61 protein-coding genes and 1 pseudogene (1 of these 62 running past the window's edge) are annotated in these 57,671 nt (G+C 36.9%); 12 read left to right on the top strand and 50 right to left on the bottom strand.

From position 1 onward, the window contains the following. Positions 1-484, bottom strand: the 5' portion of a protein-coding gene (locus OTG27_RS23805; RefSeq protein ID WP_268938326.1) for a MurR/RpiR family transcriptional regulator. 368 nt of this gene lie to the left of the window's left edge; the window shows 484 of its 852 coding nt (coding positions 1-484); it begins with the start codon at positions 482-484; its stop codon lies off the left edge, out of view. A gap of 683 nt (positions 485-1,167) precedes the next feature. Here OTG27_RS23805 and OTG27_RS23800 point away from each other — a divergent pair. From OTG27_RS23800 to OTG27_RS23790, 3 genes are all read left to right on the top strand, one after another. Further along, on the top strand, positions 1,168-1,848 hold the full coding sequence (locus tag OTG27_RS23800) for an RraA family protein (protein ID WP_081395730.1): 681 nt from the start codon (positions 1,168-1,170) through the stop codon (positions 1,846-1,848). Between the two features lie 20 nt (positions 1,849-1,868). Continuing rightward, a complete protein-coding gene (locus OTG27_RS23795) occupies positions 1,869-2,762 on the top strand; it encodes a prephenate dehydrogenase/arogenate dehydrogenase family protein (RefSeq protein ID WP_063575014.1) in 894 nt (297 codons plus the stop codon). Positions 2,763-3,304: 542 nt separating this feature from the next. Next, positions 3,305-3,754, top strand: a complete 450-nt coding sequence (locus tag OTG27_RS23790) for a DUF1569 domain-containing protein (protein ID WP_063575013.1) — start codon at positions 3,305-3,307, stop codon at positions 3,752-3,754. Positions 3,755-4,259: 505 nt separating this feature from the next. On the opposite strand, the gene OTG27_RS23785 is transcribed toward OTG27_RS23790, so the two are convergent. Together OTG27_RS23785 and OTG27_RS23780 are read right to left on the bottom strand one after the other, a co-directional pair. Further along, positions 4,260-5,555 carry an IS110 family RNA-guided transposase gene (locus OTG27_RS23785; RefSeq protein ID WP_268938325.1) on the bottom strand — a complete coding sequence of 432 codons (1,296 nt, stop codon included), beginning with the start codon at positions 5,553-5,555 and terminating at the stop codon, positions 4,260-4,262. A gap of 656 nt (positions 5,556-6,211) precedes the next feature. Then, positions 6,212-6,844 carry a type 1 glutamine amidotransferase family protein gene (locus tag OTG27_RS23780; protein ID WP_187050109.1) on the bottom strand — a complete coding sequence of 211 codons (633 nt, stop codon included), beginning with the start codon at positions 6,842-6,844 and terminating at the stop codon, positions 6,212-6,214. Between the two features lie 500 nt (positions 6,845-7,344). Here OTG27_RS23780 and OTG27_RS23775 point away from each other — a divergent pair, with 500 nt between their 5' ends. Next, positions 7,345-8,415, top strand: coding sequence for an SDR family oxidoreductase (locus OTG27_RS23775; RefSeq protein ID WP_268938338.1), 1,071 nt, complete (start codon positions 7,345-7,347; stop codon positions 8,413-8,415). A gap of 34 nt (positions 8,416-8,449) precedes the next feature. On the opposite strand, the gene OTG27_RS23770 is transcribed toward OTG27_RS23775, so the two are convergent. The 14 genes from OTG27_RS23770 to OTG27_RS23710 form a co-directional block, all read right to left on the bottom strand. Beyond that, entirely contained in the window at positions 8,450-8,830 is a 381-nt protein-coding gene (locus tag OTG27_RS23770; RefSeq protein WP_063577596.1) for a winged helix-turn-helix transcriptional regulator, read from the bottom strand. A gap of 337 nt (positions 8,831-9,167) precedes the next feature. Further along, positions 9,168-10,397, bottom strand: coding sequence for an NAD(P)/FAD-dependent oxidoreductase (locus OTG27_RS23765; protein ID WP_268938324.1), 1,230 nt, complete (start codon positions 10,395-10,397; stop codon positions 9,168-9,170). 422 nt (positions 10,398-10,819) lie between these two features. Then, complete coding sequence (locus OTG27_RS23760) at positions 10,820-11,812, bottom strand: NADP-dependent oxidoreductase (protein WP_268938323.1); 993 nt, start codon at positions 11,810-11,812, stop codon at positions 10,820-10,822. Positions 11,813-11,916: 104 nt separating this feature from the next. Continuing rightward, positions 11,917-12,849, bottom strand: coding sequence for an alkene reductase (locus tag OTG27_RS23755; protein WP_307730172.1), 933 nt, complete (start codon positions 12,847-12,849; stop codon positions 11,917-11,919). Then, on the bottom strand, positions 12,791-12,916 hold the full coding sequence (locus OTG27_RS26560) for a hypothetical protein (protein WP_307730174.1): 126 nt from the start codon (positions 12,914-12,916) through the stop codon (positions 12,791-12,793). The genes OTG27_RS23755 and OTG27_RS26560 overlap by 59 nt, the downstream gene beginning before the upstream one ends. Before the next feature lie 74 nt (positions 12,917-12,990). Next, positions 12,991-13,839 (bottom strand): alpha/beta fold hydrolase, encoded by an 849-nt coding sequence (locus OTG27_RS23750; protein WP_268938322.1) that lies wholly within the window; start codon positions 13,837-13,839, stop codon positions 12,991-12,993. 111 nt (positions 13,840-13,950) lie between these two features. Beyond that, positions 13,951-14,526, bottom strand: coding sequence for a TetR/AcrR family transcriptional regulator (locus OTG27_RS23745; protein ID WP_057279053.1), 576 nt, complete (start codon positions 14,524-14,526; stop codon positions 13,951-13,953). Between the two features lie 328 nt (positions 14,527-14,854). Continuing rightward, positions 14,855-15,343, bottom strand: a complete 489-nt coding sequence (locus OTG27_RS23740) for a GNAT family N-acetyltransferase (RefSeq protein WP_106028661.1) — start codon at positions 15,341-15,343, stop codon at positions 14,855-14,857. 141 nt (positions 15,344-15,484) lie between these two features. Next, on the bottom strand, positions 15,485-15,829 hold the full coding sequence (locus OTG27_RS23735; RefSeq protein WP_268938321.1) for a hypothetical protein: 345 nt from the start codon (positions 15,827-15,829) through the stop codon (positions 15,485-15,487). A gap of 154 nt (positions 15,830-15,983) precedes the next feature. Beyond that, positions 15,984-16,412, bottom strand: a complete 429-nt coding sequence (locus OTG27_RS23730) for a hypothetical protein (RefSeq protein ID WP_096340373.1) — start codon at positions 16,410-16,412, stop codon at positions 15,984-15,986. Positions 16,413-16,638: 226 nt separating this feature from the next. Then, entirely contained in the window at positions 16,639-16,770 is a 132-nt protein-coding gene (locus tag OTG27_RS23725; RefSeq protein ID WP_222425611.1) for a DUF6254 family protein, read from the bottom strand. Positions 16,771-16,838: 68 nt separating this feature from the next. Continuing rightward, positions 16,839-17,021 carry a hypothetical protein gene (locus OTG27_RS23720; RefSeq protein WP_034310968.1) on the bottom strand — a complete coding sequence of 61 codons (183 nt, stop codon included), beginning with the start codon at positions 17,019-17,021 and terminating at the stop codon, positions 16,839-16,841. A 268-nt stretch (positions 17,022-17,289) separates the two neighbouring features. Next, positions 17,290-17,820 (bottom strand): spermidine/spermine N(1)-acetyltransferase, encoded by a 531-nt coding sequence (gene paiA, locus OTG27_RS23715; RefSeq protein ID WP_268938320.1) that lies wholly within the window; start codon positions 17,818-17,820, stop codon positions 17,290-17,292. Positions 17,821-17,845: 25 nt separating this feature from the next. Next, the gene (locus tag OTG27_RS23710; RefSeq protein WP_057279061.1) at positions 17,846-18,298 is read right to left on the bottom strand and encodes a MarR family winged helix-turn-helix transcriptional regulator; all 453 of its coding nucleotides are present in this window, start codon (positions 18,296-18,298) and stop codon (positions 17,846-17,848) included. 104 nt (positions 18,299-18,402) lie between these two features. On the opposite strand from OTG27_RS23710, the gene OTG27_RS23705 reads away from it, so the two are divergent. Further along, entirely contained in the window at positions 18,403-19,047 is a 645-nt protein-coding gene (locus OTG27_RS23705) for a YczE/YyaS/YitT family protein (RefSeq protein ID WP_268938319.1), read from the top strand. 137 nt (positions 19,048-19,184) lie between these two features. On the opposite strand, the gene OTG27_RS23700 is transcribed toward OTG27_RS23705, so the two are convergent. From OTG27_RS23700 to OTG27_RS23685, 4 genes are all read right to left on the bottom strand, one after another. After that, positions 19,185-19,676: a DUF6584 family protein gene (locus OTG27_RS23700; RefSeq protein WP_268938337.1), complete on the bottom strand. Its 492-nt coding sequence runs from the start codon at positions 19,674-19,676 to the stop codon at positions 19,185-19,187. Positions 19,677-20,206: 530 nt separating this feature from the next. Further along, the gene (locus tag OTG27_RS23695; RefSeq protein WP_268938318.1) at positions 20,207-21,847 is read right to left on the bottom strand and encodes a spore germination protein; all 1,641 of its coding nucleotides are present in this window, start codon (positions 21,845-21,847) and stop codon (positions 20,207-20,209) included. Positions 21,848-22,346: 499 nt separating this feature from the next. After that, positions 22,347-22,799, bottom strand: a complete 453-nt coding sequence (locus OTG27_RS23690) for a hypothetical protein (protein ID WP_268938317.1) — start codon at positions 22,797-22,799, stop codon at positions 22,347-22,349. Between the two features lie 42 nt (positions 22,800-22,841). Further along, positions 22,842-23,516 carry a VOC family protein gene (locus OTG27_RS23685; protein ID WP_268938316.1) on the bottom strand — a complete coding sequence of 225 codons (675 nt, stop codon included), beginning with the start codon at positions 23,514-23,516 and terminating at the stop codon, positions 22,842-22,844. A gap of 533 nt (positions 23,517-24,049) precedes the next feature. Between OTG27_RS23685 and OTG27_RS23680 the strand changes: the two genes are divergently transcribed. Beyond that, positions 24,050-24,208, top strand: a complete 159-nt coding sequence (locus tag OTG27_RS23680) for a hypothetical protein (protein ID WP_164468811.1) — start codon at positions 24,050-24,052, stop codon at positions 24,206-24,208. Positions 24,209-24,366: 158 nt separating this feature from the next. Here the strand turns inward: OTG27_RS23680 and OTG27_RS23675 are convergent, their stop codons facing one another. The 5 genes from OTG27_RS23675 to OTG27_RS23655 all read right to left on the bottom strand — a co-directional run bounded on the left by OTG27_RS23675 (position 24,367) and on the right by OTG27_RS23655 (position 27,862). Next, complete coding sequence (locus OTG27_RS23675) at positions 24,367-24,648, bottom strand: hypothetical protein (protein WP_054399329.1); 282 nt, start codon at positions 24,646-24,648, stop codon at positions 24,367-24,369. Positions 24,649-24,658: 10 nt separating this feature from the next. Next, positions 24,659-25,048, bottom strand: coding sequence for an SHOCT-like domain-containing protein (locus OTG27_RS23670; protein WP_268938315.1), 390 nt, complete (start codon positions 25,046-25,048; stop codon positions 24,659-24,661). 13 nt (positions 25,049-25,061) lie between these two features. After that, positions 25,062-25,427, bottom strand: a complete 366-nt coding sequence (locus OTG27_RS23665; RefSeq protein WP_268938314.1) for a DUF2089 domain-containing protein — start codon at positions 25,425-25,427, stop codon at positions 25,062-25,064. A 504-nt stretch (positions 25,428-25,931) separates the two neighbouring features. Further along, positions 25,932-26,792, bottom strand: a complete 861-nt coding sequence (locus OTG27_RS23660; RefSeq protein ID WP_268938313.1) for a transporter substrate-binding domain-containing protein — start codon at positions 26,790-26,792, stop codon at positions 25,932-25,934. Between the two features lie 683 nt (positions 26,793-27,475). Next, a complete protein-coding gene (locus OTG27_RS23655) occupies positions 27,476-27,862 on the bottom strand; it encodes a DUF1259 domain-containing protein (protein WP_268938312.1) in 387 nt (128 codons plus the stop codon). A gap of 648 nt (positions 27,863-28,510) precedes the next feature. Between OTG27_RS23655 and OTG27_RS23650 the strand changes: the two genes are divergently transcribed. Then, a complete protein-coding gene (locus OTG27_RS23650; RefSeq protein WP_268938336.1) occupies positions 28,511-29,338 on the top strand; it encodes an MBL fold metallo-hydrolase in 828 nt (275 codons plus the stop codon). A gap of 327 nt (positions 29,339-29,665) precedes the next feature. On the opposite strand, the gene OTG27_RS23645 is transcribed toward OTG27_RS23650, so the two are convergent. From OTG27_RS23645 to OTG27_RS23590, 12 genes and pseudogenes are all read right to left on the bottom strand, one after another. Beyond that, positions 29,666-30,163, bottom strand: a complete 498-nt coding sequence (locus OTG27_RS23645) for a P-loop nucleotide/nucleoside kinase family protein (protein ID WP_063574962.1) — start codon at positions 30,161-30,163, stop codon at positions 29,666-29,668. Positions 30,164-30,364: 201 nt separating this feature from the next. After that, positions 30,365-30,559 (bottom strand): hypothetical protein, encoded by a 195-nt coding sequence (locus OTG27_RS23640; RefSeq protein WP_096340516.1) that lies wholly within the window; start codon positions 30,557-30,559, stop codon positions 30,365-30,367. Positions 30,560-30,767: 208 nt separating this feature from the next. Continuing rightward, the gene (locus tag OTG27_RS23635; RefSeq protein ID WP_258249343.1) at positions 30,768-31,043 is read right to left on the bottom strand and encodes a hypothetical protein; all 276 of its coding nucleotides are present in this window, start codon (positions 31,041-31,043) and stop codon (positions 30,768-30,770) included. Positions 31,044-31,569: 526 nt separating this feature from the next. Beyond that, positions 31,570-32,010 carry a cell wall hydrolase gene (locus OTG27_RS23630; protein WP_098186141.1) on the bottom strand — a complete coding sequence of 147 codons (441 nt, stop codon included), beginning with the start codon at positions 32,008-32,010 and terminating at the stop codon, positions 31,570-31,572. Positions 32,011-32,403: 393 nt separating this feature from the next. Then, positions 32,404-33,018 (bottom strand): undecaprenyl-diphosphatase, encoded by a 615-nt coding sequence (locus OTG27_RS23625; RefSeq protein WP_268938311.1) that lies wholly within the window; start codon positions 33,016-33,018, stop codon positions 32,404-32,406. Between the two features lie 237 nt (positions 33,019-33,255). Next, complete coding sequence (locus OTG27_RS23620; RefSeq protein ID WP_268938310.1) at positions 33,256-33,900, bottom strand: YczE/YyaS/YitT family protein; 645 nt, start codon at positions 33,898-33,900, stop codon at positions 33,256-33,258. A 276-nt stretch (positions 33,901-34,176) separates the two neighbouring features. After that, entirely contained in the window at positions 34,177-34,677 is a 501-nt protein-coding gene (locus tag OTG27_RS23615) for a DinB family protein (protein ID WP_268938309.1), read from the bottom strand. Between the two features lie 242 nt (positions 34,678-34,919). Continuing rightward, a complete protein-coding gene (locus OTG27_RS23610; protein ID WP_063574945.1) occupies positions 34,920-36,059 on the bottom strand; it encodes an FtsW/RodA/SpoVE family cell cycle protein in 1,140 nt (379 codons plus the stop codon). 222 nt (positions 36,060-36,281) lie between these two features. Beyond that, positions 36,282-36,988 (bottom strand): annotated as a pseudogene (locus OTG27_RS23605) (cytochrome c biogenesis CcdA family protein). A 182-nt stretch (positions 36,989-37,170) separates the two neighbouring features. Next, positions 37,171-37,575, bottom strand: a complete 405-nt coding sequence (locus tag OTG27_RS23600) for an SRPBCC domain-containing protein (protein ID WP_268938335.1) — start codon at positions 37,573-37,575, stop codon at positions 37,171-37,173. A gap of 69 nt (positions 37,576-37,644) precedes the next feature. After that, positions 37,645-37,992 (bottom strand): VOC family protein, encoded by a 348-nt coding sequence (locus OTG27_RS23595; protein ID WP_034310877.1) that lies wholly within the window; start codon positions 37,990-37,992, stop codon positions 37,645-37,647. Between the two features lie 209 nt (positions 37,993-38,201). Further along, on the bottom strand, positions 38,202-39,791 hold the full coding sequence (locus OTG27_RS23590) for a bifunctional metallophosphatase/5'-nucleotidase (RefSeq protein WP_268938308.1): 1,590 nt from the start codon (positions 39,789-39,791) through the stop codon (positions 38,202-38,204). Between the two features lie 753 nt (positions 39,792-40,544). Here OTG27_RS23590 and OTG27_RS23585 point away from each other — a divergent pair. Continuing rightward, positions 40,545-41,195 (top strand): DUF1796 family putative cysteine peptidase, encoded by a 651-nt coding sequence (locus OTG27_RS23585; protein ID WP_268938307.1) that lies wholly within the window; start codon positions 40,545-40,547, stop codon positions 41,193-41,195. A 541-nt stretch (positions 41,196-41,736) separates the two neighbouring features. After that, entirely contained in the window at positions 41,737-42,099 is a 363-nt protein-coding gene (locus OTG27_RS23580) for a hypothetical protein (RefSeq protein ID WP_268938306.1), read from the top strand. A 117-nt stretch (positions 42,100-42,216) separates the two neighbouring features. On the opposite strand, the gene OTG27_RS23575 is transcribed toward OTG27_RS23580, so the two are convergent. Both OTG27_RS23575 and OTG27_RS23570 read right to left on the bottom strand, forming a co-directional pair. After that, positions 42,217-42,423, bottom strand: a complete 207-nt coding sequence (locus OTG27_RS23575) for a hypothetical protein (protein ID WP_268938305.1) — start codon at positions 42,421-42,423, stop codon at positions 42,217-42,219. Between the two features lie 103 nt (positions 42,424-42,526). After that, positions 42,527-42,970 carry a cell wall hydrolase gene (locus tag OTG27_RS23570; protein ID WP_268564210.1) on the bottom strand — a complete coding sequence of 148 codons (444 nt, stop codon included), beginning with the start codon at positions 42,968-42,970 and terminating at the stop codon, positions 42,527-42,529. Positions 42,971-43,355: 385 nt separating this feature from the next. Between OTG27_RS23570 and OTG27_RS23565 the strand changes: the two genes are divergently transcribed. Both OTG27_RS23565 and OTG27_RS23560 read left to right on the top strand, forming a co-directional pair. Continuing rightward, the gene (locus OTG27_RS23565) at positions 43,356-44,537 is read left to right on the top strand and encodes a YhgE/Pip domain-containing protein (protein ID WP_268938304.1); all 1,182 of its coding nucleotides are present in this window, start codon (positions 43,356-43,358) and stop codon (positions 44,535-44,537) included. A gap of 46 nt (positions 44,538-44,583) precedes the next feature. Continuing rightward, complete coding sequence (locus tag OTG27_RS23560; protein ID WP_268938303.1) at positions 44,584-45,114, top strand: PadR family transcriptional regulator; 531 nt, start codon at positions 44,584-44,586, stop codon at positions 45,112-45,114. 263 nt (positions 45,115-45,377) lie between these two features. Here the strand turns inward: OTG27_RS23560 and OTG27_RS23555 are convergent, their stop codons facing one another. The 6 genes from OTG27_RS23555 to OTG27_RS23530 form a co-directional block, all read right to left on the bottom strand. After that, positions 45,378-45,872 carry a DinB family protein gene (locus OTG27_RS23555; protein ID WP_057279083.1) on the bottom strand — a complete coding sequence of 165 codons (495 nt, stop codon included), beginning with the start codon at positions 45,870-45,872 and terminating at the stop codon, positions 45,378-45,380. 508 nt (positions 45,873-46,380) lie between these two features. Next, on the bottom strand, positions 46,381-46,959 hold the full coding sequence (locus tag OTG27_RS23550) for a TetR/AcrR family transcriptional regulator (protein WP_268938302.1): 579 nt from the start codon (positions 46,957-46,959) through the stop codon (positions 46,381-46,383). A gap of 111 nt (positions 46,960-47,070) precedes the next feature. Continuing rightward, on the bottom strand, positions 47,071-48,714 hold the full coding sequence (locus tag OTG27_RS23545; protein ID WP_268938301.1) for an amidohydrolase: 1,644 nt from the start codon (positions 48,712-48,714) through the stop codon (positions 47,071-47,073). Positions 48,715-48,757: 43 nt separating this feature from the next. Next, positions 48,758-50,125 carry an APC family permease gene (locus OTG27_RS23540; RefSeq protein WP_268938300.1) on the bottom strand — a complete coding sequence of 456 codons (1,368 nt, stop codon included), beginning with the start codon at positions 50,123-50,125 and terminating at the stop codon, positions 48,758-48,760. A gap of 55 nt (positions 50,126-50,180) precedes the next feature. Beyond that, positions 50,181-51,119: an agmatinase gene (gene speB, locus OTG27_RS23535; protein ID WP_054399163.1), complete on the bottom strand. Its 939-nt coding sequence runs from the start codon at positions 51,117-51,119 to the stop codon at positions 50,181-50,183. 838 nt (positions 51,120-51,957) lie between these two features. Beyond that, on the bottom strand, positions 51,958-52,179 hold the full coding sequence (locus OTG27_RS23530; RefSeq protein ID WP_268938299.1) for a hypothetical protein: 222 nt from the start codon (positions 52,177-52,179) through the stop codon (positions 51,958-51,960). A 353-nt stretch (positions 52,180-52,532) separates the two neighbouring features. Here OTG27_RS23530 and brnQ point away from each other — a divergent pair, with 353 nt between their 5' ends. Then, positions 52,533-53,873 carry a branched-chain amino acid transport system II carrier protein gene (brnQ, locus tag OTG27_RS23525; protein ID WP_268938298.1) on the top strand — a complete coding sequence of 447 codons (1,341 nt, stop codon included), beginning with the start codon at positions 52,533-52,535 and terminating at the stop codon, positions 53,871-53,873. Positions 53,874-54,159: 286 nt separating this feature from the next. Here brnQ and OTG27_RS23520 read toward each other — a convergent pair whose 3' ends face one another. The 4 genes from OTG27_RS23520 to sdaAB all read right to left on the bottom strand — a co-directional run bounded on the left by OTG27_RS23520 (position 54,160) and on the right by sdaAB (position 56,881). Then, a complete protein-coding gene (locus tag OTG27_RS23520; protein ID WP_268938297.1) occupies positions 54,160-54,699 on the bottom strand; it encodes a DinB family protein in 540 nt (179 codons plus the stop codon). Between the two features lie 158 nt (positions 54,700-54,857). Then, entirely contained in the window at positions 54,858-55,004 is a 147-nt protein-coding gene (locus OTG27_RS26855) for a YuzK family famiily protein (RefSeq protein ID WP_197281894.1), read from the bottom strand. A 298-nt stretch (positions 55,005-55,302) separates the two neighbouring features. Continuing rightward, positions 55,303-56,178, bottom strand: coding sequence for an L-serine ammonia-lyase, iron-sulfur-dependent, subunit alpha (gene sdaAA, locus OTG27_RS23515; protein ID WP_053536547.1), 876 nt, complete (start codon positions 56,176-56,178; stop codon positions 55,303-55,305). 40 nt (positions 56,179-56,218) lie between these two features. Beyond that, on the bottom strand, positions 56,219-56,881 hold the full coding sequence (gene sdaAB / locus OTG27_RS23510) for an L-serine ammonia-lyase, iron-sulfur-dependent subunit beta (protein WP_034310833.1): 663 nt from the start codon (positions 56,879-56,881) through the stop codon (positions 56,219-56,221). Between the last annotated feature and the right edge of the window lie 790 nt (positions 56,882-57,671).

Genomic DNA, 57,671 nt, shown 5'->3' with positions numbered 1-57,671 from the left:
ATTCACAGTTTCCAAGTAGACGATTAAGTCCAAAAGTTAAATGTTGTGCCACTGGTAATCCACTTCTCACACTGGTACAAAATATTCGATCTGCAGACACAATCATTTCCACCGTTTTATTTAAACTCTCCGTGGAAATCATCTCTACTGTAGATTGAATATTATTGAGTTGACTTTCTGCAGAGCGAATCCACAAATCACTTTCATTTAAATCTTTTAAATTTGTCTCTAATCTAATTTGAGGAGCTGCTCTATTACGTAAAAGTTCCTGAAGTCCCTTTTGAAATTCAGTATATCCCGAATAATTCAGACTAAAAGTCAATCTCATAATGGTGGTAGTACTAGTTCCTACAATTCCAGCCAACTGATCAACGGTTAAAAAAGCGACATCCACAGGATTTTTAATAATATAGTCCGCAACTCTTTGTTGTGTTTCTGTTAATTCTGATATCTTGTTTTTTAATTTTAATATTGGGTTTTCCATAAGATTCGCTCCAATTGAACATATTATAGTGTAAATTTTATATTTTTTTATTCTAATAAAGTATTTATTACGATATTTAATTGAATTTTATCATTTTTATTTATTAATGTAAAAAAGAGTCCCTTAAATAAGAGTATTAATAATTTCCTTACCTGAAACTTCTAGAACGTATCCATAAACGTATGCATGATTACTTCATAAGTAGTAAATAAGATTAATTTCTTTTAGCACTTCGGAATAAATGAGCTAATAAAGGTGATTGAACCTTTCAAGTTAACAATCTAATTCGCTTTCTTTGTTCTTAAGCCTTTTTTCTTCTTAAAATTCAGTTTCTTTTCAATGTCATTAAAAAAAAAGGGTTTACTTTAATAAATAACGCTGTTAGTATACATTTAAGTTATTAGTAATAAATATTACCCCCAAACAAGTTTCAGTAATATTTATTACTATAAAACTGAAGTTTAGAAAAATAGTGGATTTTCCAATGACCTACAAATCTTTTTTTGTCAATAAACTTAGAAAAATAACGTGACAAAGTGTTGAAGAGACAGGAAATACACTAAAAATTATGTAATTTTTGAAAGCGTTATCTTAGTTGATTGTACAGCAAAGATAACAAGTTACATTTAGTAGCTAATTGTTTAGTTAATGGAAACATAAAAAAGTAAAAGGAGTGTATGTCATTGAGTAACTTAGCACCGTTATTGTCGGAAGAAATTATCGAAAGAGCAAAACGTCTTAACACTACACTTATATCAGATGCGATGGGATGTACAGGTTCTATGGATTATAAAATAAAGCCTGTAGCACCAGGTATGAAAGTAGTTGGTACTGCTCTAACTGTAAGCTTAAGACCTGGAGATAATTTGTTCCTTCATCAAGCTATCTATGATGGGAAAGAAGGTTATGTATTAGTTGCGGATGGAAAAGGACATACTTCAAACGCCTACCTTGGAGAATTGATGGCAGGAGCTGCGAAAGCCATTGGACTTGAAGGAGTCATCATTGATGGATTAGTTCGTGATAAAGAAACACTTAGCGAATTAAAATTTCCTATTTTTGCAAAAGGATTTATTCCAAACGGTCCTCTTAAAGATGGTCCTGGTGAGCTTCATAAACCTATTTCTTGTGGAGGGGTATCCGTAATTCCAGGGGATTTGATCATTGGTGATGATGATGGTGTTATTGTGGTTCCAAGAGACAAGATTGAAGTGGCTCTTTCTAAGGCAGAGAAAAAACTAGATTATGAGAAAACGCGCATAGAAACCATTACAGCTTATGAAACAACCCGCAAGCAAGGCAAACCAGAAGGAAGCATTGAACCTCCTTGGTTGAGAGAACAAATAAAAGCGTATGGACTATAAAAAGAAGGGAGAACTTTAGAATGAAATTAGGTTTTATTGGATTTGGAGAAGCAGCCTTTGAATTATCCGTCGGATTAAAACAAGAAGGTTTAGAAAAGATCCTGGCTCATGATGTCATGTTAGACCATCCTACTTTCGGTCCGCAAATAAAAGAACGGGCTATACAAGCGCAAGTGGAGCTTCATTCTAATCCCGAGGGCGTATTAAATGAAGTTGATGTAGTCATGGTAGCAGTACCAGCAGATAAAGCTTATGAGGTTAGCGAAGTGTTAAAACTTCATCTGAAGAAAGATTGTATTTACGTTGATGTATCGGCTTCGACTCCTGTAGTAAAACAAAATATTAACAAAAACATTCAAGAAAAGAATGCATTTTTTGTCGACGCAGCAATGTTAGGGCCCTTACCGGTTTATAAACATAAAGTTCCTATTTCAGCAAGTGGCAACGGAGTGGATCGGCTTATCGCATTAATGACTCCATACGGCATGGATATAACTAAGGTGAGTGAGAATCCTGGCGATGCTTCTGCTATAAAACTGGTCCGTAGTATTTATATGAAGGGAGTAGCCGCCCTTTATCTAGAGTTGTTAGAGGCCGCCCATGAATTTAATATAGAAGAATTGGTTTTAGATTCGATAAGTGAAACGATGGATAGCAAGAGCTTTAAAGAAACCATGAATCGATTAGTAACGGGAACGTCTATTCATGCATTAAGAAGATCAATTGAACTAGATGGTTCTATCCAAATGTTAGAAGCTTCTAATCTTAATTCAGTCATGTCTAAGGCAGCAAAAAACAAATTAGAAAGATTAGCTACATTCAATTTGAAAGAGAAGTTTAAAGGTCAAAAACCGGATTATTGGTTAGAAGTCATTAAAGCATGCAAAGAAGAGAATACAATTTTAAGTAGTTAAATGAAATAAGCTATATTACTATTATGGGGTACCACCATTGTTACATGGTCCTTTGTGCTTCGAATCAAAAACACCGCCCCTTGGATTTTACATTATCTACCTAAGAGAATATTGATTTTTAGTGTGACAATTTTTTGTGATGGTAAATTTGTTTATTTCTCCAATGCTATTGCACAAAACAGAGCAACCCTTCGAGGATGGAGATTTTATAACTGAACTTCAATTTTCAAGACCCAAATTATAAAAACCTTAATAAATAAAAGAGAGCACATATTAACCATTTATAATATGTACTCTCCTTTTTTCTTTTAGTGAACTATCGCACCCGTTTGTTTAAGTAAATTCCTTCACAAAACTTGTCATTTGCCATTTCTATTATCACAGGAATGCTGCCTCTATTAGCTCAACCAACAGGACTTCAATCCCTCTTGAAACTGAAACAGTCCCCCTTTAGCTTAGAAGGATAAAATAATGTTGACGTTGAATATACATTAAATAATCAATTACTGTTTTAAATCAACAAAATTAGAGGAGTTATTCTAATGAATAATATTTTTGAGGTCTTGTTTACAGAAGAAATTTTAAAACGTATCGACAACTTAAGCGCAAATTCAAAACCATCATGGGGAAAAATGGATGTCGCACAAATGTTAGCTCATTGCTCATCCTTCCAAGACATTGCTATGGGCTATTCTATGCCTCCAAGAGGTTGGTTAGGGCTATTAATAGGTCGGTTTGCAAAAACCATGTTTTATAATGACAAGCCCCTACCGCATAATATGTCTACTATTCCAACCATTTTAATAACCGATAAAAAAGATTTTGAAATAGAAAGAGAAAGATTGAAAGAAAAAATTACAACCTTCCAAAAGAATGGACCAGAGGCTTGTACAAGTCACCCACATCCTTTTTTCGGAAGACTTTCTTCCGAGCAATGGGGACATGGAATTTATAAGCATCTTGACCATCATTTAAAACAGTTTGGGGTTTAGTAACGGTAATTTAATTATGGACGAAAATCAACAATCCGGTAAAACTGGATTGGATAATAAGGTTTGAGCTTTAACCATTACTGGTTTCCTTATTGAACTAACCTCCCTCAATAAACTAAACACAATCTCACGATTGCTCTAGAATTCTTAGGATTTCATAGTCATATCATTAACCGTTATCTATATAAGCTCGGCATTACTCCTCAAGTATAGGGATTAATCGAAAAAAGTGTATGCTAAACTAGCCAATTATAGGAAAAAATTGGTTCAAGCAATGTTATGATCGCACTTTTGGATATCCACATGTCTCATGGAGGTCAACCCTCCCATGTCTCACAGAGTCGATGCTCCTACATTCCTTCGTTCAACCTTTCCATGAGGTGGATGTCGGTCATGCTGCCCCACAGGATCTAAGTCCTCACGTTAGTTGCTTTGCCGACTAATCCGTGCTTCACTTTTAAATGAGTGTTAATTAAATGACCGTGCAACCTTAAAATTCAATGAACTATGCGACTGTTTGATGTACTACAAATGTTGCCATATGAGGGATATCCTTTAACATCTTGTCTTCTTGAAACTTAAATTGTTTTTTACCGATTGAAAACAGAATTCGAATAAGCTTGTTACACAAGGCTATCAGAGATTGCATTTTCTTTAAGGGATTGTGAGAACGTGTTGTGTAATATATATGAAGAGCTCTAAAAGCCTTGTTCTTTGCCACCAGTATCATGGCTGCCCGGAATAAGAGAGCCCTTAATTTCTTTCGTCCCCGTTTGGTAATCTTGGTCTGACCTTTGTGCTTTCCGGATGTGTTTTCTTTTAAACTTAAACCTGCTAATTTTACGATTTGGCGAGGATGTTGATAGTCCCTGAGGTCGCCGACCTCTGCAAAAAACCCTGCTACTGTATCTCGACCGATTCCTGACACCTCTAACATCTGTGTGACGCCTGGGATATGGTCTAATAACTGATCTAATTGATGATCTAATTCTTCGAATTTCATTTGAATAAAATCATACTTCTCTAGTAAAGCTCTCAACTCTAATTTCGCCATAGCTGCCCCTTGACGAATACCAATCGAACGATTGGCTACTTCTTTGAGTGCTCGTATCTTCTTTAAGCCTATACTGCGTTTTACCACTTGTCTTAAGGAAAGCAAGAGCTCTTCATCCGTATAATTTACAAGTTCATGTGGCAAGGCTTCTAGCTTTAGAAAATGAATAGCTGCCTTGCCTTCCCAACTTTTGAACACTGTCAAAAATTCGGGAAAGTAACGATCAAGCCAGTTATGAACTTGTCCTTGAACAACCTGTAAGTCAACGTTGAGAAGGTCGCGAAGTTTTTTGGCCACTCGGAGTTCTGCATAAATTCCTTGTGGAATTGTTGGTTCGGCGTATCTTCCGTCTTTGACTAATTGTGCGATGACTTTTGCATCTTTCACGTCATTCTTTGTAGGTGAATTATCGTCTAATTCTTTACTTCGTTTAACATGTAGTGGATTGACAGATACGAACTTAATATTATTCTCCTTTAGAAGATGAGCTAGATTTAACCAGTAGTGACCAGTTGGCTCCATGCCTACAATCACTTGATTTAACTTACACCCTTTAACAAGTTGGGTAATCCAATCTAGAAACGAATGAAATCCTGCTTTCGTATTTTCAAAGAAACACGTTTTACCTAGTTCCAATCCTCTAAAATCCTGTGCTCTCGCGACATGATTGTGCTTGGCTATATCTACTCCGACAATTAAGGTTTCAGAAGTAATTTGAGAGATTTTATGATTTTGGTTATAATTCATGGTGAGACCTCCAAATAGATGTATTGTCCTTTTTAGCTGGCCAGCTCAGGACACATTCATCTTATCAAGAGGTCTTTTTTCGTTCAAACCTCATTTTCAGTTATTACAGGAATGCTGCCCCTTTAGTTGCAAAAAGAAAGAGCTGCCTTAAAGACAGCTCTGATCCTAAGCTAAAGCACCCGTTAGTTGATTAACATTAATATCCTTTAAGATATATTTTACCGAATGTGGTTTGCATAAGGGTCGTATATCCCTGTTAGCAATAGAACACCTGCTGATAAAATTAACATTCCAGTTATTAACATTCCATAACCAACCATCTTGTTATTCTTTTTACGTGAAAACACACCAAATATAACGAAGATTATCGCAATAGGAATTAATATAAGTCCTAACCCAATATTCACCCTTTTTTCAACTCCTTATATATCCATAATAATGTAAACTAACCTGCCCCGTTAGTGCCATAAGAAAAAGCTGCCTTAAAGACAGCTCCAATCTTCAGCTAACGCACCCGTTAGTTTAAGTATAATCATTCACAATCTCTATTAACTTCTCTAAAGTTTTTAAGTTATGTACAAAAACTATACTTTGACATCGCACAAAGTATGGAGATTATTTCAAGTAAAATAAAACTGCCAAGTTGATTTTTAAACTCACTTATTTATTGAGTTCATTAGTTGGAAAAAGTATTCAGGTTTGTGAGTCTTATTTAGGTTATACCACGAATGTAATGTATCTGGTGTAAATACATCTAATTTTTTCAGTACTTCCATCGCAAATTCCAAAGGAGCTACTCCTGATGCAGTAACCAAATTTTCACCAGTTACGACAGGTTCCATCTCATAAAAGTTTTCTCCTTTATAATTAGGACAGACCATTTTAATATACTCTAAGCTATTGCTTGTATGCTTTCTAGAATCTAGATATCCCATATTCGCTAGTCCCTCAGTTGCACCACAAATAGCAGCAACAATAGTGCCAAGCTTTAAAGCCTCGCCAATTTTTTTCAAGATAGATTGATGAATAGCTTCTCCCCAAGTATTCCCTCCAGGTAGAATTACAAGATCTTTACTATCAAAGTTACATTCATCAAGAGAAATATCTGGTTTTATACTTAGTCCCCCCATCGTAGTAATAATTTCTTTATTCGCTCCTACTGTAATTACTTTTAAAGGTGCTAAATCCTTTTTGAAATATCTTCCTGAATTTAGTTCCGCAATTAAATATCCATATTCCCAGTCTGACATTGTATTAAATACATATAGATAAACTTTTTTTATTTTCATCCACTAACACTCCAATCATAATTTTCATAGTTTATTTTTCCACATCAAAAGCTACTCCACCAAAAAGAACGTATGTTCCTTTTGGTGTAATTATATACCATAATTAGCCAATAGTCTATTTCTTATTGAACTATCCTGCCCCTTTAGTTTAAGTACATTTCTTCACAATCTCAAAACGTGCTTTTCAATTAAATGGCCCGATTGCGGAGGATGGAAAAATATGAAAGAGCTGCAAAATGGCTTCTAAGTTATTTTACTAACCTTCCCGTTAGCGCAAGAACGAATAAGAGAAGTGAAAGGATCATATAACAATTTAGTAAATTAGCATTATTATAAAATGATGGCTTTTTTGATGTTATTAATACAAAATATATGTCTTATAAGCACTCCTGGATTACAAAAAAGTGCTTATGGTACTTCAAAGTGCGTACTTCTCAAGTGTGGTTTTTTGATGCAAAATAACAGTGAACAAAGCACAATACAGAAGGAGCTGAAACACTATAAATAATGAATCTCAAACAACACGCAAAGTCGCCTTGGTCGTAGGTGCAAATGGTGTTATCGGACGCAACCTTATTGATCACCTCATTACTCTCCCTGACTGGAACGTGATCGGCGTATCGCGTCGAGGCGGAGAGTCTGTCGGCCGTGTCCGGTATGTGGCTGCGGATCTACTCAATATAGACGACACCCGCGAGAAGCTAAACAGTTTAACTGAGGTAACACACATCTTCTATGCCGCCTATCAGGACCGTCCAACTTGGGCCGAACTTGTTCCTCCCAACCTCGCCATGCTAGTGAATACCGTAGAAACGATAGATCCAATCGCGCCGGGTTTAAAACATGTCAGTTTGATGCAGGGATACAAAGTATACGGCGCACATCTCGGCCCGTTCAAGACCCCTGCCCGTGAGACAGACGCTAACCATATGCCACCCGAGTTCAATATTGATCAGCAAGATTTCTTAGAACAAAGGCAAAAAGGAAAGGCTTGGACTTGGTCGGCGCTCCGTCCTTCTGTAGTCTGCGGTTTCTCGCTTGGAAATCCGATGAACCTCGCCATGGTTATTGCGATCTACGCCTCAATTTCGAAGGAGCTTGGAATTCCGCTACGGTTTCCGGGCAAACCAGGTGCCTATGACAGCCTCTTGGAGATGACAGATGCGGGGCTTCTCGCGAAGGCAACAGTATGGGCGGCGACTGAAGAGCGTTGTGCTAATCAGGCATTTAACATCACTAACGGCGATCTGTTCCGTTGGAATGAATTATGGCCGAAGATCGCTCACTACTTCGGCTTGGAGACGGCGCCTCCGCTGCAGATGTCACTGGACGTTGTCATGGCGGACAAGGAGCAACTCTGGAACAAAATGGTCAAGAACCATGGGCTTGCCCGGCACTCCTATCAAGACGTATCCTCCTGGCGATTCGGTGATTTCGTGTTCTCTTGGGATTACGATTTCTTCGCCGACGGAACTAAGGCCCGCCGCTTAGGTTTTCACGAATACGTCAATACCGAAGCGATGTTTATGAATATCTTCGACGACTTCCGCAAACGTAAAGTTATCCCGTAAACAAAAAGCCGGCCTTGTATATTAGGTCGGCTCCTTATATGTTATGTACGTCTTCAAGCTGTAGATTGGCTAGGACGGTAGCTCTTCCCCCGTACTTTCTCTCTATATGCGAATCCCCCCACCTACACATCAGATGCAGGATCTCCTTTAGACTCCAGCCGTAGTCTGTTAACTCATATTCGACTTTTGGTGGAACCTGATTGTAAGAAATGCGCAGGATGACGCCTTCCTCTTCAAGCTCCCGAAGTTGCTGCGTTAACATTTTTTGAGTAATTGCGGGTATTAAGCTTTTCAATTCATTGTTACGTTTCTTTCCAAATGTTAGATGAAAGAGAATTACGGGTTTCCACTTTCCTCCAATCACCTCCAAAGTTGCCTCTACCGCAGTGTTGTAAATCTTATTAGGATCCTTCATTACACACCTTACCTTCCTTTTAAGAATATTCCGACACAGGTCACTGGTATACATCATATGAATTGGAGCAATTAAATATCCGTCCATCGGTCCATCCTCCGATAAAAACACCTGAAATAACAATACTTACTATCCCAACAATAAGAAAAACTGAAACATTAATAACTCCCCCTTGTAGGCTCTTATGTATTTACATTACATATTATACCGTGGGATTAATTCGGTTTATCATTAAAATTTCTTGCCCCGTTAGTAAAATAAGTACCTTATGGATTGCAATGCACCTATTTGTCATATTATTTTTGTACTTGAATCACTTAATTTCTAAAAATCATTGCTAGAACGACTGCATAATTCGTGCGATTTCTTTTTCTAAAACAACGGGCTCGTTTGCGTAATTGTAAATCCCTAAAAACTTCTCTATAGCCTCTGGATGGGAACTGATTAGCTTGTTGACAGCATCCTGTTGTTCAGATATACGTTCATTCTTCGAAATTTGGCATCCCATGTGAAACCGAACCATAAACTCATCTTCTATTGCCTTTTGATATTCTTCAGACATTTGATTTGATTGATTGGATCGTCCCTTATACTTCAATAGAATATCGGATAATAAACGTGCTCCACATATAGCATCATGGATACCCTGCGCCATGCCAGGATCTTTAAAACAAACTGCATCCCCAACCAACGCCCAGCCTTTTCCCATTCCTTTATACCAGTAATTATCATATCCTAGAATGCCTTTGACCGGTTCTACTAGGTCTGCATTTTTCAAGCGCGCCCCAATTGTTGTATTCGGAAAGTTATCCGTTAAGAAATTGCGTAGACAGCTCTCCGGATTTAATTTCAACCGTTCTATCAATTCCTTATTTTCTAATGGGAAAATGCCGACAACAACATATAAATCATCATTCGTCGGAAAGAGAATGGCTGTGTTATCTTTTATCTTGTATACTTCAAATTTAGGGACATTATCGTGGCGAAATCCAGAGAAATACCCGAAATAGATGCCGACTGTTGCCGGAATACTTATTTTGAGTTCACTTTTTACCAGCTTGCGAATAATAGAGGAACGGCCGTCTGCTCCGACTACCAGGCGAGCTAAAAATTCTTGTTTCTCGTTGTTGCCGCCTAAACCTTTCACGCCTATCACTGTTTCGTCGTCACGAATGACATCAGTCACACGAAATCCTTCTAAAACGGTTACATTCATTTGAGATTTGGCTTTTTCAAGTAGGATATGATCGAGATAAGTTCTTCTAATACAATAACAACTGTCCTCTCCGTAAACCTCGGGGATGAGACCTTCTATCACGGTATCCTCAAATTGAAATTTAATATCCCGTACCGGTGGTGCTTTTGTTTCCAATAACTTGTCCAAGACACCTATTTCTCGAAGAAGAGCGACAGTATTATTGAAAAAGGTATGGGTTGATAATGTGTCCCTTGGAAAAGTCGATTGGTCGACTAACAACACATGGAAACCTGACTTAGCAAGATAGATTGCCAGGGTAGAGCCGGCACATCTAGCACCGGTAATGATGACATCATAAGTCTTATTCATCGTATCACTCCATTTTTAAGTACAATTATTAACTTGCTTATCCATTAGCAGACTTCTAAAGTTAATGCTCCTATGAATTAAAGTAATGAGGGAAATTGATAAGAATATACTACATACATAAATTATGGAAGTTAAAACCAAATAAGTAAAGAGAATTCCAACCTAAAAAGTCGATCTCCTCTACGTTAAGGAATCGACTTTTTTACTTCTTCTTATAGAACTCCCTCAGTTAATTAAGTATTTCTTACGATTGCTCGCTTATTCTTTTTTCTTCTTATCCCCCTCTCACTAGAGAATCAAAAGGAAAGTAGTGAAATTATAGCATGTCTTATTCAACCTGACCCGTTAGTTCTATTAGCAACCTCGATAAGTTAAAAAAATAAACCTTTCTACCTAAGGAAAGGTTTGTTAGATAAGACTGATTATTTCAATTTAAGTATTATTTTCCCCTTTGCTCTTCCAGTCTCTGCATACTCCAATGCTTTTTGGGCATCTTCGAAAAGAAAGATTTTATCAAGTGTAGGCTTAATTACTTCTGACTCTAACATTTCTGTTAAAATTTTTAACTGCTCTCCACTATGCTTCATAAAAAGAAACGTGTATTGGACATTATGTTTTTTTTCTAGCTTCGTAAGTTTATAACTTGCAATGGAAAATAAGGTTTTTTTTAATGAACTAAATCCGTTTTCTTTAGCAAAGCGACCATTCGGGATTCCAGATATAGAAACAATCTTTCCTCCTTTTTTTAATGTTACAAATGATTTCTCTAATGTCGCCCCCCCAATGGTATCAAGAACTGCGTTGTAGTCACGAATCGAATGTTCCAACTTTTCTTTCTTGTAATTGATAACTTCGTCAGCGCCAAGAGATCTCACCAAATCAGTACCATCACTAGCTGTAGTTGCGACAAAAGCACCCATATGTTTTGCAAGTTGGATAGCAAATGTTCCTACTCCCCCTGAACCTGCATGTATTAATATTTTATGTCCTTTTTCAATTCGCAGAATATCATGCAAAGCTTGGTAGGATGTCAATCCGACTAGAGGGATGGAGGCGGCTTCTTCAAAACTTAAATTTTTAGGTTTTAATGCAATATCTTCTTGGTTAACAGAGAGATATTCAGTAAAAGTTCCCATTTTATTTACTCTAGGTCGACCATATACCTCATCACCGACTTTAAACTTCGTGACACTAGTACCTACTTCAACAATTTTTCCGGAAAAATCGTTTCCTAAAATTAAAGGCATCTTGTATTTCAATAATAATTTTAATTCACCCTTACGAATTTTTGTATCAAGAGGATTTATACTTGCCGCATATATCTCAACTAAGACCTCGTCATTATTTATTTTGGGCATAGGGAAGTCAAAAAAATTTGGATTTTTACCGTAGTTTTCAATTGCTAAAGCTTTCATTATAATCCTCCACATTTTTATTTAACGCACATGTATCTTTTCATAACGAACCCTAAGAAAAAAGATTATGAATATCCCTGGATGGGATATTCATATTAAATAAATTATTTTAAGAAAGGATAATCTGTATAACCTTCTTTTCCCCCTGCATAGAGCGTGTTTATATCAGGTTCGTTTAGGGGAACACCTGATTGAATCCGTTCTGCAAAGTCTGGATTAGCTAGTACCCAAGTGCCTACTGTGACAATATCTGCAAGATTATTATCTACATCAAACGAAAGTTGATCTAGAGGACGGCCTGGACGGTTAACAAGAAGTGATTGATCCCAAAGTTGACGCACATCTTTTAGGAATTGCTCGTTTCCGAAGTGCATTAAATGCAGATATGCAAGGTTAAGCTTATTTAATTCACTTATTAAATAGCGATACATCTCAAGGCTATTTTCCCCCTCATCAATGCCTTGCAGTGTTCCTTGAGGAGAAAAACGGATGCCTGTTCTTTCTGCTCCTATTTCATCAACAACTGCTTTAGCTACTTCAATAGCGAATCGAGAACGACCCTCAATCGTACCACCGTATGCATCTTGACGATGATTGGAGTTTTCACTAAGGAATTGTTGGATCAGATAACCATTCGCTCCGTGAATTTCAACTCCGTCTGCACCAGCTTCAATTGCTGAACGTGCTGCTAAACGAAACTTATTTATAACACCTTTTATCTCAAGCTCACTCAATTCTCTTGGTGTTGGAATTTCTTTCATTCCTTCTGCCGTGAAGATTTCCATACCAGGTGCAATAGCTGACGGTGCAACTGCTTGGCGGTGGTGAGGTGTGTTATCAGGGTGTGATACACGTCCCACATGCATAAGCTGAACAAAAATATGACCGCCTTCACCATGAACTTTAGAAGTTACTTTTTTCCACCCTTTAATATGATTTTCTGTATAAATACCAGGTGTATTAGTGTAACCTTGCCCATCATCTGAGGGTTGGGTTCCTTCGCTTATAATTAAACCGACTGAAGCACGCTGGACCATAGTACTCTGCTATTAAATCGCTCGGTGTACCATCTGGTAAAGCTCTACTTCTAGTCATCGGAGCCATTCCTATACGATTTTTCAAGTCAATGTTTCCGATACGAACTGTTTCAAATAATCTGCTCATATGAATACTCCTTTTTAATAAGAATTAGAATCAAGGAATGAATTTACGTGTTCTGCAAATATTTCTGGAAATTGAAACAGGTGCCCGTGACCAGAATCAGGATATATAATCAGCTGTGCTTTCGGTAATTTCTCTGTTAAGATATAACTGTTTTTAGTCGGTACCATCACATCATTAACACCATTAGTAACAAGTACAGGGTGTTTGATGTTTTGTAACCATTCATAATCATGATTGGATTTTTGTTTAGCCCATTTTGCAATGGCTTGTAATTGTGCCTCTTTTACTTGTTCTGAACTGTTTACTTTTTTCTGATTAAAAATTCTTTGTAGTGAAGCCATTCCTGCAGATTTACTTGTTTCGGTTTGTCCGTAGAAAAAGAACATAAAATCATTTATTCCATCTTCTTCCGTTCCTCCGTGACGATTCATTCTTTCTAAAATTTCTGGATTTGGATTAATACCAGATTCAGGCGAAGTACCTGCCATAATAATTTTTCTTACTAAATCTTCCTCTTGTAAAGCTAGCTCTTGTGCAACCATGCCACCAATGGAAAAACCAAGAATGTCAACTTGTTCTAATCCAAGAGCTTTTATAAATGTTGCTGTATCTTTAGCCATATCAGCAATTGTAGTAGGCGTTAGTCCATCGGTCTCACCCACCCCTTTATTGTCAAACAAGATTACTGGGCGTGTATTTGCAATAGGTTCAAGCATGTTTGGATCCCAGTTTTCCATCGTTCCTCTAAAGTGAACAAGAAATACTACTGGTATACCATCTTGCGTACCAAATTTTCTATATGCGTAACGAGTTCCATCTGCTTCAATAAATTCTGATTCTGTTGGTATTTTAAAGTTAGTCATTATTGTGTTCCTCCTTAGAAATAAAAAACGGTTTTATACGTATGCATTATGATGGTTTGTTTCATGTCCTTTTTTAGAATGAACGTTCTAAAAAGAGTAAAAAAAAGAAAGCTAGTCCAACACTGAAAGTGCTAGAGTGATGATGCCTTCTAATTCTTTTTTATTGTAATTAGTTTTTATTAGTACTCTTATACCTACCAAATTGTTGTGTAAGAAACGAGATGTGTTATCAGAATCGATTTCTTTTGATAGCTCTCCACTAGTCTGGCCCCGTTTTATAAGGTTATTAAACATATCTTCAGTACGGTTAAACATTTTTGTGACTATGCGTCCAATTTCTTTGTCCAGCAAAGATAATTCTATGGCTGCATTTACTGATAGACAACCTTTTGGGTATTGTTCAATGGAATTCAGTACGAAAATAAACACATCACGGATCGTCTGTTTAATGGATGAAGTGCTACTAATTATCCTTTCCATCTCATTGACGATGAGCTCTTCATAGTGATTAAGGGAAGCTAAAAACAATGAACGCTTGTCACCAAATGTATCATATATACTCCTGCGGTGTATTCCCATATGATCCACCAAATCTTGCATGGATGTTTTTTCATAACCCTGTTCCCAGAAAAGCTCCATTGCTTTTCTTAATACTGCTTTTTCGTCAAACTCTTTACTTCTAGCCATTTTATTTCTCCTTTAAAAAATCCATGAACCAATACTAACAAAAACAAACGTCATAATCCATTATAGAATGAACGTTCTAAAATAAACACATGAATTTCAAACCATGATTAGATAATACCCTTTTTAGAACGATTAGTAAAGAATTATAACTATCCAATAATCCCCAATAAATTTGCTGCATGCACTCATACCAAATAAACAAGAAACAGCAATTAGAAAAAAACATCTGAGCCCTTACTCAACCAAACTGCCCCTGATAGTTGCCATAAGAAAAAGCTGTCTTTAAGGCAGCTCCGATCTTCAGCCAACGCACCCGTTGTTTATCTGTTTAAATTTGAAAGGATTGAACCAAACATTCTTCATTATCGACAATTTGCTTTTTTTCTTCAAAATCTATATTTAGCTCACTGAAAATCTTTCTCCAAAATATAACAGCAGGGATATTATTGGCTAATTGAACAACAAAGTAACTACCTTTTTTTTGTTTAAACAATTCCTTTAATAATGATATTGCAGTACCTTTTCTTCTATATTTTTTCAAAATGAAAATATCATTAATGCTGTAATCATAGTCCTTATTTAAAAATGGCCTTTCTAACAGTAATAAAAACCCTGCAATTTTCATATCTTTTTTCAAAAAGTATGGGGTTAATCCTTCCTCCTTCCAAATTAATTCAAATGAATCAAATTCAAATGAGCCATCTGTTGATATGTCTAAACCCTCGGTAAACTCCGAAAGGTCATGTAAATAAAGCGAATATAAATTCTGAAGAATATGCTTTTCATCTTTGGAAACGGGGTTGAATGAAACAGTCATCGTTATCCCTCTTTTACCATTTATTAAGCTCTTACTTCATTAATTTCGATATAAACTTCCATTTGTCCTTCATGAACTCCCCTGCCACCGTTAGTTGCATAAAGAAAAAGCTGCCTTAAAGACAGCTCCGTGGAATAAGGGTTAATGATTTTTATTTGCATACATCCTTGCCATTGCCGAAGGTGAAAATTTAATTCTATATGTCCCTTCAAGTTCTTTCTTAATTTTATCCGTTAAAGTTAAGCCTTGTTTATTGTGTTCTTCTTCAAGTTCAATCCCATTAGGAAGCAATTTATCTTCATCCCAATCAATCCATTCACCATACCTATTTACCCATTCAATCAATTCATTAGTTAACGTATCTGAAATCGGAAGGTCATCTATATCCAAGTTACAACCACATTGATTGCACCATATAGGATCCGCCCCAACATCCCCTTCAACTTTCAACTCATATGTTTCTTTTTGTTCACATAAACATTCCATATTATTTTCTGACTCCTCTACTACACGCTTTTTTATTATATTTTACATGACTTTTGCTAAAGTAACCTATCCTATTAGTTCAATAAGAAAAGCGATTCTTATTAAAGAATCGCTGAGTTTATAGACAAATATCCTCCGAAAAATTGAGGGAATCTCATGCCTTTTCCCTTATCCCTTTTCGATCATGTAAAATTTCTTGAATGATTTCAATATGAACAAAAGACCATGATCTTTCATGAAAGTGAAGAAACACACTTATGGAAAGAATGGAAATATATATTATACTAAAGACGACCCAAAGCAAACTCCCATCTTTAAAAAGGAAATCTTGCAATTGATTTGAAAACAGAAGAAAAAGCCAAGGTCCAGAGGATATTATAATAGGAATGATCCCCGATCCGTTTTTCTCTTTTATCATACAATAATAAACTTTTTTTAACGTATCGCTATCAATTGAACTGTAAAAATTTTGAATTTCTTCCACTTCAATCAGTTTCTTCATCCCTTTGAAAGAACGGTCTTTGTTTGATGCTTTTTTTAATTGAAGATAAATTTTATGAGCATCTCCCCGTAATGAAAACATATATCTGATCTTTCCCCCCTTCCAAAAAACTCCTTACTGAAAGGTTTTGTAATACTCCGCATTTTTATGTAGTCTTTGTCTTTTACAGTATCTACTTAAGGGGATACATACGAATCATTCTAAAAATCCAGCTCGTAATAAAAATCTAAAAAGACCATAATCATCGATGATCATGGCCTTTTAGGTAATGAAAAGAGAGGGAATCACCTCTCTTTCTTAAACCGTTTTACTTAGTTCCAGATTCATTTTTGCCCGTATCTTCAGCTAATTGTTCAAATGAAGGGACCTTACCATGTGGATTCTGAGATTGTTTACGATCTTTCCATTGGCGTTCTTGTTGTCGCTTAGATTGAGTCATCTAAATAAGCTCCTTTACATAAAGTTAAGTAAAAAGTTTGAAGCACGATAAGCGTACTCGAGCAGGCATCAATGCATGCCTTTCCACTCACCTTGATTTTTAGATGCTTTTTCTTTTTTTGCTTTATTTTTATGTGCTTGATTGGCATTTGCACTGCCGAATTCTTTAGAGAATTCAGAATCAGTTTTACTTGAATCAAACCCTTGTTTGTTTTTTTGATCTGCATCATTTTTCTTTGTTCGTTTTGCCATGTATACCCCTCCTTCTTATCTTTAGTATGAGATCTGAAAGAAGAAATATACTCCGAATAAAACCGGCAGCAGCATGAAGAATCCTTCATGTAATTCGGGTAAATAATAAAGTGAATAATGAGTTCGAATTCGTATTTAACCGTTCGTGCAGTATATCCAAATTATTGAACCTGAGGGTTAAATAAAAATGGGCTATATGTGGTTTTTTTTTACCTCTTTTCCATCAGTTCTGCCATTTGTTTCGAATTTGGATTTCCTTCATTATTTATCAATGATGCACCTTTATGATTGTTTTGGTCATTATAAAGTCCGTTTGTTCTTCATCACCCATATAAAAAGAGTGGGCTCCAGTTTGAACAAACCCAATTTTCTTATAAAAACCAATGGCATTTTCATTTTTTTCCCATACGCCCAGCCAGATTTTCTTTTTATTACGTTCCATCGCCATGTCCATTGCTTTATTTAGCAGACACTTACCAAGCCCATGTTTTTGAAATTTGTTCTTTATATAAATCCGCTCGACTTCAAGTGAATCATCACCCATTTCTTCAGTTTGAGCATCATTGGTATTGACCTTTAAATATCCAGCGACTTCATTATTAAAATAAACAAAAAAGAATTGCGAAGAATTATTGGATAATTCTTTTTCTAATTGGTTTAGGTTAAATGCCCTTTCCAAATAGGCATTCATATTTTCGGGTGAATTCTGATGCTTAAATGTCTCATTAAATGTTTCATAACTAATTTCTTGAAGAATGCGTGAATCGTCTAGGGTACACTTTTTAATATTTGCAGTCATTTAAATATGCCGCTCCTCTATATAATCAATAATTTCTCTTGTTTCCCTTTTTTACAAATTCCCAGTCTTTCTCTACATTTTTTCTTACTCTTTGAAGAAGATCGGAAATGGTTTCTACTTCTCTTTCCGAAAGTCCCTCTAATGCAACGGTATTGGAATAATCATTTTCTCTTTTTATAAAAGGATAAATACTTTTTCCTTTCTCCGTTGGAAAGAGCTTTTTAATTTTTTTGTTGTGTTTATCTTCTTTCTTTTCAATAAAGCCATTGATTTCAAGTTTTTTTATAGCACGAGCTGCTGTTGTTCGATCTACTTTTATCATCTCAGCTACCTTTTCCTGAATCATTCCTGGATTTTCACATATTCGCACAAGGTACAAATACTGCCCTTTTGTAAGGTCATGTTCTTTAAATTCGATATTGCTTATGGAATCTAATGCTCTTGCTATCATTCCAATTTCACGAAGAATTTCCTTCATAATAAACTCCTTAACACGTATTTTTGTTGCAAATGCAATAAAAATGACCTATATTAAATTTAACGTAATTTTGTTGCGTTTGCAACAAAAAAGGGGGCGGTATAGTGAAATATGTTTTTTATGTATTAGGAATTTTAATATTAACCCTTGGTATTTCTTTCACTATACAATCAGATCTTGGGACTTCACCTTTTGATGCACTTCTGGTGGGACTATCCATAAATGCGGGGCTTACTGTGGGAAGTTGGGAAATCATAATAGCTTTGATCTTGATATGTTTTAATTCATTTTTAAAAAGGCAAAGACCAGAAGTTTTGGGGTTGTTAACAGCATTTATAACGGGTATCGGGATTGATATGTGGCTTTTTATATTGCACAATTTGATAACGCCTGAACTATGGTACAGCAAAGTTATTTGTTTTGGAATCGGCTTGGTTGTTATAGGATTAGGAACGGCAACATATTTACACACAAATTTTGCACCGATTCCAGTTGACCGATTAACATTAATCATAAAAGAATTAACGAAAACTAATATATTTTTTTCAAGAACAGCCATTTACCTCGCATTCTTGATAATGGCAATGATATCAAATGGACCAATTGGCGTTGGAACCTTATTAACCGTTTGTTTAGGCGGGCTAATACTCAATTACTTTATGCCATTTACTGAAAAAATATTAGACCGCATATTAACACACCCTAGTACATCACCCAATTATGATAAAGATAAAAAACATTCAATATAGAATGATTTTTATCTTTATCGTTCAACTAACTTGCTCCTAAAAAGACTGCCAGCGATGGCAGCCAGATTTTAAAAGTAACGCACCCGTTAGGTAAAGAACAAGTACTATAAAACTCTCTTATAAAGCAAGATTACGGATCAAAAAATCCAGGTGAAAAAAGCGTAAACTCCGACTAATGCAAAGAGAATTGTTAATATGATTATTGAGAAGCAACCCAAACTAGCCAAATTATCTTTTAATAGATCGTCAGGTTGTTCCAGCAGACTCTCTTTCACTTTATTTTGTATAGGCGAAATTACCTGATCCAATTCCAGTTCTATTAAAATTTCACTATCACCTTTAAATTTCAGAGCTCGTGCTATACTGAAAGGATCGTTTCCCACGGATTTTTCGAACAAAATACACGCTTTTACCATCTCTGATGTCTTATTCTTTTCTAAATACCAATAACGACCTGCCATGGAAGGGTATTTCAATGCAAAATAGATGTCCCCCAGCTTTCTGCGCAGTTCTAACTCATTAGGATAGGTCGAAATTAACCCGTGTAGCCTATCCCTTGCTTTCCCTAAATCATTTTTTTCAATGTCCTCTTCTATCTTCTTAATCGTTTTAACAGGTATCTTTTCTATATAAACACCTCATTATCTTTTCTTTATATTCTTTATTTCTAGATCGTTCAAGATAGTTCCTTCTGCAATTTTTACTCCCATGGATTTTCATACTTAGTTCTAATTTTATCGACTTTAGTATATTCGCAAATGGTATCTTTGCCTGATGAATGGACTTTCATCGTTTTTTTTTCGACTATAATAGTAAGGTTGTCAGAACCGCCACCATAATCAAGTTCGTAATCATTGCTCTCAATATGCTTATATGTTCCGGTAGATTGTTCCCCGCCTTGGACTCTTGAATTTTGAATTTCAAAATTATTTTCCCCTTTAAAGGTAAAGGATTTTCGACAAACACGCTTATCTCCACCCGAATTTTTCCATTATCCTTTCCAAGATGGTGCTTTTTCTTCACCACACGCAGCTAATACTAAAGCAGACATTGCTGAGATCATTAAGGCTTATGTAGAGTTAACACGATCTGTGAAGGACAACAACCCGAATTCAATAAGGAATACGGGCAGAATCATTAAGAACAGAACTATCTATTTTTACGATTCATTGCCGTCACCTTTTTTCATGTTAAAAGTCTTGATTCCACGTGATGTAGGAGGCAGCGGCCTTTGATTATTGCCTTCCCTTTTTAAATTATGAGTGGAGCTTATAAATTTGGGTCTGTCTTTAAACGCCCATATTGGTCTCCTGAAGAATGTATCTCCTAGTCCTTCCGGGTTAAGTGGAGCAAGTGGTGACATATAAGGAACTCCGAATGAACGTAGGCTACATAAATGAACTACGACGACAAAAAGGATGAGAATCACACCATATAAACCCATTATGCCTGCGCAAATGATAAATACGAACCGCAGCAAGCGAGCCGAAATTGTAATGGCATAGGAAGGGGTCGCAAAACTTGCAATGGCAGTGATTGATACGATGATGACCATCGCCGGCGATACAATGCCAGCCTCAACGGCAGTCTGCCCAATTACAAGAGCACCAACAATGGACATAGTTGAACCAATCGCTTTGGGCATCCGTATGCTTGCCTCTCGTAAGAGTTCGAATATAACTTCCATCATGAATGTTTCGATAACTGCCGGAAAAGGGACCGTTTCCCGTTGTGCTGCAATAATGACGAGCAACTTTGTCGGAATTATTTCCTGATGAAACGTTGTAGCTGCCACATAAAGAGACGGGGTAATTAGCGATATTAAAAAAATTAAAATACGTAAAACACGTATAGATGAGGCTATATCAAAGCGCGCAAAGTAGTCCTCGATAGATTGAAAGAACTGAATAAATAACGCAGGCACCAGCAAGACAAAAGGTGTTCCATTTACAAAAATGGCTACTCTTCCCTCAAGGAGATTGCCAGCGACCTTATCAGGTCTTTCTGTATAATCAATAGTGGGGAATGGGGTCATGACCTGGTCTTCTATCAATTGTTCAATATATCCGGATTCAAGAATGCTATCAAAATTTATTCCTTTTAAGCGCTTTTTAACCTCCTCGACGATTCCTTCTTTGGCAATTCCATTTATATACATGATGGAAACATCCGTCTTTGTCACCGTCCCAATTTTCATTGGCTCTATCCATAAATCCGGACTTTTAATGATGCGGCGTACCAAGGCTATATTTATCGCATTCGATTCCGTAAATGCTTCTCTTGATCCGCGGACCACTGAATTTGTGCTAGGTTCCTGAACGGAACGCCTTTCCCCCCCTTTTGTACTTGCAACCAATGCCATGTTTATTCCGTCAATAAAAACGATGCTATCCCCTGATAATAATGACAAAAATAACTTTTCCCATTCTGTGATGGTTTCTACACCGCCAAGTGAAACCACATCCTCAGAGATCACCTCCAGCACTTCATGTGGAAGCAGCTTTTCTTTTAGTTGAGGATTTTTCATGATGGATTCAATCAAATAGTCTGTAACGCTTTGACTGTCTATCAGACCCTGTACATACAAAATGATCACTTTAATCTCAGGATTTTGACTCGTCTTCAACGTTCGGAAAATGATATCTGGGCTATTTCCCGTTTTTTCTTTCACGATATCCACATTGGCCTTTATATAGCTGTCAATATATTGGGGTATTTTACTTTTAGATTGACCTTTTTCGTCCGTTTCTTGCTTATCAGGCTTTTCCCTTTGTCCTTTTTGTTTAAAAAAAGAAACCATAGCACCAACCCTCGTTCTTTCCTTTTTCGTTCTAATTTGTCCAAAAATTGTTCTTTAGGATAATTTAACGAAAGTATAACCACACGTGGTAAATGAAACTTTCATCAATACGATAGCTCCATAAAAATCATTTAGTATTCTTAATATATTTTTTTGATTTTTTGTAGGGGCAGCTCTCTACGTTTTATTTTTTAATAATATGCTCTTACAATTGATGGTTATACAAGAATCAAACTTATAATAAACTGCGCTTGCTGTACTAAGCTGCAAGAAACTACAGATGGCAGCCGGATCTCCATTAAAAAAATCAGCTTCCTTTACTACGGTTATTTTTTCCCCTGTTGAAATAGCCTGCCCCTTTAGCTGCATAAGAAAAAGCTGCCTTTTTAGACAGCTCCACCTTCAGCTAACGGCCCCGTTAATTTAGTACTATTCTTCACAAACTACTAGCTGGTTCATTAAGCTGAAATAACATTCTGTTAACGAAATTGTTGTATGGTCAATGTTTTTGGTTCTCTTTATTAGATAGATATTCCGCTACATCTTTTGGAACTTTAAAATACAAATTCAGTTTCTTGGTTCTAAGTTCGATATAAGGGCTATCTTTATATGTAATAATTGTAGCGACTTGTTTAAGTCCCTTTTCATCTGTATTTGGCTCTCCAAGTTTGACTGTATCTTCTTGGTACATCTTATAAATACACTCCTTAGTTGAAGTTGAAGGAGTATCTACAATACGCCATTTATTAATTTCAAGTGTATTAACAAATTCATTTACTTCATCTTGATTGTCTATAACGCTTAAAACCAATTCTGGATTTTCTTCTGACGATACTTCTATCTTTTGGGATTTATCAAGCCCAGGGTCTCCTTTCAGATCATTTTTTTCATTGCTACATCCGAATAAAAGTACAGAAACAAATATAAATATCATACAAACTTTTTTCATCATTGCCTTTCCCCCTCAAAGAATCAAAACCATACACTCACTGTCTCAATATATCTGAAATTCATTATCGGAATTGATGATTATTTTATTGTTATTTTTTAATGTAATCTCTAGAGGAAATATGGCAGATGTTTTATCGGAGAATATCCACCTTCTCCCAGGTTGGGCTAATATAATAAATACTCCATTCCTTTTTTCACCCATGAAATTAAGGGAATTTTTACTTATTGTATGATTGTCGCGCTCATACACACCAATTTCCTTTAATTTTTCGCTCACACTTATAGTGTCTTCTACAATTAAACCTATTTCACTTATGTTTAAAATGCTTTTAACCGAAAAAGGATCCATACTATCATCAGCAATTCCATATCTTGAAATAAATTCTACTATATTACCAGAAGGATCATAGAAATAAAGAGCATGGGCAGGTAAATGAGTAAAATTAGCTTCATCTTCCCCATCTTCAAAAAGTAAACTCACTCTTTCTTTTGCCCATGATTTTGCCTCATTAAATTTGTTAGCCGGTATGTTAAAAGCAAAGTGATAATAGGGGTCACCTTTTACTTCTTTTGTTGTAAACTCCATTTCACCTGTACCAACAGCCATTCGGAAGCTATTCTTATCTTCATTAATTAAAGAAAAACCTAACGTTCCAATATAGAAATTTTTCATTTGCATTAAATTTTTAGTCTGTAAAACAATCGATTTAATTTCCATTGATAATAACACCTTCCTTGTATATCTAATTATTGAGTAAGTCATCTATAAAACGTACTGACATTCTGATTAAATCATAATTATCATTAAGAGTAAATTTATTCTATTTTTACCTACATATAACAACCTAACTCACTGTTGCTTTTGTAATCTCGCTTATTGATTCCCTTTAGCTGCATACGAAAAAGAGCTGATGACAGCTCCTTTATAATGTAGTAAAGAATCTGTTAGTTCATTAAGAAAAGCATTTCTTATTAAGGAACTGCTGAGACTGTAGACAAATTTGAAGAAATCGAGTTTGCCTCCCGTTTTTTATGGCTTGTACAATTTGCAGCGGATTTCCGCTAGAGACACTCGCTTTCCGCGGGAGTCTCGCACCTTTCTCTCCAATCAACTTTGTTATAGCATTTATATAGAAACCATACCTGATGAGCTGAACGTGTTAGTTTGGGAACTTCATTTAAAATCAATTAGTACTCTTGAACCTTTTTGTAAATAATAAGAGTGTTAAACATAAATTGAGGAGGAATTGTATGCAGCAGAATCAACCAGCTAAAGGGAACTCGGGCTCCATTATGAAACCGGAATTTGCCGGAACTGATGCACAAAAAGTAAAACAACAAATTCAAAAAGATGTAAGCGAAGGACAAGGTGCAATGACTTCCCGAGAGGCAGGAGCAATGCGCGATTAAAAAAGCGCCCGTCAACAATCGGGCGCAACAACATATTTATAACCCCGTCCTATAGAACGGGGTTATGCTTGTTTAAGCTTTTAAAATTAAATAACTTTGTGAGAAATTAGGATTTTCCTTCAAAATGCCAGGCAGTGGTCGGTGTATTCTATAATAAATTATAGTCTAACCTTAACCTCAGTACCGTCCTTAGCTCTGACATCAACTAGCACGATCCCTTTATAATTTTTCAGTTCCTTGACGATAGGCTTTAGCATATTTTTGTCTATATGTGGAAAAGTAAAGTCCAGTTTTTTTCTTTCGAAGTGCTCTTTTGTCCATTTGTTTACATTTTGCTGAAGAAATTTTGAAGATAAAATGGAAATAACAATATTTAAAATGGCATATGGAACTGGGATGGTAAACCGAACGTCTTTTGCTTTCACTTTTACATGCATCATAAACAACTCACTAATCAATGATGACTGAAACGGTATCCCCGTTTGCCGATTTAATATCAACAATTTGGCCATCTAATTCGTTTTCGATTGCTTCCATGATAAGGCTTATGTCTACATCTTTAACGTATTTTTCCGATTGAGGAATACTCGCTGCAATGCTGTGTCCAGCCATTAATACTGCCTTGACCAGTTTTATAGGCAAGTTGACCGTGACGTTATCATTTTCGGCTGATACAACACGAATTTTTAATGTTTTATCTAAATATTTTGTCGGCTTTTCCAAAAGCTTATTACCTGTCTCTTCTTTCTCTTTTAAGACTTGAATCAGTTCAGATCCCTTATCTGCGTCAATTTTCCCTTCTTGAACCATTGTTAACACTCTTGTAATTTCCTCTTTCATGATAAATTCCTCCCTATTCCTCTTTTAAGAGCTTAATGGCTTCTTCTGGTGTGATTTCGCCATTTTCCAACAAGGTGACAACCTTTTTCTCGTCTACTTCATTTTTCTTCTTCTGCACATATCCAAGGGATGAAATGATGTCTGTTAGCTTGCCTCGAACCGTGGGATACGAAATCCCCAGCTCCTTTTCAACTTCTTTGATATTCCCTCTGCATGTTAAAAATACTTCCACAAAATGAAGCTGATCCTTTGATAAGGATGCCAGCTTAGATAATTCAAACTCATTTTCAATCGTAGTGTGGCAATGAGAGCACTGCAACTTTGTAATTTTCAATGTTTTACTGCAGACAGGACACTCTGTGATTACTTTATAAGCCATAATGGAATGCAATTCCTCCCTTTTAGTTGATTCGATTATATAACAATAAATTAAAAATATAAATACAAAAATTAAATTATTAAACTAAAAAAATCAATAATATTAATTTGTTATTTAACATTATTGATTTTATATATTCAACCCAAGTATTATATTTACCATAATGGTTAAATTGAACAAGCGTAACCCCGCCCAAATTTTGAACGGGGTTACGCTTGTTTTCAAATGATGACAAGTTTTAAAGTTTCGCATACTTTGTTGCTATTTACCAAGTAAAACGGTGAGGTTGATTTCCCCTCCAGATGCTCGCTTTCCGCGGGGCGGGCGGTGAGCCTCCTCGGCGTAAACGCCTGTGGGGTCTCACCTGTCCCGCTGCTCCCGCAGGAGTCTCGCACTTGCGCTCCAATCAACCTTAAATAGTTTTGTTTTAAAAACAACAATCTTTACGAAAAGAGCCTAAAGTATTAACACAGGTGGTGAAATAAAAGAGGAAGACCCTATATTCTATTCCACCCACTTTTTGTAGAGGGCATCAAATTTACCCTGGAGCTTCATTTCATCCATCCACATTTCCAAGTAGCTTGCATAAATGAAATCACCTCTTGGGATCATATAACCTTTTTCACTGTTTGTGAAAGGCTTGTCGGTTTGAGCCGCATGCAATCTTGAATCAGCTTTTGCATATAGCATTGCTTCTACTGTGTCAGTGATCATAACATCATACGTACCTTCTGCTACAAGATGCGGGATATCAAGGTTGTTTTCTACAACCGTTATGTTAGCATCGCTTAGATACTGACGGACAAATTCTTCGTTTGTTCCGCCTGGATTTACGCCAATGCGCACAGAAGGCTTGTTGATATCTTCAATGGTCAGATACTTGTCTTTATCTTCCTTGCGAATCAAAGGCACCTTACCGAATGAAAGGTAACCTTGGGATACATAAGCGCTTTTTTGTCTGGCAGTGTTGCGGGTCACACCGCCCACAGCGATATCAAATTTGTCCGCTTGCAGGTCTTTCATCATCGTAGGCCATGTGGTAGCGACAAATTTCACCTGTACACCAAGATCTTTGCCAAGCTCTTTGGCAGCGTCCGCGTCAAAGCCTTCATACTCATTCGTTTCCGGGTTCAAATAGGTAAATGGTTTGTAGTCCCCCGTCATTCCTACCCGGATGTATCCACGTTTGATAATTTCATCAAGCTGGGAAGACTCCGCTTTTTTCAAATGCCCTGGTGCATTATTAGCTGCCGGTTCAGCCGAGACGTTTTGCGAGGAGATCAGGTCATGACTGACATACCCAGTACCAAGCAAGGATAAGCTGATCACTCCAGCCATCAGTGTTTTTTTCCAATTGTTAAACATGTGATTTCCCTCCGTTTTTTGCTGTATTTTTAATTAATCCATCAATTAGTAAAAATACAACAAAATAAGAGAATCACCTTCAAAAAAAAACATTTTTCCACAATTAATAGAAAAAGGACTACACATATTAGTCATATCTAAAATGTGCAGTCCTCATTTAATGGTATCTAGTTATGGACCATAAAAAATCATAAATAGCATGAGAAATATATTTAATGCTAACAATATCTTACCAAAGTGATTTTTTATAGTTAAAACAGAAAATACAATAGAAATCAAGAATGAGAAAATGGCTATTTGGGGTGTAAAATACACAAAGTCTAAAATGCCTGACATAGAAAAAAACAAAAGAAAAATGCTAATAAATAGAAATATCATTGAAAATATTAATGCTATCGTGATATAAATAAAAATCCTGAGTTTTTTCAAATGTTGTTTCTCATAACTATTATCAACCATTTTTCCCTCCTGATATTAAGTTTGTTTAATCATTACAATCAACCTTTACCGAATACTATTCTTCAGCTGACCATTAAATACCTTCTACTAATCTGCCCGATGCTTTCATAAGAAAAAGCTGCCTAAAGACAGCTCCAGCCTGCAGCTAACGTACCCTTCGTTCAACAAAACTCGTTTTTTACCGTGTTTATGCCAGCTTCATTTTACCAATTTAAGGAAACCCGTTAGTTCCGTAGCGCTTTTCTGACTTTCTTTGCAAAAACTAATGGATCTTCAACAGCTTCGATATTAACGTAAACCAAATTCGGTTTATCGAAAAGCCACTCATTGTGTATGGATGAAACTATTATTCCTTGTTTAAGAATGGAAGCAACAAAATTCTCGACTTCTTTTTGCAAGAGTGCTACCCTGCCTAGGCACAATGCCCGTCCAGTATGATTATCTCTGGATTCAAATGAGAAAGAAGAAGTTACTCCAAAACGTTTCCCTAAAATTTTCACTTTGAGTTCATTTCGATTTATGGTTGCCACACATTTGCCACCCGCAAATCCTTCTTGGCCGCCGATAATCTTAGCAAACTTTTGACAAATCAATTCATCATTAGATGCCAATCTATTCATCTCCTCCCTAGTCTTAATAGGATATGAACTAATGAATAGATCCGAAACGGATATATATCTATTTTGAAATAAGAATTATGCTGATTACTCATATCTTATTCAAACTATCCTGTAAGAAAAGGACCGATCGTCACAGCTCACTAATTAACGAACACCCGTTAGTTCTATAAGACTTATCGCAGATTTGACACAGACTGTGAATGGGAGACGGTGCAGTGAGCGATATAGACAAACGAAACAGATTAAGTGAAGAACCATTTACTTATCGCTTATCGAATAACGAAAAAAGGAACAGTAGTAATCTATTACAAAGGTAAACAAATTAAATTTTTAAAGGATAGGGAGGCTCTGCGTCTAATAGAAAGAATCAATGAAGTTGAAAATAATATAACAGAACTACAGTTATTGTTAGCTAAAATTACGGGGAACTTTAAACGGGGTAACGAGAAGTTGGGTAAAAATAAATAAACTAAGCCTTCGTATTTCGAGTACACAACGCTTATGGAACTAACCCGCCCCTTTAGTTGCATAAGAATGATAGCATGGATGCAGGAAGGAGAATTTGAGCATTAAATTTCAAAATATTACCTTATTTAATTATAATAATTAATAAAGTTTTTTGTAAATAAGGGGGAAAGTATTTTGGTTAATTATATTTGTGAAACATGTGGAGTCCAATATGAAGGTTCTATAGAAGTACCCAATCAATGTTTGATTTGCGGGGAAGAAAGACAATATATTAGTCCTAAAGGGCAGACATGGACAACATTAGAACTAATGATAAAAGATGGAATATTTAAAAATTCTTTTAATCTTGACGAAGAGGGGTTATATAGCATAAATACTAGTCCGAATTTTGGAATCGGACAAACTGCTTATCTAATACAAGATAAGAATTTTAATTTATTATGGGACTGTATTACATATATTGATCAAGATACGATTACCCAAATTGAAGATTTAGGTGGAATTGATGCTATTGCGTTATCTCACCCTCATTATTTCTCTAGTCAAGTGGAATGGGCCGAAGCTTTTGACACTCCGATTTATATTCATGAAGATGAAAGAGACTGGGTAACGAGGCAAAGCGAAAAAATTATTTTCTGGTCTGGAGAATCGCTTGAATTACAGGAAGGTGTCATACTTCAGCGAATTGGCGGACATTTTAAAGGCGGCACCGTTTTAGAATGGAAAAATGGAAACAGCCAGAACGGAATTTTACTGACTGGGGATATCATTCGGATCGTTGCCGATCGTCAATGGGTAAGTTTTATGTACAGTTATCCAAACTTCATCCCAATGCCAAGTGTAACAGTCGAAAGAATCGCAAATCGGGTTAATGAATTTAACTTTGGCCGTTTATATGACGCATTTCACCGAGTAATTAAAGAAGATGCCCATAACCAAGTTCAAAAATCTGCAGCTAGGTATGTTAAAGCACTAAATGGAACATTGTTTACTACATAAATACAAGTACAAATTAATAATAAATCAAAAATAGTTTTCAATTCTTCTACCTTTTTTACAAACAGAAATGCTAATATCCGAAATCATAAAACTTTTTTCTCAAACTTTTTTCAAACCAACAAAAGCCACCAAATTGGTGGCTTTCTTATGCTGCTAAAGCACCTGTTAGTTTAAGTGTACCACTTCACAAAGTTACATCGATTTTAATATATATATTAAAACTTTTCCTACTCACCATTTCACTTTATATCATAAAGAGTACCTCCAAGAACAGAAGGTACTCTTTACACACGAATCATCTCATTTAACGCTGTGTTGAACTCCATGTTATTCTTTTCCACTAAACTCTAAAATATTTAAACCTTCGGATGCTTCTGGTGCTTCAAAAAATTTATTAACATGATTAAACACCGCTTCCGTGTCAAAAGCTGCTCTTTCGGGTTGTTCGTTACGCCTTTGTGCAATTTGACGTAAGCATTGCTCGTTATTTAGATTAAGGAAAATTAGTTGATGGTTTGCATTGGCCTCTGACGCCATATCCAAAAACCACTTTCGTAATTTTTGAGTGTTAGCTGGAAAATCCATCACTACATCTGTACCGACACTTAATATGTTTTGGACATGCTTTTTCACCAACGGCTTGAGCTGCGCCGAGAATTTTAGATAGTCCTCAAATGATGCGATCTGATCGGGATAAAGTGATGAAAGCCATTCATCCTCAGACAACAGTACCGCATGTTTATCTATTGCCAATTGTTTTGATTTAGTTGATTTTCCTGCGCCCATTTTTCCACAGAAAAAGTATAGCGTCCCCAATTGTTTCATATTTTTTAACCCCCCGGGCTTATTTTAGTGATTGTTGTCCCCCCTTAAAAATACTACCATAAAAATCCAAACCCTTGTTTATCTAACCAGCCCCGTTAGTGCCATAAAGAAAAAGCTGCCTTAAAGACAGCTCCGATCTTAAGCTAACGTCCACGTTATTTATTTATTTTTTTGAGATTCTAATTTCTTTTGAGAAAGAAATTAAGCTAATGTAGCAGTTAGCAATGTTACCAGTAATGGAATTGAAGTCTTACCAAACACTACTTCTTGACTTAAATTACTCTCTATCGAAGAAAAATCGGGAGTATAAGAAGCAGTAAGAATCAAACCTGATCCTATTTGAAATACCATATATATCATTACGAAACTAATTAAAAACACAAGATACTTTTTCAATATCGTCACCACCTATTACATTATTTTACCATTTTTACCATTGTAATTGTTCTGCCCTGATGGTTCTATAAAACCTTTCGCGGAGTTAACACAAATTGTGCAACAATTTTCAAAGCTAAAAACCATCCTTTAAAAGGATGGCCTGAAAATGGACATTTATTTAAGATTAAGACATTTTATTCAAACAGCTTATTGTGGGAAAGTAGTCTTATTCTTTATTTCTATAAGCTATTATGGTCGTTTTTAGTGCAGCATAATTTCCAATCGCAGCATAACCATAAAACCAACCCATAAAGATACCTGCTACTAAGCTGTGCCTATGACTAATGAAAATGGAAATCAGCAGGCCAAGTGCCAGTGCTATGGAAGGTACAATTTTTTTTGAAACATTAAAGTAAACTTTAATTATTTGAGTTAGGAGCATTATAACAGGTATTGCTATCACGGCGTCCCAAAAGTTTGTATGTATTTCAGGGAAATTCATTTAAGTAAATTCACCTCTTATAGATAGTATGGTCTGATTTTTTAGGATTTAAAACACGCCAAGTATTCCAATTGTCACGGGTCACCAGAATTGTTGCTAAGGGGCCCCAACAACACGTTATGAATAGAATTTGCTACATTAAAGAAATTATTCCAGAAGCGATGCCGTTTGAGGGTAGACACAAACCCGAGAAATACATAACGATTGTGTCACAGTACGAATAAACGGTGGACACAAACTGGGTAGTTTTCATTTTAATGCGAATGTATGATAATGCTAAGAACCGTATTTTCAAAAGGCCGCCAATTGGCAGCCTTTTTTGCGAAGAAATGTACCTAATCTAACCTGCCCCGTTAGTTCCATAAAGAAAAAGCTGCCTTAAAGACAGCTCCAATCTTCAGCTAACGCACCCATTAGCTTAGGTACAATAATTCACAATCCTACTTTTTTAGATAACACTATTACTAAAAGTTTTATTTTGTATGAATATTTTATATATGTAAAAAAGCTTACTCAAAGAGTAAGCTTAACCTCTATAAACACTATCACATGTTCCAGGCTTTGGTTCATAAAAACAATGGTCTTTAAATTGACCAGTATGTGGTTGATCATACCATGTTGGAGGGCATGGAGCATATGGATTAAAATACCAAAGAGCATATCTAGCCGGATGCTGTCTCCAGTGCTTCAAATTCTGTTCTGCTAATCTTCTTTCAATACCTCTCGCTCTTTGATAAAATACATTCCCTTTTTGAACAGCTTCAAAAGAATAATTTCCTCCTTGTACTTGATAAATGACTTGTGGAATTGTTCTTAAACCTTTAAAGTCTAAACAATTAGCTACAAGACGATTCACAATTACATTTCCAACAAATAACATTCCTAGTCTTCCTTCACCTTCGGCTTCTGCTCTCATCATCCTTGCCATTAAGTCAACGTCTGAACTTGTGTATTTTGCTCTTGTCATTTTTCCACCTCAAAAATATTGTATGAAAAATAGCCTACAGTCATGTCATTATTTATGTAATTTAAATGCTTAGTTATAATGACTTACAGCTTTTAGGTAAAATGAAAACTATTGCATTCTTTTTTCCCTTAATTCAACTAACCTGCCCTTTTGTGCCATAAGAAAAAGGCTGCCTTAGCAACCTTTTGTTATACTTTCGACCTTTTTTTTGTAAAACCGTTGTTTAAAACTTACTGTTTAATCATTATTACATTTCAAGAAGTAAATCATCCTTGATAATTACATATTTTTTGTCCTGCTCCGTTCGGTTCTTGAAACAAGACTTAAAACAACAAATGCAAGTGAAACAATGACCGATTCTGTCCGCTAATTTGTATATTAATTAACCCTTTTTTAATAGTCCTTTGACTGACCTTTCTTTTGTTTGGATAGGGCAGATAGAATGGATTGTTCGCCCACCCCTTGATTTCTCAAAAATTTCTTGGTCAGACTTAACTTAAGAACAATTTTGTAAACGATCATCGCTGAAACGATACTGATGATGGCTCCAACAAGAACATCTGCTGGATAATGGACACCTACCCAAATTCGCGAAATGCCTACAAGAACGGCCAAAATTCCCCATAAAAATCCCCAACCCCTTTTGAACAACCAGAAGGTTATGCAAAATGAAAAAAATATGATCGTATGGTCGCTTGGAAATGAATTATTGACTGCTTTTTCAACTAACTTATTAACGTTGGGCAACTCAGCAAAAGGTTGATAATTCGAGTGGAATTGCCCTGCTATTTTCGCCAATATTTCCGAGATAACTAATGCAATAAATGCACAGATTACCATGATTCTATTTTTATTACTTCGAGAAAACAAAAACATCAGGACTGCCAATACTAAGAAAAATATCATGTATTCAGCGATGAATACAAAGAAAGGATTTAAATCCGTGTATTGTTTACCTAGATTATTAATCAATCTAAACAAATTACTATTCATTTCGGACAAAGCCATTGAAAAATTCCTCCTGATTGTTTATCACTTAAACCTTCATTATGCTCCATTATGTAAATAAGATGAACTTCAATTAAACCTATATTTTACATCTTTCAGACAGAAAGTCCATAATCAACGTGGCCGTTTAATCCTCCATTTATAATAAACTATCTCCCTCCTAACCTGCCCCTTTAATTGCATAAGAAAAAGCTGCCTTAAAGACAGCTCTGAGAATAAAGGACATACTCCTTCCCATTATAACGGAACCTCAAATTGTCCCTTACGCTTCTTCTCCAAACTCACGATAAAGGAACGCATCAGTTTCATGGAAAACTGAAAGACCGGGCTTTGAATAAAGGTATATGCAAACGTCATAATAAACACTGGACCTCCAAGGATGAAACCGATAATCAAGACGATGCTCTCGACAACGATTCTTGCCCAACTGACCGATAACCCGGTTTTTTCCGAAACGGAAAGCATGAAACCATCCCTGGGACCTGCCCCAATTCCCGCAGCCACATAAATCCCTCCGCCAATTCCGGTTATGATGATACCCGTCAACAATATGAGTATATTCAACCACCAATGCTCCGTTTCATGAGGAAGAATGTTGAGATGCAAAAAGAAATCCATGATCGGGCCAATTGACAAGGCATTTAGAAAGGTACCAATATTAATATACTTCCTATCCACGACAAAGACGATCAACACAAGTACTAAACCACACATGACACTCCACGTTCCAATTGTGAAACCGAACCTCTCGAACAGGGCGACGTTTAAAACTTCCCAAGGATGGAGCCCCAAGGATTGAACATTCACCGCAATCGCATTCCCTAATCCAAAAAAAGTTAATCCAAGAAAAAAAATAAAATACCGTAATAGCCGCAATGACATCTCTTCACCTCTACACCTTTTATATCCATCTACTATAGATGAAGCAGGTTAAATGAACAAGATGATCTATCCAAATCAAAAGTTGTTACCAAATGATTAACAGTGAAGCACATAAAGACGTACCTAAGGATGGTAGGTTATTTCTTATGCAACTAACCTGCCCCGTTAGTTGCATAAAAAAAGCTGTCTTAAAGACAGTTCCGATTTTGAGCTAACGCACCCGTTATTTGAATAAGAAAACAGGCTAGCCAAAACAATCCTATCCTTAATCACCCGTCACTTAACAAGCCTTTGTTCTAACTCATCTTTTTGGCGCAAGTGATGACGAAAATGCATGCCAACCAAATCATACCATTCCTTTGCATTCAGCCATCCGAACCCTCCATGCTCGACTTTATAATTTGGGTTTATATTATCGACTCTCGATGACCATTGGCTTAACCTTAGAATTACTTGATCCATTCTGCTGATAAGATCATCCCTGCTATCTAAATTATTAGGTGGAGTATTTAGTTCATCCGGTAATTTAATTTTAATTGGCGGAAACCCTCCAATCTTATATAAATGCTTACCAAACTCCGTTTTCCCAAGGGGTTGTTCATCATTTAAGGTGAAACATGTATCCATATTATCTAGATACTCATGGGCAACAAGGATTAAATGGTCATACATTTGCCCAATAGACCAAACCGTTTCTTCAGATTTATATCTTAGCTGTTCCAAAGAGTAATTTTGAAGCTCGTTTTTGTAAGTATTAATTAGTTTAAGTTCGCTCAATTTAATTCCTCCATTATATTATTTAACTCAAAGTCTAAAACCTTTATATTTTTTGTATATGTAACTAATTATTCAATTTTCAATTATAAAATACCTACTTCAACTAACCTGTCCCTTTAGTTGCATAAGACTTTATTGAGTTGACAAAGACTGAGACATAAAAAAAAGACGGTTTTACCGTCTAATAAATAGCTTTCTTAATAAATACACACCTAGAATTAATTCTGGAATACTTAGCCATCTTAATCAAACATAAAGGTTTTTTTTCGATAGCTTATTGAAAAGACTAACCCCATCGCTAACATATTACCAATTAATGAGCTTCCTCCATAACTTATAAAAGGTAATGGTATTCCTGTTATGGGTACTAGGCCTATATTCATCCCGATATTCTCAAAAACATGGAAAAAAATCATGGAGGTAACACCGGTGCATATGTAAGATTCAAAACTATTTTTTACGTCTAGAGCCAACTTCACTATACTCGAAATAAGGAGAAAATAAATTGTTACTAAAATACTAGCTCCAAAGAAACCATATTTAGAAGAAATAACGCTAAATATAAAATCCGTATGTGCTTCTGGAACATATATACCCTTTTCCAGATAACCATATACCCCTCCTGAACCAATGGCTAATAATGCTTTGGTCAGATTATAGCCTTCACCTGATGCATAAGATTCTGGATCGATCCAAGCATAAATTCTTCCTAATTGATAGGTTGCGAAACCCATTGATTGAAGCATTTCAGGGTTAAAAAAGACTAAGTATATAAGAATGCCAGAAATTAAGGAAATGATAATAAAAATGACACTGATAATTTTCCATGATATTCCCGAAATAATAAAAATCCCTGTAAAAATACATATTAATACTAAAGACGTACCTAAATCTGGTTGTAGCATAATTAAAAGTATAGGAAGAGCTGTAGCAGCTCCCATCTTAATTAACAGTAACAAATCTGTTTTTAAAGATTTATCTAGATATTTCTCATGATGTTTTTGCACTAAGAAACTTAAACAAATTATTAAAGATATTTTTGTGAATTCAGCTGGTTGCAGTGATCCGATTCCCGGAAGTTGAAACCAGCTTTTGGCTCCATTTATTTCACGAGCTATTGATTCAGGTGCCAAAATTAAAGCGATTAATAGAATGATGCTAAATGAGTATATAAACCAATTCAAGCGAAAGATCTGTTCAGAATCTAAATACATAATTCCTGCAATTATCCCGATCCCCACGATATACCAGGTTATTTGTCTAAATAAAAAATTCCCTTCATATTGACCAAAATCTTGAGCATTTAATATAGCTATACAACTTGTTATAAATAGTAAAAGTAAAAGTGTAATCAGGTTGTAATCCAACTTTGAATTTTTCATTTTTTCCCCTTGTAAACATTATCTTATAACTCAACTTAATTTTACTGAAAGTGTAATTTTTTAACTAAAAGCATGAAGGATAACCAATTAAAAAAGGCTTACGATTTTTTTAGTTTTATTTCCACATTTACATATTATTTCACAAAAAGTAATTAAAAGTATACAGGTAATTCATTAGCAACCTCCCTTATTGAAGTAAAGCACTTGTTAGTTCTATAAGCATTAGAAACCCGTAAAGCCACCAAATACATTATTTGTTAAAAAAGTTGTAATCTTGGTCATCCAATCAAAAAATAAGACAATCCCCATAATAATTGTTATATAGCCACCAAATTGAGTTATTTTGTGGTTATATTTTTTTATCCATCCTGATTTCCCTATAAAAAATGACATTGTTAAGAAAGGTATGGAAAACCCAAGAATATAAGCAATCATATATAATAAACCTTGTCCAGTCGATAAACCAAGGGTTACGATGGCACCTAATATGGGACCAATGCAAGGAGTCCAACCAGCAGCATATCCTATCCCAATTAAAATAGAACCTATATAACCAGATGGGCGATTTTTAAAATTTATTTTTCTGTCCATCATCAAGAATTTAGGTTGAAAAACCCCAACAATCATTAAGCCAAAAATAATTATCAAAATAGCCCCTACTTGTCTAATTAAATCAATATATTCATAAAATAGATCGTAAATAACAGAAGTGGATAACCCTAATATTACAAAGATAATAGAAAAACCGATCAAAAAAATAAGGTATGAAGCATTGGTTTGCGGTTTAATTTTTTATTATCTTCTTTTAATTCACTTATCGATAATCCTGTAATATAAGATAAAAACGCCGGGTATAAGGGTAAACAGCAAGGAGATATAAAAGATAGTATCCCTGCACCAAAAGATAAAAGAATATTTAAGTCTCCCAATCTCATTTCCTCCAATTTCCGCTTTCCTTGTATAACTTTACCATATATACACATACCCTTGTTGAACTATTCTGCCTTTAGCTCCATAAGAAAAAGAGCTGCCGAAGCAACTCCTTATGAATTAAAGCACCCGTGTGTTCATGAAGGAAATCCAGGTGTGTCTCAATCATTATAATAAATATTCAGCCAAGATTTTCGGATAACTTCTTAATTATTTGTTTAGAATCAGAGGCAAATTCCACAGATGCATCATAATACATTTTTCCGTCTTTAATCAGGGAGAAATCACCAATCTCGATTTTTAGCAGAGTACTATCGCCTTTTTCTTTTAATTGATAATTATATGCGACATCACCTTCATTCGGCTTTACTTCCCAATTTGAAACGTTCAAAGCGATTTTTAATTCTTTCTGTACAACTGCTCTAATGATTTTAGTGATTGACTGCCCACCATTAGGAAGCTCCCAAATCACCTTACTTCCCTCGGTCATATCTTCATTAGGATAATTTTCTGGTAGTTCATCCCATTCTGCAACGTACTTGGGTTTAGTAAGCACTTCCCAGACTTTCTGAGAATTTGCTTCAATGAGTATCTCATCCCTTCAATTAGCTGTTCGGTCATCTAGTAGAATTCCTTTCAAGTGAATGACAACTCGTTATTTCTCCCAGAGCTCGATTAGTCGACCTTCAGGATCTTCAATCCAAATGAACTTTCCAAATTCACTAATCTCTTTTTTCTTTGCAAGAGGGACACCAATATGTTCAAGATGCTTAATAGTCTCGTTTAGATTATGTACTTCGAAATTTAACATCACTTGTTGTTCTGTTGGAAAATAACTGTCATTCTCGGTAAAGAAAGAAAAGATCGTCTCATTTCCTAATTGCGGTTTTATCACAGTCCCATTCCAATTTTCTATTTCAAGCTTCAGCACTTCACTGTACCACTTTTTTACAGATTCAAGATTCTTAGTTCTCCAAAATATTCCTCCAAAACCTTTTATCATCGTATCTAACTCCTGTCTGTCATCCAATTTTCATCTACCGATTACATTAGATATTCGATATTTACATTTCAAGTTCCTTCTTCAACTATACTGCCCCTCTAGTTCATTACTATATTTCCCCTAAGATGAAGGCAAATTGGACTAACCTGCTTACATTAGGGAAAAGGCGTTCCTGCTTAATACAGAAACGCACCCGTTATGTTTCCCCTTCATTCTTTCAATGAATGGGAGGGATACTTCTGTTGGATATGACGTATAAGTGCAGTGACAACTTGCGGACCGGATTCTACGAGTCTGCCTTGTTCAAATGCAGTGAAGTTATCACCGCCTGAAGCTAAATAATTACTAACCGCTACTTCATATTCGTTGCTTGGCTGAATCTCTTGACCCTTCTTGTCTTTCAGCACAACGACGCGGCTGCCAATTGGAGCTTTGGCTTCCCAATCATACGTTAAGCCAACCGTTTGTAACCTATTTTCATAATCTTTCGTCCACTGCTGCTCTAAAGCAAGTTTTATCTGGTCACCCGTTAAAATTAACTTACTGACATTATGCCCCATAGGCACGTTTGTATAAAGGTCTTCTACAGTGATCTTCCCTTTTTTTAAACTTTTCCGCATTTCGCCTTGATGGACAAAAGCAATATCTGCCCCCATGGCTTCGCGCTCAGATTCTGCAATCATTTTCGCTAATGGCGATTCACCGTTTGCATCTTGATTTCGTCTGATTTCTTCCGGCATTTCCCCTATTACCTGATTAAAATTGCTCCCCAATCTTTTTCTATATTTATTTAGAAGAGTGACCGTTTCTTCATCCGGTTTTATATGATGATGTGAAGCGGCAATGATCTTTGCTTGTTTCTTAACAATCATTTTAGAATGCGGGTCAATTTCAAGCTTTACTTGAGAAAAGGCTTTCCCATTAGAGTAAGCTTGAACGATCAGTTTACCGGCTGCAACCGTATTGGCATATTCATGGCTGTGACCCGCAAAAATGACATCGACCTCATCATCGATTTTTGGAGCCATCTCCACTAAAGACCCATTGGAATTTGCTCCTGCCTTATCTGATTTAGCTGAATCATGTGCCAGTACAATAATCACTTTGATCCCTTTTTCCTTTAAAAGCTTTACGGTTCGGTTAATAGCTGAAACTTCATCCGTAATTTCTACTTCTTTTCGATTTTCAGGGGACACATACATGTTGGTCTCTTTTGTGACCACACCGATGAATCCAATATCAATTCCGTCCATTTGTTTAATAACATACGGTGGTAACAAGGGAATGCCCGACTTTCTGTCGATGATATTTGCAGAACTGTAAGCAGTATTGGCACCTTGAAAATACCCTGTTTTTTTATTGAATCCCCCATGAATAAGACGTTTCATTTCATTTACGCCTTCGTCCAATTCATGATTTCCAGGTGTCCCGACATCAAAATGCAGGAGGTTTAAAAATTCGATCGTGGGTTCGTCTTGAAATTGAGAAGAGATTGGAGGGCTTCCTCCTACCATATCGCCAGCATGAACGAGTAATGTATTTGGGTTTTCTTGTTTATACTTTTTTAAATAGGCAGCCAAGTATTCAGCACCGCCTGCCATGTTTCCTGAAACCATTTGATATTTGTTTAGTTGGCCGTGAAAATCATTAACGCCTAATAATTGTAGTTGAATGTAGCGGTTGGATGTGGAATGATTCGTTGAGGAATGATTGGATGAGAATGCTGTGATTTTATAAGTTAAGAAAATGATGATAAATACCAAGATGAACAAAGAAGTTATGTCCTGAAATTTTGGCAACTTCGGATCCCTCCCTCTAGATGTAAATTAAGAATAACTCTAGAGTTTTATATCCGTATAAAGGGACCGTGATTTTTTGTTATGTTTTATATAATAATTATTAAATGAACCCCGTACATGCATATCTTTTTAAAAGGCTGTTTTCGCATACTTTGTTGCTATTTACCAAGTAGTGCGGTGTGGTTGATTTCCCCTCCAGTTGCTCGCTTTCCTTGGTGCGGGCGGTGAGCCTCCTCGGCGTAAACGCCTGTGGGGTCTCACCTGTCCCGCTGCTCCCGCAGGAGTCTCGCACTTCCGCTCCAATCAACATTAAAGAGTTTCGTTTTAAAAACAACAATCTTTATGAAAAGAGCCTTTTTAAAAAACTCATACGGCTAAACATTTAGACAACCAGCAACTGTGTTATTTAGAAAGGCTCTTATTTCCCTTCCATTATTTGTTCTAAGATAGCTGATCCAATAAATAAAGGAATTGCCGACCAGTTCCAGGTGTTCAAAAATAAAGAGCCCTTTAGTTTAAGTACAATACTTTACAAATTAGCCTTAGGCAGAAGGAAAGTTTGGTATCTTACTCCTATTGTTCAACAATGAAAAAAAGGCTTCCGTAGGAACCTTATAACCTTTTTATTTAAGTTTACATCTTATTTACACACATTTATAAATTGTCCAATCAAATAGACTGGCTCTGTTATAGAATATTAAAAAGCAGAGGAGTGATTATTTGAAGTTATCGGAGATAAAAGGATCTTATGAATTGATCGCTGGTTTGGGCAGCTGGTGCGGACCTGCCCTCCATACAAAGAGGTATGATTTAAGAAGGAATTCATTTCCTTTGGATTGGGTGCAATCTGGTTTCCTCCCTGAAGTAAATAGATTATTAAAGAATAAATTTGAGGGATATATGGAGTTAGAAAATATGCATGAGAAAGATATACTCGCTCATTTTGTTGATGAAGGAAATGTTGTTCTTGAACCAGAGGGTACTCAACCATCAAAAGCACATTTTATTCATGATAGCCACTATAAGATAGATTCCGTCCATGATTTTCCGAAGATACCAAATCAAGATTGGACAGTTCAATATCCAGCATTTAAAAATAAGCTGAATCACCGCATCCAAAATTTCCTTACAAAAATCCAGCAAAGTAAAAATACATTATTCATCAGATATGAGTGGTCAACGGCGAACTATGAAGATATTATCGAATTACAATCTATTTTATCTCAACTTACAACGGGTAAGTTTACCCTGTTGATCATGCAGCCAGTAGATGGTGGTTTAACAGAAGTTAAAGATATGAACTGGCCCCATGATGGGATTTGCTTTGTACATGTTCCTCGCAGTAATCCCAGTGATAATGCCATTTGGGATCATGTTTTACAAGGAATAACTTTAACGAATTAGACATAAAGGCAGGGTTTCCTGGCTTTTTTTTTAGGCTGTTTTCCCATACTTTGTTGCGATTTACCAGGTAGTGAGTTGTGGTTGATTTCCCCTCCAGGTGCTCGCTTTCCTTGGTGCGGGCGGTGAGCCTCCTCGGCGTAAACGCCTGTGGGGTCTCACCTGTCCCGCTGCTCCCGCAGGAGTCTCGCACTTCCGCTCCAATCAACCTTAAATAGTTTCGTTTTAAAAACAACAATCTTTACGAAAAGAGCCTTTTTTTATTAAATAATTTCGATTCCTATGCAAAATGAAAAGTTCCTTTTCCCATCGCGCACGCTGAAAATTAATGGCTATTGCACCCAATTAATTTAATAGAATTTATAACGATCGTGTTTTATATGCTGATATTGCAGTATAGGAAAAGTGTTGAGGAGCCCTAATAAATAGCTGGACAGTTCCTGGTTACAGGAAAGCAAGACCGCTGTATGGATGTTTAAAAAATTGGCCCAGAGCACAATAATATAGGCAACGTTCTTTATTCCGCCAAAGGAGGAGTATCCATTTGAAGCTTTTTTCAATATCATTCATAGAACCTCCCGTTTATCATGAATTCCCTCCCCTCTATGAAGGTTTAGGGCTGCCTGAGTTATCTTCATTCATTCAGCAGCGATTTGAATTTGCATATACCTTGGGGAAAGCCAAAAGAACGGGGCTTGCTAGCATCCGCTTTTATAAACGCCAGGGGGATTTCGAAGTACATATACCTGATAAGATGCCAGGAGTGGGACCAATGAAGCTTCGGGAATTAAAGGGGTTGTTACTGGAGAAAGCCAAAGCACCATTCATCGAAAATATTGAATCCGAACCAAAGAAAAGAAAGGTCTACTACGCCGAATTTCGTCGCCCTCGGAAAGATGCTGAATAAGTGTGCTATCCGACAAACTGGAGCTATCATTGTTGTCTTGTTGAATTTGTTTTATAAAAAAAGATCGTACATTAACTTCCCCTCTAAAAAAAGGTTGCCGCAGCAACCTCCCTTGTTTTAATAATCCTCCTTATTTTCATTATCCAAATCATCATCAAGAAAAGACTTTTTATCTTCCTTCATTCCATACTTTTTTTCAAGAAATTGACCAATATTTGAATGGTTAATTCCTCTTCTCACTGCTGTTTCAATAACTATATAGAGAATGAATACCCCAACAATATAAAATATTATAGCCTTCACTAAAAATCCCCCAAACAACAACTTATTTCCCCCTTTATTTTACCAAAAAAAACCTTGTTGGAGTGCCCGGTTATTGCCTAAAAAAAAGGAGCTGCTAATCAGCTCCTTGAAATGAAATAACGGCCTAACCTCCTGTATAAACACTTTCACATGTTCCAGGCTTTGGTTCATAATAACAATGATTTTTAAATTGACCGGCAAAAGGTTGATCGTACCAAGTCGGTGGGCATGGAGCATATGGATTAAAATACCAAAGCGCATATTTCCCTGGGTGTTGCCTCCAATAATCCAAATTCTGTTTTGCTAATCTTTTTTCAGCAGTTCTCGCTCTTTGATAAAATACATTCCCTTTTTGAACAGCTTCAAAAGAATAATTTCCTCCTTGTACATGATAAATGACTTGTGGAATTGTTCTTAACTCTTTAAAGTCTAAACAATTTGCCTTAAGGCGATTAACAATTACATTTCCAACATACAACATTCCTTGCAGTCCTTCACCTTCGGCTTCAGCTCTCATCATCCTTGCCATTAAATCCACGTCTGAACTTCGATAATTTACTCTTGGCATTTTTTCACCCCAAATATATCGTATGAAAAACAACCTGCACTAATGTCATCATTTGTGAAAATGACACTCTCCTTCAGTAGAGGCTTTAGTGTAGGTTGTATTAAACTCGTTTAGTAACACCGAGAAAATGGGTGTTTTAATGGAATGAAATCAAGATCCTATATGCTAGTCAGAGAAGGATTTTTTTTGCACACAAAGTTGCCGAAGGAATCTAAATAAAAAATCCCCCCCAACAAAGTGTCGGGGGTTTTTCTTTTGAATAAAATTTTTCGATTGACTTTATGTAAAAAATAAAATAAAATTCTAAGTACTTCATTTTAACTACTCTAACTTGAGTACTTAAAATTGAGTAATATACTTTAAAACAAAAGGATGGATTCAAAATATGAAATTTACTGCATTCTTAAAAACACGAGGTGCAACAGCAGCAATCTTTATGGGGATTTTCTATGCAGTTGCCATGCTAGGTATCTTCTTGCCTGGGTATACAGCCATTCCAGGAAATGTCGATAAATTACCTATCGCCATCATCAATGATGATGCTGGTAAAAATGGGGCAATGATCGCCGAAAATTTACAAGAAAATTTACCCTTTAAAGAAATCGAGACGGATATATCAAATAAACAAGCCTTAAAGGATTTGGAGCACAATGATTTAGCATTAGTCGTACACATCCCAAAAACCTTCTCTGAAAATATTCAAAAAGGTGAAGCGTCATCAAGCATCGACTTTACAATCAATGAGGCAGGGGCAACAGTCGTTTCTTCTACCATGAATTCTGTCGTAACTGAAATTAACAATCAGTTAAGCACACAATTCTCGCAACAAACAGCTCAGGGCGTATTGATGAACTTTAATGTACCAGAAAAGCAAGCTGCTGAATTAGCGGAAAAGATTGAGAAATCCTATGTAGGAAATGTCGTTACAATCAACGAAATACCTGATGGCATGAATCATAATATGCTGCCGATGTTCTTAACAATGGCCGGTTATGTAGGGGCAATGATCGGGGCCATGCAATTAGTAGGTGCATTTAGAGCCAGCCGGGGAAAAGCAAGCAAAACACGGTTATTCGCTTATGTGCAAATGGCTGCATTATTGATTGCCGTGGTTTCATCAATCATAGCTGTAGGTGTAGCCTATTTAATTGACAAGCCGAGCGGTGACCTATTCTTCGGTATAGTAGGTCAACAAATACTGAACTATATGGTATGTTTTAATTTCACCGCAATTTTAATCTTCTTATTTGGTGAAGGTGGCATGATTTTAAACTTACCGATTTTATTAATGCAAACAATAGCGAATGGTGCCACCATCACACGTGATATGATGCACGCACCATATGAATGGATGAGCCACATTTCACCGATGTATTACTCGGTGCAAGCATACTTTGCAAACCTATTTGGCAGCATCAGTCCAAGTCCGCATATTTGGTCAATGGCTGCGGTAGGTGCCGCTGCGATGTTAATTAACATGGCTATTGTCGCGTTTTTACACAAACCGATGCCAGTACAAGTTTCTGAAACAGAAGTTGAAAAGAAAGCGGCAGAAATCACAGCTTAGGTTTTGCTACAATAAGGAGATAATACTTCTTAAAGGAGCGTAGAAAATGTCTATTCAAATTTTTATATTGAGCAAGCTGATGGAGGATAAAAATTATCCTTATAAATTAAAAAAGCAGCTTTCAGAACCCATTCCATTGGATCGCCTGGGCGGATTAACGGAAAGTAAACTGTACTACCATTTTGAATCATTGGTGAAACAAGGTTTAGTCGAGCCGGTTGAAGTGATAAAAGAAGAACATCGGCCTGATAAACAGGTATTTGCGATTACGGATAAGGGTCGCGAAGAACTACCAAAAAAAATCTATAAATTATTTGAAAATGCGGATGAAATCAAGGATATGATTGTTGGTTTAGCCAACATCAAGTATGTGGACCGGGATAAAGTAGTAGATATATTAGAAAGAAAAGTAAAGTCCATCAAGGCTATTTGGGAGCAGCTTGGGAGTTTCGAGCCAGAACCTAAAGGCAACGAGAATATTCGTGAATTTTTGGAGGGTTATTTTTCGACCAGGACAGATCATACAATATCTTGGTTTGAAGAGTTAATCAAAAGGATTAAGACAAAGGAATTGTGAGTTTACTTGCAGGCAAATTCGAGTTGATTTCAGAAATCCGCTCCCTTTCCGCCGACTGTCTGCCAAGCCTCCTCGACGCAAGCTTCTGTGGGGTCTCGGCTAGCCAGTTATTCGGCTGGAGTGTCGCATATTTCTTCCATCCAATGAGGGTTTCTTCTATATAAAAAGTAGGATAAAATACGGGAACGTCCGATTTGGACGTTCCCGTTCTTATTCATTAAAGCTCCCTATAATCGAATCATTGTAAAGCTAATGAAGCATTTTTAAAAGCTTCGTTTCTCTGGCCAAGCTCCTTGCATTTTACTAAGGAATACAATTTGCCCAATATGATATGCGTCGTGCATGGCTAAACTCTTCAGTTCAAGCACTAATGAATTATCTTCACCCGGGACCTGTCTATACAAATCTTCATGTTCTGATTTTGCTAGTACTTTTCCAAGTTCGCGATGAACATAAAAGTATTCTTGTTTTGTTTCTTTCCAATTTTCTAACGTCTCAGTTGGTAGTCGAAATGTAGAGTCATTATTTTCTGCCTGTGGTTCATTCTCTGTTTCACCCAGAAACCGCATCAGAAATCTCTTTTCATAGAAAAGTAAATGACAAACTAATTCCCAAATGGAATTCATTGCCCCATCAGCTGGTTTCCAAATTGCCTGTTCAAAAGTAATATCCTCTAGCACTTTTTCAAGTGGTGGAAACCAATCTTCTTCATCTAAGCAGCTTGCCCATTGTTGTAACAAAAGGGTCTTTACATCCATTTTCCATTCCCTCCAATTTAATCCCTTTAATAGATAATCCCTTTGGTCAACATTCATTTGCGACGTGTTTTAGATAACTAACTAACCAAGGTGTCATGCCAATTCCTTGTTCAATTAAACTGGCCCTTTAAACGGAACAATGAACGTTCCGTTATTTGGAAAATTCTGATAATATCAGTTTATCATAAGTTGCGTTGACTGAGAAAGAACAACTGACCATTTTAGTAATCGTAAAGTTATCTTTTATATGTTCGATGGGAATTTACCAATTTCAGGATATTGGAAGAGACTTCGATTTTAGGCGCGAGACTCCTGCGGGAGAAGCGTGTCCAGAGGAGACCCCACAGGCGCATAGGCGCCGAGGAGGCTTCCCGCAGACTGCCCGCGGGAAGCGAGTGCCCTACGTTCCAATCAACGAATCACTGTACAGCCCCTCACAGACTTAATCGGAATGAGCAGATAAGTAGTCCGATTTGATCGTTTTTAGAGCATGAACTTTTTGAACGTTTCATCCACTTAGTCCATACCAAAAATTTTCCCATATATTTTGAATTCTAGGTTCCATATTCTCTTTACCATAATAAGAAAATTCCATGAATATCCCATCGATCAAACAGAAATAGGACATGATTAAGTTCTCGATTTTCCCTTGGCGTATTTCTTTTTTGTCTATTCCTTCGACAAAGATAGCATGTAAGATAGCGGAAAATGATTCTTCAGATTTAAGGAAACTTTCATTTAAGATGTGCTTCAAATGCTCCGGCGGGAAAATCATTGCCCTCTTTAAAAATGTTGCTTTATCTTCATGGTTTTTATAATAGTTACAAGTATCTAGAAGGATGTGCTTTAGCTTTTCTTCAGAAGAGAGTGTATTTATCTCTTCGACAAATTGTTCGACCTGGCGTATATGCTCTTCCAGGATTTCTTCAAACAGACACAAGAAAAGGTCATCCTTATTTTTGAAATGGTTATAGATTGAGGGTTTTTGTATACCTACCCTCTTGGCAATTTCCGATAAAGCAGTTCCCTCGTATCCGTACTTGGTAAAAAGTGATAAGGAAATGTTTTTTATTTCATTTTTTGTCATAATGAGCCTCCAAACTATCCAACGTCAGTTAATTTCATTATAAACTCATTTCCTTTTTTAAACTAAATATTTAACACCTTGGAACATGGTTCTTTCTCTGAAAGATAAGAATTAGAATATGCTTGATAAAGAAGTTTCTTCGCTTTTATACACAACTATCCCATCGTTTATTGTTAGTTCCACTTTAGTTTCGAGCACTTCACTTTCTGGAATATCAAATAGATTTCTGTCTAAAACCACAAGGTCAGCAAGTTTCCCCTCTTCTATTGTACCTAGCTCGTGCTCCCTGAAACATCCATGGGCTGAGCCATATGTATATGCTTGCAATGCCTCTGCCAAAGTGAGTTTTTGTTCAGGATGCCATGTGTTTTGTGGATCTCCGCTACTATCCACTCTAGTAATCGCAGTATATATTTGCCGCATTGGATTTAATGAGATGGAAACCGGAAAGTCTGTTCCTAAAGCTAAAGATGCACCTGTATTTAATAGCGACTTCGTCAGGAACACATTTTTTTCCCTTTCAGGACCTATTATTGAAGAATATACCTCTCTTGATGAAGCAGCCATGTGATCAGGCTGCATCGAGGCAACGACCCCCAGTTTTGAAAAACGTTCAATGTCATCCGAATCAATTACTTCAATATGCTCGACTGTATGCCTTGAGTCTCTTTTTCCATTCTTGCTTACAGCTTCTTCAAAAGCGTCTAAAGCTAAACGAATTGCCGCATCTCCAATAGCGTGAAACCTGATTCTAAATCCGAGTTCATCCGCTTTAACAACTCGATCGATCAATACTTCTGGATCTAGAGCTGGGTGACCGCAAATATCCAATTGATCGGAGTAAGGTTTCAGGAAGTAAGCGGTATGGCCCGTGACTGTTCCATCAACGAATTGCTTTAATCCTGAGAATTGCACTTTCTTTGATACATATTTATTTCTCAGTATTTGAGCTTTGTCCAAATTGCCATCCAATTCAGGAGTGATATGAAATCTAGTCGTTAATTCTCCTTGCTTATCCAATTTCTCAAAAAGATCATAGTCTTGAAGGAAATCATCTATTGGCGCAAACAAATCGTTTACAGAAGTAATTCCATATTGCGTTAACAATCGTAAAAACTCTTTTAATATCGTTTCTTTTTTATTTTGTGTTAACCGTAATGCCTCTTTTAAAACGATTTGCTGTGCATCTTCATATAAAATTCCAGTAAGTAAACCATTCTTATCTCTTTCATAGCGACCAAAATCCGGATCACTTATTTCCTCAGTAACTCCTGCTAATTCCATGGCCTTACTGTTCACCCATGTATAATGACCTTCAGCATGAAAAAGAACGACAGGACGATCTGGAATGACAGCGTCAAGAATTCTATAATGGGGCTCTTGTTTATCATGCCAATAACCTGCATCCCATTGCATGCCGATAATCCATTCTTCCTCAGGACATTCTTTAGAAAATTCCAGTACTTTTGCAGCCACTTCTTGAGCTGACCTGGCTTCAAATAAATTAATACTACTTAAACTTAGTGCACTGAACATAATGTGGAGATGAAAATCATGAAATCCAGGCATAATCAATTGATTTCCATAGTTAAATACTTTTGTACCACTTCCTATAAAAGGTTCAATCTCTGCTTTTGATCCTACACTCAAAATTTTGTCACCTAAGATAGCTATTGCCCCAGACGTTGGCTCATGTGTAAGCCCTGTGAAAATAGCATCACTGGAAAGGACAATATCCGCTTTTTTAATAGTCATGGAGTTTACCTCTTTTCATTCAAAATAATAAAACAGTAACTGATCATTGAACGAGTTTCACATCGAATTCTTCTTTTTGCTCTGCAAAATTCAGTTCAGGAGGACGTTCCTTAAACATTTTTGTTAAGTACAATAAGTAAATGAACCCTACTGTCATCCATGTGATTCCTAATACTAATGAATGGATATCCAACTTTGTCATAAACCATATAGTTATGCCGGTGCCTATTAAGGGAAGAAGGAAATATAAAATGATACTCTTAGGAGATCTCTGCTTCTGTCTCACAAAATAATGGATAAGCACTGCAAGATTAACGAAAGTAAAAGCAAACAGTGCCCCAAAATTAATGAAAGAGGTAGCCGTTGCGATATCCAAAAATACGGCGCTCATTGCAATACAAGCTATGATCAAGATATTGAATATGGGCGTTTGAAATTTTGGGGAAACATATCCGAAAATACGCTTAGGCAGAACATTATCTCTCCCCATTGCAAATAAAATCCGGGCTCCGCTGCCTCCTGAAGCTATCGCAGAAGCAGTAGCGGATGTCACTACAACAGAAACAAACAAACTATTCAGAAAATTACCCCCGGTATAAATCATGATATCGACTATAGCTGTATCAGGGTTCTTAAAAGCATTGAAATTCGGGAAAATCGATTGTGCAAAATAGGTAGCTGCAACAAATAATAACCCTCCAATCAATGTCGTAGCATAAATAGCTTTAGGAAGTGTTTTTTTCGGATTTTTGGTCTCTTCTGCAAGTGTATTAACCGCATCAAACCCAAGAAAACTAAAACATAATAAAGGTACAATCGAAAGCAGATTATTAATATTCACGTCTGAACTAAAAAAAGGATCTTTAGAAAACAACTCCCCTGTGCCTTTTCCTGCTAAAAGTCCATTTATGCAAAGCAGACTGAAGATCATGATAAAAAGAAATTGAAATATCACCAAAAAGGTATTCACATTTGCAGCGACCTTAATTCCAAAAATATTAATCGTTGTCACAGCAATGATAAAAGAAATGATAACGGCAACGATAGGAATACCAGGGAAATAAGCATTCACCATAATCCCAAAAAGTAAAGCGCTGATCATAGGACTGAAAAGATAATCCAATAAAATCACCCATCCTACCAGGAAACCAAGGTGTGAATTAATTCCTTTCTGCACAAAGGTATAAGCTGACCCGGTAGTAGGATATACCTGAACCATTTTTGCGTAACTATATGAAGTGAATAGCATGACAATTAACGCGATTATGTATGCTGTCGGAATCATTCCATGGGTACGATCAATAGCGATGCCATATGTGCTAAATACTGTCACAGGCGCCATAAAGGAAAGTCCAAATACAATTACATATCTTGTATTCAGTGAACGCTTAAGCTCGGGTAATCCTTTCATCGCAAAGAGCTGCCTCCTTTATTAAATAAATGGGCTGTTTTTAAGTTGAAGTGATTTAATTATCTTCTTTCGCACCTAATGCTGCCAGGCTGGCAAATTCATGTACAAGTGTTGCCGCTAAAAGTGAAGTGATTTGACTTGGATCATATGAAGGCAGCACTTCAACAACGTCATATCCTATAAAGTTAAATTCAGTTAGGGAACGTATCATTTTTAATGTATCATAGCTGCTAAAACCACCAATTTCAGGTGTACCTGTTCCTGGGGCAAAAGAAGGATCAACGAAATCTATATCAAATGTCAAGAAACAAGGGGTGTTACCAATCGTTTTTCTAATCTCTTTCAGAACATCTTCAAATCCACGATTGGAAAGTTCACCAGTTGTAATCAGGCGATAACCTAAATCGAGGCTTGCCTGTAAATCTCCAGAGTGGTTTAGCGTGCCGCGGATTCCTATTTGAAACACTTTATCTTCCTGCAGTAAACCTTCTTCGTGGGCACGAATGAAAGGAGATCCGTGCCAATATTTTTCCTCATAATATGTATCCCAGGTATCTGTATGGGAATCAAAATGAATCATGGCTACTGGTCCATATACCTTTGCCGCAGCTCGTAAACTAGCTAAAGTAACAGAATGGTCTCCCCCTAATCCAATCGGTATGACCCCTTTGGACATCAATTCATGGATGGATTCCTTCATTAGCTCATAGCTTCGATGAATATTATGGGGAATAACAGGGATATCGCCAATATCAATGGCGTTCATTTGTTCAAAAGGATATACATTATGAATCGGATGATAGGGAAACAGGGTCATGGATGATTGGCGAATGGCTTGGGGAGCAAACCTGGCTCCTACCCGAAAAGACGCTGCTGTATCAAAAGGCATACCTACAATTGCCAGCTTTGCATCATGCTTTTGAGAAGGTAAACGCATAAAAGTCCCTGTTGTACAAAACTCTGGCTTTACATCTGGTGTAAGTGGATATTTCATAATTATCATCTCCTGGTTTTAAAAGTCTTCTGATATGATTTACAAATACATTGTGTAATCGCTTACAAATCATGATTCATTTGATTCATTGAATTACTTTTTATGTATAACACCTACTTTTTCGCACTATATTAACTAACGGTAGTTAGTATTAAACCAAATATAAACACAATTGTTAAAAAAGTCAAACTATTTTTCAAGTCGATTTGTCTAAAAAAACGTTCAGTGATTCCGGAAATACGCTCCCTTTCCGCCGACTGTCTGCCAAGCCTCCTCGACGCAAGCGTCTGTGGGGTCTCGACTAGCCAGTATTTCGGCAGGAGTGTCGCAAATTTCCTCCATCCATTAAGGATTACTGTAAAAAACCATGAAGGAGCATCTTGTCTTAAACTTGGTTCTAATGAGCCAGCATACGGTTTTTTCTTATATTACATTTCAGGTGATGCCGGAAATACGCTCCTTTCCGCCGACTGCCTGCCAAGCATCCTCGACGCAAGCGTCTGTGGGGTCTCGACTAGCCAGTATTTCGGCAGGAGTGTCGCAATTTCCTCCATCCATTAAGGATTACTGTAAAAAACCATGAAAGATCACCTAGTTGATTGGAACGAAAGGTGCGAGACTCCTGCGGGAAAAGCGCGTCGAGGGGAGACACCACAGGCGCAAGGCGCCGAGGAGGCTTCCCGACCGCCCGCGGAAAGCGAGTGCATGTAGTGGAGATCGACGTCTAACTTGTACAAGTCCTAATAAAAGTAATAATAATTGTTACTTTAACGTCATTTTATTTTATTGATTGAACAACTACAATTAGCCTAACGTCCCCTCAAACTAAAACAGAAGTTTAACCATCATTTTCCCTGTTTCTTTTTCCTTCAAAATATATCGATGCTGCAAGAATAATGATTGCAATTGATACAATGCCAGCTAACCAAGATAAGTCCATATCCGAGATATACTTAACCAAATTAATTATAGGAAGCATGAATATCAAAATTAGTGATAAAACATCCTTTTTGTTTTGTTTCCGTTTTTCAAAGAACAATCCCAGAATTTTTTCAACCATTCTAAAACACCTCCTTATTTTTCCCACTCTAAATTCCATTATAATTCAACCGTCTAAACCGTCACTCTTTATCGAAAGCACAAACTGCTTCGAGGCGCAAAGCAGGTTTTTCCGCATACTCATTTCCTTTATATTTCAAATTTCATGAGTATGAGCAGCCTTTAGATGTTCAAAATAAGATAAGGGCGGATCACTGATAATCAAGGTAAATAATAAAAAACAAAAAATATATTGAAATATCAATTTAATTTAGTTATAATACTGTACGGTCTTAGTATTACTGTTTATATAATTTTTAGAAAATTTAATAATTTTCTAAAATAGCAAATTTTGGTTTACTCGGAGGGTTTATTTTGTCTAATAAGGTTCCATCTTCATTTATAGTAGTGATTGGGTTCATGTTATTTGCCCTTTTCTTCGGTGCAGGGAATTTAATTTTCCCGCCAATGCTTGGTCAATCGGCAGGTACGAATATCTGGTCGGCTAATGCAGGGTTTTTGGTCACAGGAGTAGGATTACCGTTACTTGGTGTGCTGGCACTCGGTTTTTCTGGTAAAGATGACTTACAATCATTAGCAAGCCGTGTCCATCCAGTCTTTGGTATTGTATTCACAACCATTCTTTATTTAGCCATTGGTCCATTATTCGCCATGCCTAGAACAGGAAACGTTTCTTTTGAGATCGGTGTAAAACCTTTTTTACCTGAAGATCCAGGTCCATTGCCTTTACTTATTTTCACCATCATCTTTTTTACAGTTTCATGCCTTCTTTCGCTCAATCCCGCGAAAATTGTCGAAATTGTGGGGAAAGTTTTGACACCCATCAAGTTGACGTTCATTGGAATCCTGGTGGTAGTCGCTTTCGTTAATCCAATTGGAGATTTTGAAGCACCTGCCGAGCACTATATGGTTCAACCATTTTTCAACGGGTTCAAAGAAGGATATTTAACCATGGATACTCTTGCATCTTTTGTTTTTGGCATCATCATCATTAATGCCATCAAAGAAAAAGGTGCCAAAACAAAAAAACAAATCATGATCGTTTGTGGAAAAGCGACTGCCATTGCGGCGGTTATCCTTGCTACCATTTATACAGCTCTCTCTTATATGGGTGCTTCAAGCGTTGGGGAACTTGGACGCTTGGATAATGGAGGCATTATCTTGGCCAAAGTCTCGGATTACTACTTTGGATCATATGGCGGGCTATTATTGGGATTAATGATCACAGTAGCTTGTATTACGACGAGCGTAGGACTCATCACCTCTTGCTCGACGTACTTCCATAAACTATTTCCAAGTCTGCCTTACAAAACGATTGCCATAAGTTTATCCATTTTCAGTGCAATCATTGCCAATATTGGACTAACTGAGTTAATTGCCATTTCAGTACCGGTTATGACAGCCATTTATCCATTAGCCATTGTTTTGATCTTCCTAACATTTCTTCATTCCTTATTTAAGGGAAGACCTGAAGTTTATCAAGGCAGCTTACTTTTAACATTCATCGTCAGTCTATTTGATGGATTAAATGGAGCAGGTGTACACATTACTTTCATCAATGATTTCTTCACTGCAATACTTCCTATGTATGAAGCTGGGCTTGGGTGGATCGTCCCTGCCATTGTTGGAGGATTCATCGGGTATGCAAGCAGCGTCTTAAAGTCGAAATTCGGTCATGATCACCAAATAGATTAAATGATATAAAGTCAGTCCAGGCATATAAACTGTAGACGAACTCGAGATAAGCGAGTTGAACTGCCCCGTAAATGTTAGACACCAAACTAACATTTACGGGGTGTTTTTATGGCTAATTTTTCTGCAATAAAGGCAGCTCCAGACTGAAAGAAAGCAAGTTTATCTTCGGGTTCTTTATTTATTAAACATTCCTGTGGATAACGATAAAAAAACACTAAGGATATTCCAGTCCTGTTTTAAAATCATGGGTCCGGGTGAGACCATGTTGATAGCAGGGATAAAAACATCACATTTCTTTAATTTCACATTTATTCCGTAATTTCTTCAGCAATTGGAAAATCTGACCTCGATGATGTGATTCATGTTCAATCAAATGGTAAACGACCCATTCAGGTGTGACGTCATATTGATCAAGTACCCTCGGTTTACGCCAATCCGTCAGGTCCATCGTGCGGAAGTTTGAAAGAAATACCTCACGCACCTTATTGAGTCTGTAGAAATGTTCGTCAAATGTTTGTCCTTCAATATGATTTAGGGAGCCATCTTCAGCACGGCACCCTACTGGAAACAACGCGGATATTTCCGAATCCCATTCCGTAACAAGGACCTCTTCGTATAACCAATCTGCCTCTATCAGCGCGATGTGATATAAGATCGAGCCAATCGTTTGCCTTTCATCGATTTTCGAATCGAGTATATTTTGGCTGATTCCAGTCAATTCCGATATAAGCGTACGGCGAACATCTTCTAAACACCATAGCCACCGCCCAATTTCCTCTTCATATCCCGGTAATGCTGATACAAGCAATGCTCTTCTCTCCAACAAGACCATCCTCCTCTTCATGAACGTACATTCTATTTAAAAGTGTTGTTTCCTTCTTTTTAATGGAAAAATATTCTTTATAGCCGGACAAAAAGAGCAATCTTTTCGATTGCTCCTTTTTCAGATTTTTTCGTTTATGTTATCGATATCGCAGATCGAAATTAGCTCCCCAAAAAAAGATTGGCTCTCATCTCCTCTGATATACGCCTGCCCTGTAGATAATCCTGTTCCCGTTCTTGTTCAACCATCATGCGTTGCTCCAGTTTTTGAGCATATAGTGCATAGCCGATTCCATGAGCCTGAAACATCGCTTTTTCCATTGCCGACGTGTACGTTAGTTCGAGAAAATTAATGAAGAATCAATCCTTCCCATAGTGAATTTCGTACTCATCTTATCATTGAAAGGGATAACTCACAAAGTTGCTACGGCTCCATATTCACTGATAATTCAGATTTTTTAACGACTGTTTCCATCCCCGTGTCCAAAAACGCCAAATCCCTCGGTCTTCCTCTAATTTCCTTTTTCCAATCACAAAATAGCCTCATTTATTTTTAAGACAAATTAAAAATCCCATTAACAAACCTCTTGTTAATGGGATTGGATGTTTATTTATATGAACCGAAAATTTCCTTTGCCAATTTTCGCCCAGTAGGAGTCGCAGCCAGGCCGCCTTCTGCCGTTTCACGAAGTGCAACCGGCATGGTCAATCCTATTTTATACATGGCATCGATCACTTCGTCACATGGAATGCGGCTCGTAATGCCCGCTAGTGCCATATCAGCTGCCGTTATTGCGTTGGATGCACCCATTGCGTTACGTTTCACGCAAGGAACTTCAACCAATCCAGCCACTGGGTCACAAACCAATCCAAGCATATTCTTCAAAGTGATCGCCATCGCTTCTGCCGCTTGGCTTGGTGTACCGCCGGCCAGTTCCACTATCGCAGCTGCGGCCATTCCGCTTGCCGAGCCCACTTCTGCTTGGCAGCCACCAGCCGCTCCAGAAATGGAAGCATTGTTTGCAACCACGAACCCGAAGGCAGCGGAAGTGAAAAGAAATTCAATCATCTCTGCCCGGGTCGGGTTTAATTTTTCTTTCACGGCAAATAATGTACCGGGCACAACTCCCGCAGAACCTGCAGTCGGAGTGGCACAGATCATTCCCATTGCTGCATTCACTTCGTTCGTGGCAACTGCTTTACTGACGGCATCCAATAATAAATTACCTGCCAGTGCCTTGCCCGACTTGATATAATTTTGCAAAAGAACGGCATCTCCGCCCGTTAGGCCTGTCACTGATTGCACACCTTTCAGGCCTCTTTCCACCGCTTGTTCCATCACTGTCAAATTCCTGTCCATCTTTTCGATGATCTGTTCTCTCGACAGGCCTGAGAACTCCATTTCTTGTAAAATCATGATTTCCGCGATTTTCACATTTTTACTTTCAGCAAGTTCAACCAACTCTGCTACATTTCGGAACATGTTTTTACCTCCATATCTATGCCAGCACTTTTAATGATGATCATTCAACCATTCTTATGACTTGTGACACGTTTTCCAATCCTTCAATTTCCATCATGACATCGCTCTGGATTTTCTGATCGACTTCAATCACCATGAGGGCCATTTGGCCTTTTTCTTTTCGTGAGACTTCCATATGACCAATGTTAATTTCATGATTCGCCAATACGGTCGAAACGGAAGATATGATTCCAAACACATCGTTATGCACGACTAAAATGGCTGGGTTTTCCCCTGACAATTTGAGCTTGAATGTATTCAGCTCCGTTATTTCTATCGTTCCGCCGCCAATCGAGATCCCGACAAGTTCCAATTCCTTATCCTCGTCGAACAATCTGATTTTGACTGTATTAGGATGATCCATCACAGTATCCTCGATTGTAAAGGAAACGTCCATACCGGCTTCTTCCGCTATCGTTAAAGAGGCAGGGATTCGTTCATCATCCGTATCGAAATCCAAGATCCCGCCGACGACAGCAACATCCGTACCGTGTCCCCTGTATGTTTTTGCAAAAGAACCATATAAAGAAATAATCGCTTTCTTCGGTTGCTTTCCAAATAATGTCCTTGCTACTCTGCCAATTCTGGCAGCTCCTGCTGTATGTGAACTTGAAGGTCCAATCATGACGGGACCGATTATATCGAATGCAGATCTGTATTTCATCGTGTAATGCCCCATTTCTGGCAATAAATTTTTTAACCGTCTTTTAAAGTGAATGAAGATCAAAAAGCGGCATTATTACTATATTAAAATATTTTTATCATTCTTGCAATGAAAACCCTTTCATTGCATATCCCATATTAACATATATTACATAACATACCTACCAATATTTTTTTATTATTTAGCTTAGAAATAATATTTGATTTTTCAGTATTTTGAGATAATTAACCTTTATCCTTTAAATTTGAAGAAAACAAAAAAAGCAGCCTGACGGCCACTTTTAATAAGAATGTTCCTAAACCAGCTGACCCAAAGCAATTCCTTCAACCGATCAGTACGGTTTGCATCTAATTTTATAACTAAGCTGATCGTAGCGGGTGTTCGTGACTTCTGTGCGGAAAGAGAGTGCCTGGAATGGAAATAAACGATTCAATTCTATAAGCACTCAAAAATACTGTAGGAAAAATCAAGTATTATCGAGTTTGTAGACAAATGGGGCTCTTTCTAAAAGGTAAAACAAAGTTGATTGGAGCGTAAGGTACGAGACTCGTGCGGGAAAACGTGTCCAGGGGAGCCCCCGAGGCTTCCCGGACCGCCCGCGGAAAGCGAGTGCCTGGAGTGGAAATCAACGTTTCAATTCTATAAGCACTCAAAAATACTGTAGGAAAAATCAAGTATTACCGAGTTTTTAGACAAATGGGGCTCTTTCTAAAAAGGTAAAACAAAGTTGATTGGAGCGTAAGGTACGAGACTCCTGCGGGAAAACGTGTCCAGGGGAGACCCCGCAGGC

It is taken from the genome of Peribacillus sp. AS_2 (assembly GCF_026891895.1).
Lineage (GTDB): Bacteria > Bacillota > Bacilli > Bacillales > DSM-1321 > Peribacillus > Peribacillus frigoritolerans.
Note: the sequence above shows the minus strand (reverse complement) of the source record. Positions and strands in the feature narration are given on the sequence as shown.

Bases quoted from the DNA above. Each gene is read 5' to 3' on its own strand.
- OTG27_RS23710 (WP_057279061.1), bottom strand. From the start codon at position 18,298: ATGAAGGAAATTCTTCGTGAAATTGGAATGATAGCAAGAGCATTAGAT.
- OTG27_RS23595 (WP_034310877.1), bottom strand. From the start codon at position 37,992: ATGATAAAAGGTTTTGGAGGAATATTTTGGAGAACTAAGAATCTTGAA.
- OTG27_RS23675 (WP_054399329.1), bottom strand. From the start codon at position 24,648: ATGATGCATGTAAAAGTGAAAGCAAAAGACGTTCGGTTTACCATCCCA.
- OTG27_RS23560 (WP_268938303.1), top strand. From the start codon at position 44,584: ATGTCTATTCAAATTTTTATATTGAGCAAGCTGATGGAGGATAAAAAT.
- OTG27_RS23645 (WP_063574962.1), bottom strand. From the start codon at position 30,163: ATGAAACAATTGGGGACGCTATACTTTTTCTGTGGAAAAATGGGCGCA.
- OTG27_RS23770 (WP_063577596.1), bottom strand. From the start codon at position 8,830: ATGAAGGATCCTAATAAGATTTACAACACTGCGGTAGAGGCAACTTTG.
- OTG27_RS23670 (WP_268938315.1), bottom strand. From the start codon at position 25,048: ATGAAAGAGGAAATTACAAGAGTGTTAACAATGGTTCAAGAAGGGAAA.
- OTG27_RS23695 (WP_268938318.1), bottom strand. From the start codon at position 21,847: ATGGTTTCTTTTTTTAAACAAAAAGGACAAAGGGAAAAGCCTGATAAG.
- OTG27_RS23540 (WP_268938300.1), bottom strand. From the start codon at position 50,125: ATGAAAGGATTACCCGAGCTTAAGCGTTCACTGAATACAAGATATGTA.
- OTG27_RS23690 (WP_268938317.1), bottom strand. From the start codon at position 22,799: ATGATGAAAAAAGTTTGTATGATATTTATATTTGTTTCTGTACTTTTA.
- OTG27_RS26855 (WP_197281894.1), bottom strand. From the start codon at position 55,004: ATGTTTCAGGCTCATGGAATCGGCTATGCACTATATGCTCAAAAACTG.
- OTG27_RS23550 (WP_268938302.1), bottom strand. From the start codon at position 46,959: ATGACAAAAAATGAAATAAAAAACATTTCCTTATCACTTTTTACCAAG.
- OTG27_RS23685 (WP_268938316.1), bottom strand. From the start codon at position 23,516: ATGGAAATTAAATCGATTGTTTTACAGACTAAAAATTTAATGCAAATG.
- OTG27_RS23735 (WP_268938321.1), bottom strand. From the start codon at position 15,829: ATGGAATGTTTATGTGAACAAAAAGAAACATATGAGTTGAAAGTTGAA.
- OTG27_RS23755 (WP_307730172.1), bottom strand. From the start codon at position 12,849: ATGGTCCAGCGTGCTTCAGTCGGTTTAATTATAAGCGAAGGAACCCAA.
- OTG27_RS23750 (WP_268938322.1), bottom strand. From the start codon at position 13,839: ATGACTAACTTTAAAATACCAACAGAATCAGAATTTATTGAAGCAGAT.
- OTG27_RS23545 (WP_268938301.1), bottom strand. From the start codon at position 48,714: ATGACTATTAAAAAAGCGGATATTGTCCTTTCCAGTGATGCTATTTTC.
- OTG27_RS23740 (WP_106028661.1), bottom strand. From the start codon at position 15,343: ATGACTGTTTCATTCAACCCCGTTTCCAAAGATGAAAAGCATATTCTT.
- paiA (WP_268938320.1), bottom strand. From the start codon at position 17,820: ATGACTGCAAATATTAAAAAGTGTACCCTAGACGATTCACGCATTCTT.
- OTG27_RS23570 (WP_268564210.1), bottom strand. From the start codon at position 42,970: ATGCCAAGAGTAAATTATCGAAGTTCAGACGTGGATTTAATGGCAAGG.
- sdaAB (WP_034310833.1), bottom strand. From the start codon at position 56,881: ATGAAATACAGATCTGCATTCGATATAATCGGTCCCGTCATGATTGGA.
- OTG27_RS23660 (WP_268938313.1), bottom strand. From the start codon at position 26,792: ATGTTTAACAATTGGAAAAAAACACTGATGGCTGGAGTGATCAGCTTA.
- OTG27_RS23565 (WP_268938304.1), top strand. From the start codon at position 43,356: ATGAAATTTACTGCATTCTTAAAAACACGAGGTGCAACAGCAGCAATC.
- OTG27_RS23610 (WP_063574945.1), bottom strand. From the start codon at position 36,059: ATGAAAAATTCAAAGTTGGATTACAACCTGATTACACTTTTACTTTTA.
- OTG27_RS23530 (WP_268938299.1), bottom strand. From the start codon at position 52,179: ATGGTTGAAAAAATTCTGGGATTGTTCTTTGAAAAACGGAAACAAAAC.
- OTG27_RS23765 (WP_268938324.1), bottom strand. From the start codon at position 10,397: ATGAATAAGACTTATGATGTCATCATTACCGGTGCTAGATGTGCCGGC.
- OTG27_RS23720 (WP_034310968.1), bottom strand. From the start codon at position 17,021: ATGGCAAAACGAACAAAGAAAAATGATGCAGATCAAAAAAACAAACAA.
- OTG27_RS23730 (WP_096340373.1), bottom strand. From the start codon at position 16,412: ATGTTTTCATTACGGGGAGATGCTCATAAAATTTATCTTCAATTAAAA.
- OTG27_RS23665 (WP_268938314.1), bottom strand. From the start codon at position 25,427: ATGGCTTATAAAGTAATCACAGAGTGTCCTGTCTGCAGTAAAACATTG.
- OTG27_RS23785 (WP_268938325.1), bottom strand. From the start codon at position 5,555: ATGAATTATAACCAAAATCATAAAATCTCTCAAATTACTTCTGAAACC.
- OTG27_RS23635 (WP_258249343.1), bottom strand. From the start codon at position 31,043: ATGAATTTCCCTGAAATACATACAAACTTTTGGGACGCCGTGATAGCA.
- OTG27_RS23745 (WP_057279053.1), bottom strand. From the start codon at position 14,526: ATGGCTAGAAGTAAAGAGTTTGACGAAAAAGCAGTATTAAGAAAAGCA.
- OTG27_RS23630 (WP_098186141.1), bottom strand. From the start codon at position 32,010: ATGACAAGAGCAAAATACACAAGTTCAGACGTTGACTTAATGGCAAGG.
- OTG27_RS23680 (WP_164468811.1), top strand. From the start codon at position 24,050: ATGCAGCAGAATCAACCAGCTAAAGGGAACTCGGGCTCCATTATGAAA.
- OTG27_RS26560 (WP_307730174.1), bottom strand. From the start codon at position 12,916: ATGGCTCCGATGACTAGAAGTAGAGCTTTACCAGATGGTACACCGAGC.
- speB (WP_054399163.1), bottom strand. From the start codon at position 51,119: ATGAAATATCCACTTACACCAGATGTAAAGCCAGAGTTTTGTACAACA.
- sdaAA (WP_053536547.1), bottom strand. From the start codon at position 56,178: ATGTTCCGAAATGTAGCAGAGTTGGTTGAACTTGCTGAAAGTAAAAAT.
- OTG27_RS23620 (WP_268938310.1), bottom strand. From the start codon at position 33,900: ATGTCATTGCGGCTATTACGGTATTTTATTTTTTTTCTTGGATTAACT.
- OTG27_RS23790 (WP_063575013.1), top strand. From the start codon at position 3,305: ATGAATAATATTTTTGAGGTCTTGTTTACAGAAGAAATTTTAAAACGT.
- OTG27_RS23780 (WP_187050109.1), bottom strand. From the start codon at position 6,844: ATGAAAATAAAAAAAGTTTATCTATATGTATTTAATACAATGTCAGAC.
- OTG27_RS23625 (WP_268938311.1), bottom strand. From the start codon at position 33,018: ATGGCTTTGTCCGAAATGAATAGTAATTTGTTTAGATTGATTAATAAT.
- OTG27_RS23795 (WP_063575014.1), top strand. From the start codon at position 1,869: ATGAAATTAGGTTTTATTGGATTTGGAGAAGCAGCCTTTGAATTATCC.
- OTG27_RS23725 (WP_222425611.1), bottom strand. From the start codon at position 16,770: ATGACTCAATCTAAGCGACAACAAGAACGCCAATGGAAAGATCGTAAA.
- OTG27_RS23555 (WP_057279083.1), bottom strand. From the start codon at position 45,872: ATGGATGTAAAGACCCTTTTGTTACAACAATGGGCAAGCTGCTTAGAT.
- OTG27_RS23760 (WP_268938323.1), bottom strand. From the start codon at position 11,812: ATGAAAGCTTTAGCAATTGAAAACTACGGTAAAAATCCAAATTTTTTT.